This is a genomic window from Castellaniella sp., assembly GCF_004321985.1.
Taxonomy (GTDB): Bacteria; Pseudomonadota; Gammaproteobacteria; order Burkholderiales; family Burkholderiaceae_B; genus Castellaniella.
Genome location: NZ_SCQN01000039.1, coordinates 1 through 57,671 on the forward strand (window position 1 = coordinate 1; position 57,671 = coordinate 57,671).

The window sequence follows — 57,671 nt, forward strand, 5'->3', positions numbered from 1 at the left end:
CGATGCTCCTGCACCAGCCGCACGGCGCGTTCGCGCACTTCGGGGGAAAACTTCGTTTGGTTTGCCATGACTCCATTCTCTCAAAGCTTGGAGCCTCCGCGAAACCCGGGGCGATTCACAAAAGAGGTCGGAGACTCGTGACGATTGCTAGGTTTGCAGGTAAGAAGGCTGAGCAGATGAAGGCTTTACCCAGCCTGACCAAGCTTGCGGAAGGCTTCTGGTCACATCTGGAACGGCGCCGCAGGCGACAGCTGTTCGTGTTGCTGGTCCTGATGGTGCTCACCTCCTTTGCAGAAGTTCTCAGCTTGGGTGCCGTGCTGCCATTCCTGGGCGTGCTGACCCAGCCAGACCGGGTCTTTGCTTATCCCGACATTCAGCCGATCCTGTCCTGGCTGCATATCGCCAACCCGCGCGCGCTGTTGCTGCCGATTACGCTGGCCTTCATCGCTGCGGCTCTGTTGGCGGGTGGCATGCGCCTGCTACTGTTGTATGTGCAAACGCGGTTGTCATTTGCTGTTGGGGCAGACTTCAGCGACCAGATCTACCGGCGCACCTTGTACCAGCCCTACGCCGTGCATGTGTCGCGTAACAGCAGCGAAGTCATCAGCGGCGTAACAACGAAAGCCGTGATGGTCATCAATTATTTTCTAATGCCCATCCTGACGTTGCTCAGCAGTGCCGTCATTTTGCTGGCGATCCTGCTGGCACTGCTTTCTGTTGACCCCCTGATGTCCTTGGCGGCGTTTGCCGGCTTTGGTGCCATCTATGGCGTGGTGATGCTGGTGACCCGAACGCGATTGGCTGCCTACAGCCGCCAGATTGCCGATGAGTCGGATCAGGTCGTGAAGGTTCTGCAGGAAGGCCTAGGCGGGATTCGCGACGTGCTGCTGGATGGCACCCAGGAAGCCTATTGTGAGCAATACCGGCAGGCTGACATCCCCTTGCGCCGCGCGCAGGCCAATAGCGTGATCGTTGGCGGTGCTCCGCGATTTATAGCCGAAGCGGCAGGCATGGCGTTCATCGCCATCCTGGCCTACGCGATGGCTCAGCAGGACGGCGGAGTCACGAACACGATTGTGGTACTGGGTGCCCTAGCGCTGGGCGCTCAGCGCTTGCTGCCGGTGCTGCAGCAGGGGTATCTGTCTGTTGTCCAGTTGCGCAGCAGCCGGGATTCGCTGCGCGACGCTCTGGACTTGTTGAATCAGCCTATTGACGCTGCCGTCTATGTCGGTGCCAGAGAGCTGGCATTCGAGCGCAGCATTGAGCTGCGGAATCTGGGCTTTCGCTATGCGCCCACTGGGCCGCAGATTCTGCATGACGTCAACCTGCAGATCCTGCGGGGTAGCCGGGTTGGCTTCGTCGGTACCACCGGAAACGGCAAGAGCACCCTGGTGGATATCCTGATGGGGTTGCTGACCCCCACAGAGGGGGAGATCCGGATTGACGATACGCTGCTGACGGCTGCCACCCAGCGGGCCTGGCAACGGCGTATCGCCCATGTGCCGCAGGCCATCTATTTGACGGATGCCAGCATCGCGGAAAACATTGCCTTCGGCGTGCCGGCGGCGCGGATCGATCATGACCGTGTGCGGCACGCTGCTGCTCAGGCGCAAATCGATCATCACATCGAATCCCTGCCAGATCGCTATGACACCCTAGTTGGCGAGCGCGGGGTGCGTCTGTCGGGCGGCCAGCGCCAGCGCATCGGCATCGCACGGGCCTTGTACAAGCGGGCGGAAATCCTGGTGCTGGATGAGGCGACCAGCGCCCTGGATGTAGCAACGGAGCACTCTGTGATGGATGCAATTGATAATTTGTCGGCTGATCTGACTGTGTTACTTATTGCTCACCGACTGTCAACCTTGCGCGGTTGCGATCAGATCGTTGAGCTGCAGGATGGCCGAATCGCAGATATACAGCCTGGTAACCGGGTGGCGTACTCTTAGGGGAACCCGTGAAGCGGCTCTGGCGATTTGTTGCGTTTTCAGCCAGACGGCAACAATCTGGCTGCAGTACCATCACGTTCATCGCTTGAACACTGCGCTTGCTGACCATGTCACAGCACTATGGTAGCGTGTCGAAATCGCCCCCAGACCTACGCGAAGAAAGCCGCCTAGAGGCTCGAGGTGAGGCCAGATGCGGCTGGTGGATAATCGCGCTATGTTGAAGACAGTTGCCCTCATTGCCCATCATGCTGTGTCGTTGCTGAATTTTCGCGGGGAATGGATTCGCGATTTGTGCGCGTCGGGCGTGCAGGTATGGTGTCTGGCTCCGGACTACCAGGATGAGGATAGTGCGGCGGTCCGCGCTTTGGGCGCAGAACCGGTAGATTATGGTCTCAGGCGCACCGGCATGAATCCCCTGCGCGATGCCTGTGACGCGCTGGCGCTGGTGCGCTTGCTGCGCCGGTTGCGGCCGGACGTGACGTTTGCGTTTTCCACCAAACCGGTCATCTATGGCACGCTGGCTGCCTGGGCGGCGCGGGTGCCGCGCCGGGTCGCGATGATCGAAGGCGTGGGGTTTGTATTCACGGATCCCGGTCAGCCGCTGGGCTGGCGCCGCCGGGTACTGCGCGGGGTGGTCACAGCTTTGTATCGCAGGGCGCTGTCGCACGCGCATCAGGTGATCTTTTTGAATCGGGATGATAGAACCGAATTCGTGATGCGCGGCCTGGTGGCGGAGAACCGCGCCGGCGTCCTGGGAGGAATTGGCGTGGATTTGCGTGCCTGGGTGCCGGCGTTGCCGGTAGAGAATCCGGTCACCTTTCTGCTGGTCGCCCGGCTGCTCCGGGAAAAGGGCATTCTAGAATACGTGGCCGCAGCCCGGCGGGTGAAGGCACAGCATCCGGACGTGTGCTTTCTGCTCGTGGGCGGCCTGGACTCGAATCCGGGCGGGTTGAGCCGGACCGAGGTCCAGTCCTGGGTGAAGGACGGTATCCTGGAGTGGCCCGGATATGTTGAAGTGCGGCCGTGGCTGGCGCGAGCCAGCGTGTTCGTGCTGCCGTCCTATCGCGAGGGCGTGCCGCGCAGCACGCAAGAGGCCATGGCTATGGGGCGTGCGGTGATCACGACCGACGTGCCGGGGTGCCGCGAAACGGTCGAAGATGGCGTCAATGGGTATTTGGTGCGTGTGCGTGACGTGGATGCGCTGACGGAGGCCATGCTGCACTTCGTCCGGGATTCGGAACTGATCGTCACTATGGGTGCCGCTAGCCGCCGGATGGCCGAGGCGCGCTTCGATGTGCACGAGGTCAATCAGCGCCTAACGGGGCTGCTGATGGGAGCGGCGGTTGGGCCGCAGGGGACTTGATTTGAGGATGCCGGGGGATGCTAGTGTGAGCGGTTACGAGCGCCGACATTCGCGTTGGTATGAGGTGCTGCTGCTCAACGGCCCGTTGCAGGTTGTAGTGGGACTGTGCGTGGTCGTTTTGCTGCCGGCCGTCTGGTTCTGGGGACCGTTGTTCTGGGATAGTCTGGATGCGGTGCGCATCAATACGCTGTGGGCCGTGGGGCTTTCGTTTCTGGCGGTTTTTCTGGTGCTGCGCCGCCTGTCGCAGTTTTCCAGTGGCAGTCTGATGGCCCATATTGCGCCAGTGGTCACAGTGATTTTCCTGCTGGTATTCGCGGTGCTGTTCTTCATGCGCAGCGATTATTCCCGCCCGGTCCTCCTGACCGCCTACGTCCTGTGCCTGATCTGGTGCTATCTGGGGTATTTCATCGGACGGCGCTACCGGATGATGAAATTTGCTGTGCTGCCCATGGATCCGCCATGCACGCTGCGGTCCGACTGGAACCTGGAAATCCGCCATCTGCAGTCCCCCGATCTGGAGGGAGTGCGCTATGACGCGGTTGTGGCCGATCTCCAGGGAGCCGGGATGACGGCGGAATGGGAGCGTTTTCTTGCACGCTGCATCCTGGCACATATCCCCGTGGTCCATGTGCGCCAGGTTGCGGAGGGGCTGACAGGTCGTGTGCGCATCGACCACCTGTCGGAAAACGAGATCGGCACGCTATTGCCCTCGCCCATCTACACGGTCTGCAAGCGGCTGATCGACATCGTGGTGGTGGTGGCGGTGCTGCCGGTGGTGTTGCCGCTGATGGCCGCCACGGCTGTCGCAATCCGCTTGGATAGTCCCGGGCCGGCGCTGTTCGTGCAAAATCGGGTGGGTCTAGGCAACCGGGATTTTCGCATCTACAAATTTCGCAGCATGCGCGTCGATGCCGAGGCCGACGGCGCGCGGCTGGCGACCGAAGATGACGACCGCATCACGCGCGTGGGCCGTTTCATTCGCGAGACTCGCTTGGATGAGCTGCCCCAGCTCTGGAATGTTCTCAAGGGCGATATGAGCCTGATCGGTCCCCGCCCCGAGCAGCGCGTTTTCGTGGACCAGTTCGATGAGCAGATCCCGTTCTACATCTACCGCCACGTGGTGCGGCCCGGCATTACCGGCTGGGCCCAGGTGATGCAGGGCTACACCAGCGACGCGGACGAAACCCGCGTCAAGATCCAGCATGATTTCTATTACATCAAGCACTTTTCGCTGTGGCTGGACATCCTGATCGTATTCAAGACGGTGCGGATCGTGCTGACGGGGTGGGGAGCGCGGTAGCTCACGACCCCAGTTACTCCACGCCTAGGGATACAATCTTCGTAAAATGGGTCGACAGTGTTCGGATCTGCCGTGGAGGGATAGTCGAACCAGACGCGGATCATCGTCTACTTGCATTAAAATCGGCCATTCGTCAATTTGTGATGCCCGTGTCCGCAAGCAAAAACAGTTTTGGTCGTTTCCTGGATCGCTTGGAAGCTCTGCGCGGGGTTGCTGCACTCTGGGTGATCGTGTCGCATTCCATGATCTGGCTTGCGATGGGCGAAGAGACGGCGCTGTGGTCCAAGCCGGTGTTTGATGTGCATGGAGGCCAAGCCGTACTGGCGCGTGCCGTGGTGGGGCTTTTCAATGGCGCCGCCGCCGTGGACATTTTCTTTGTGTTGAGCGGCTTCGTGCTGGCGCGCTCGCTTCGCAACAACCCGCTCACCTTGGGTAATTACTCCCGATTCGTGGTGCGCCGTGTGTTTCGGATCTTCCCGGCGTTCTGGCTGTCGCTCGCGGTCGTGGTCCTGTATCTAGTGTTCGTGTTCCCCGGCTATGCCAAGCTGCCTGGTGCGTCGGTGTGGTTCAACTGGGCGTATGCGGAACCGTTCAGCGCGGAGCAACTGTGGCAGAACGTACGTTTCCACACTGCGTCGCTGAACTCCAACGCATGGACGCTCAAGATTGAAATGGCCGCGTCTCTGGTCCTTCCGTTCATGGTCTGGTGCATTGGACGGCGTGGCATGGCGCGTGCGTGGGTGACTTTGGGTGTGGCCATTGCCGCAAGTGTATGGGTGACGGGTGACTGGGCGTGGCTCACGACCTACTTATACATGTTCGCTGCCGGCGCAATTATCAGCCGGCAGACGGAGCGAGCCGATTTTCATTTGGCTTCCAGCCGGTGGTTCCTGGCATCATGTGCCGCACTCATCGTGGTCCCTGGCTTTTACTGGCCGACGATCCACATTTGGCAGGCCGACTTCCCCATCGTGCTCGGTGCCAGTGGGCTCATATCGGCCATTGCTGCGAGCCCGAAAAGCAGCGCCTTGCGCTTCCTGGACAGCGCGTGGGCGCGCTTTCTTGGCAAGATCTCCTATAGTTTCTACATCCTGGGCTTCATTACGCTGTACATGGTGGCCAACTGGTGCCTGCATAGCCTTCCGGCAGGTCTTCTCCAGCGCTGGCCGTTGCCCGTCATGGCTGTTGTGTGCGTGGTCGCCGTAGCGTTCACCACGGTATTCGCTGCGGCTTCGTTCCACTGGATTGAAAAGCCGCTGACCGTGCTGGGCCGCAGGCTGACTCAATCGCGAACGCTAACCATCCCGGCGCAGCTACATCCGCGCGTGGATTCGTAAGCCCCCCGTCAAGTAGGCGCTAGCTGATAGAGATTCTGGGCCGTGTAACATAACCGGCCCCTCGAAGGGGCCGGCCTATCCCGTTTACTGCTTGAACGACGTCTTCCAATAAGTCTCGATCTGCTGCACCAGCGTGTCGGGCAGCGGCACATAGTCCAGCGCCAGGGCGGCTGGCTTGCCCTCGGTGTAGGCGTGGTGGAAGAAGTCCAGTGTCACCTTGGAGTGCTCGGCGTTCTTGGGCTGCTTGTACATGATCACCCACGAGGTAGCGGTGATCGGCCAGGCCTTGTCACCGGGTGCGTTGGTCATCAACAGATTGAAGTTCTTGGCGTGCGCCCAGTCGGCGCTCGCGGCAGCGGCCTGGAAGCTGTCGGTATTCGGCTCCACCACCTGGCCTGCGGCATTTTTCATCCGGGTGTATCCGAGCTTGTTCTGCTTGACGTAGGCGTACTCGACGTAGCCGATCGAGTTCGGCATCTGCTTCACGTAGGCTGCTACGCCCTCGTTACCCTTGCCACCGATGCCGGTGGGCCAGCTGATCGATACCCCTTCGCCCACCTTGGACTTCCACTCGGGACTAGCCTTGGAGAGGTAGTCGGTGAAATTGAAGGTGGTTCCGGAACCGTCCGAGCGGTGTACCACGACGATCTTCGCATCGGGCAAGTGGACGCCCGGGTTCAGTGCGGCGATGGCGGGGTCGGACCAGGTGGTGATGCGGCCCAGGAAGATGTCGGCCAGCACGGGGCCGTTCAGCACCAGCTTGCCGGGGTCGATCCCTTCCAGGTGCACCGTGGGTACGATGCCGCCAATCACGTCCGGGAACTGGCCCAGGCCGAACTTGTTGAGCGTGGCTTCGTCCAGCGGCATATCGCTGGCGCCGAAATCGACCGTCCCGGCCTTGATCTGAGTGATGCCGCCGCCCGAGCCGATGGACTGGTAGTTGACGCGGTTACCGGTCTTGGTGGCGTAGGCCGCCGACCATTTGGCTACTACCGGGTAGACGAAACTGGAACCTGCACCGGTGATGTCGACTGCATGGGCAGTGCCGATTGAAGCGGTGAGCGCGGCGGCCAGCGCGAGGAGGCGGAACTTGCCGCGATTCATGGAGAACATAGGTGCCCTTCTGGGTGTCGTTGATGGCAGCACGTATTAAAGCGCTGCAACATGACAGTTTTGTGAAGGAAATTTGACGGTTTTGTGACGGTGACGCCTGGTCTGGCCGTTGTTGCCGCTCGATACCCCGTTGGGTGAGCAGGCAAGCGCCTGCAGCGGGTATGTGCAGAAGAGGTTTGGTGCCGGCTAGAGGAGTCGAACCCCCGACCTTCGCATTACAAGTGCGCTGCTCTACCAACTGAGCTAAGCCGGCGAAAGACCGCCATTCTACAGGAACGATGGTCTTTTATTTGACGATTTTCAGGTGTGTGGGCTTGGGCGGTGGCGTGGAATCGTCGTCGCCCAAACCGTGCGTGGGCGAAGCCGCAGGCGCCTTTTCGGTCAGGGATCCGGCGGCCGACGGTGCTGCTGTTTCGCCACCCGGGTAGGGTTGTGAGGCCATGACCTCGAATCCCATGCCGGCGCCCGTTTCGCGGGCGTAGATGGCCGATACGGCGCCTACTGGTACGAAGAGGTGCTCGACCGCGCCGTTGAAGCGGGAATCGAATTCGATGTAGTCGTTGCCCAGCGTCAGCCGGTTGGTGGCCAGGTGGCTGATGTTCAGCGTGATCTGGCCGTCATGTACATGGGCCGCAGGCACCACGGTATTGGCGTCGACCGTCACCACCAGGTACGGCGTGTAGCCGTTGTCCGTGCACCATTCGTGCAACGCGCGGATGAGATAGGGCTTGGTGGATGATTCCTGCATGTCAGCGCCGCATGACCTTTTCGGAGGGAGTCAGTGCCTCGATATAGGCCGGTCGGGAAAACAGCCGCTCGGCGTATTTCTGGATCGGCGCGGCGCTCTTGGGGAGTTCGATGCCGTAGTGGTCCAGGCGCCAGAGCAACGGCGCCACCGCCACGTCCAGCATGGAGAATTCCTCGCCCAGCATGAATCGGTTCTTGACCAGCAGCGGCGCCAGTTGGGCCAGGCGGTCGCGGATGGCGGCACGCGCGGCGTTGCGGGTTTTTTCGTCGGCGATGTTGCGGTTCTCGAGCGTGGAGACGTGGACGAACAGTTCCTTTTCGAAGTTGTACAGGAACAGCCGCGTGCGGGCACGCATGATGGGGTCCGCCGGCATGAGCTGCGGGTGCGGGAAGCGCTCGTCGATGTATTCGTTGATGATGTTCGATTCGTACAGGATCAGATCGCGCTCGACCAGGATAGGGACCTGGCCGTAGGGGTTCATGACGGCGATGTCTTCCGGCTTGTTGTAGAGATCAATATCGCGGATTTCGAAATCCATGCCCTTTTCGAACAGCACAAAGCGGCAGCGTTGTGAAAATGGGCAGGTTGTCCCTGAATAGAGCACCATCATGTCGTGGTTTCCAATACAAAATTGAGGCCGATGCACGGCGGGGCCCGAAAACACAAGCCAGGCGGCTGAAGGCGCCTGGCTGCACAGCCCGGCCGTGGTGACCGGGCAGTCATGCACCCCGGGTGGAGTGCATGGTGGTTACCGGACGTGCTTCCAGTATGCCGCATTCATGCGTACGGCGACAAACAGGAACAGGAACAGGAACAGCATGACCCAGACACCGATCTGCTTGCGCAGGAGCTGGGACGGCTCGGCCATCCAGCCCAGGAAGTTGCTGAGATCGGCGACGTTGCTTTCGAAATGGGCAAAGGTCTTGGGGTCGGCCGAGTCGAAGTGCCCGATCTGCGAGGATTCGCCTTCGTAGCCCTTCAGGTCTTCGTTCTTCACGGTCTGGAAGCCGTCCGCGTCGTAGTTGGTGGTGGTGCGCACCCAGTGTTCGGTGCCCTTTGCGTCAGCGACTTCGTGGGTTTCGATGCTGGTGTAGGTGCGCGGGCCTTCCATTTGCCACAGCACGTTGGGCATGGCGACATTCGGGAACACGACGTTGTTCCAGCCGGATTTCTTGGACGTGTCGCGGTAGAAGCTGCGCAGGTAGGTGTAGACGTAGTCCACGCCCGACGGGCCGAAGTTGGTGCTTTTGGCGCGCGCGATCACGGACAGGTCAGGCGGCGTGCTGCCGAACCATTTCTTGCCGTCTTCCGGTGTCATGGCGATGGTCATCAGGTCGCCGACCTTGTCACCCGTGAAGAGCAGGTTCTTTTTGATTTCGGCGTCGGTCAGCCCCAGGTCCGTCAGGCGGTTGTAGCGCATGGAGTGCGCGCTGTGGCAGTTCAGGCAGTCGTTGACGAACAGCTTGGCCCCGTTTTGCAGCGATGCCAAATCCGTGATGCGATCCGGTGCGTGGTCCAGATGGACACCGCCTTCGGCGAAGGCCAAGGTGCTCACCAGGGAAAGGGCCAGGACACCGAGCAGTTTTTTGATCATGATCATTCCGTAACAGTCAGTGGGGCAGCCTTAGTGGTGCGGGTGAAAGACGACACGGTCCGGCACGGGTCTGAACGTACCCAGCCGCGACCAGACTGGCATCAGCAGGAAGAAGGACAAGTAGATGGCCGAACAGATCTGCCCGATGATGGTGTTCGTCGGGTTGACTTCCTGGGTGCCCAGCCAGGCCAGGACGAGGAAGTCCACGATGAAGATGCCGTACAGGACCTTGTGCCAGTTCGGGCGGTAGCGGATGGACTTGACCGGGGAATGATCCAGCCAAGGCAGGAAGAACAGAATCACCACGGCGCCGCCCATGGTCATCACGCCCCAGAACTTGGCGTCCAGCGTCTTCATCAGGACGGCGACCACGATCAGGATGGCCGGGGTCAGGAACTTCCAGATGCCGGACAGGCGGCCCTTGGCGAACAGCACGATGGCCGCGATCAGGGCGCCCGCCGACAGCACCCAGGTGAAGTCGCTTGTGGTGGCGCGCAGCATGGTGTAGAACGGCGTGAAATACCAGACTGGGGCGATGTGCGGCGGGGTCTGCAGCTGGTTGGCTGGCAGGAAGTTGTTGTATTCCAGGAAGAAGCCGCCCATTTCCGGTGTGAAGAAGATGATGGCGGCAAAGATGATCAGGAACCCGGCCACGCCCACGATGTCATGCACCGTGTAGTAGGGGTGGAACGGGATGCCGTCCAGCGGGCGGCCGTATTTGTCCTTGGGGCCTTGCTTGATTTCGACACCGTCGGGGTTGTTCGAGCCTACTTCGTGCAGCGCCAGGATGTGTGCCACGATCAGGCCGATCAGCACCAGCGGGATGGCGATGACGTGGAACGCGAAGAACCGGTTCAGTGTGGCATCGGACACGACGTAGTCGCCGCGGATCCAGATCGCCAGGTCGGGGCCCACGAACGGGATGGTCGAGAACAGGTTCACGATGACTTGGGCGCCCCAGTAGGACATCTGGCCCCAGGGCAGCAGGTAGCCCATGAAGGCCTCGCCCATCAGCGCCAGGAAGATGGCCACGCCGAAGACCCAGACCAGCTCGCGCGGTTTACGGTACGAGCCGTAGAACAGGCCGCGCAGCATGTGCAGGTAGATCACCACGAAGAACATCGAGGCGCCCGTGGAGTGCATGTAGCGGATGAACCAGCCGCCCGGGACCTCGCGCATGATGTATTCGACGGAGTCGAACGCCATCGCGGCATCGGGCTTGTAGTTCATCACCAGGAAGATCCCGGAGACGATCTGGATTACCAGCACCAGCAGCGCCAGCGACCCGAAAAAATACCAGAAATTGAAGTTTTTCGGAGCATAGTATTCAGTCATATGCTCGCGGATCATCTTGGTCAGCGGGAAGCGGTGGTCCACCCAACCCAGCATTCCCGTCGTCTCGATGTTGTTATCGGCCATGGATAGCTCCTTGTGTCACGAAAGGATGAACGGCGGCGTTCATCAGGCCTTGCTGGCGGGATATTCTTCGAGGCCGATGATGACGCGTTTGCCATCCGGCGAGAAGGCGTAGGGGGGAATGGGCAGGTTGGCCGGTGCCGGCTTGTTCTTGTAGACGCGCGCGGCCAAGTCGTAGGTGGAGCCGTGACAGGGGCAGAGCCATCCGCCGGGCCAGTCGTTGGGCAGGTTTTCCTGGGCCCCGACCTTGAATCGCGGCGTGGGCACGCATCCCAGGTGGGTGCAGATGCCGATGCAGATGAAGATTTCTTTCTTGCGCGAGCGCCAGACGTTCTGGGCCCATGTGTAGGGAGTGTATTCAGCGTTCTTGGACAGCGGATCGGCGAGTTCGCCGTCGTGCTTGGCCAGGTCTTCGATCTCGGCCGGAGTGCGGTGCACGATGAAGATGGGTTGTCCGCGCCATTCGGCGGTCATCTGCTTGGACGGTTCCAGTCCGGAGATATCGACTTCGACCGGTGCGCCGGCGGCCTCGGCGCGGGCCGAAGGCGACAGCGACAGCGCGTAGGGCACGGCCGTCGCGACACCTGCCACGCCGCCCAGGGCACAGGTGGTCGCCACCCATCGGCGACGTGAAGGATCGGCGGGCAGGTTCAAGGGGCTGGCGCCCTCTTCGATCTGCGTCTCGTCGGACTGTGTCGAGTGATGACTCATGCTGTGGTCCCTATGTTCCTGGTCGCCGCTCATCGGTGCTGGGCGCACGTTTGAAAGGCGTTTTGCTTGCTGTAGGTGGTTCTTCAACCGCGTATTATAGCGTTACGCCCCAAGGGGTAAATTGACTGGAGATCGCCAAAGTGAGCACAGCCAAAGGGTTTATCAAGGAATTCCAGGAGTTTGCCGTCAAAGGCAACATGATGGATCTCGCCATTGGGGTCATCATCGGTGGCGCATTCGGCAAGATCATCGATTCCATCGTCGCTGATCTGGTCATGCCGGTGATCAACTTCATCCTGGGCGGCAGTGTCAATTTCGACAATCTGTTCTTGGTGCTGCGGGCGCCGGCCGGGTATACGGGGCCGATGACGTCCGCCGCGGTCGCCAAGGCGGGAGGAGTGGTGTTGGCCTGGGGGCATTTCCTGACCATTGCCGTCAATTTCGTTTTGCTGGCGCTGGTGGTCTTTGTCCTGGTGAAGATGGTCAACACGGCCCGTCAGCGTCTCGAAAATCCGGCAGCGGCGCCTGAGGCTCCCGCCACGCCGGAAAACGTATTGCTGCTACGGGAAATCCGCGACTCGCTGAAAAAGTAGCATCAGGCGGGGTTGTCGATATCCACGAAGGTGCAGGGCACGCCGAACTGGGCTTCGATGGCGGCGCCCAGTGCCTGCACCCCGTAGCGCTCCGTGGCGTGGTGGCCAGCGCTGATGTAGGTGCTGCCGGTTTCGCGGGCCAGGTGCACGGTGGGTTCCGAGATTTCGCCGCTGACGTAGCAATCGGCGCCAGCGGCGAGGGCGGCATCCATCATGCTCTGCGCAGCGCCCGTGCACCAGGCCAGACGCTGCACGGGGCGGTCGGGTTCGCCGATCACCAGCGGCTTGCGCTTCAGACGATGGGCGATGTCGGCGGCCAGTTCGGCGACGGTGCAGTCCCGCGCGGGCGCGCCCAGCCAGATCAGGTCGTCGGGGCCGCAGCGCCGGGGTGTGCCGTCCGGACGGATGTCGGGGGTCCAGTCCATGATCCGTGCGAGCTGCGCGTTGTTGCCCCATTCCACGTGGGCGTCCAGCGGCAGGTGGTAGGCGAACAGGTTGATGTCGGCGGCGATCAGAGCGGCGATGCGCTTGTGCTTGGGGCCGCGGATACAGGGGTTTTCGTTCTTCCAGAACCAGCCGTGGTGCACCAGGATCGCATCGCTGCCGCGTGCGACGGCGGCTTCGATCAGCGCCTGGGAGGCGGTCACGCCGGTCACGATGTGGCGGATGGTGGTCCGGCCTTCGACTTGCAGGCCATTCGGGCAATAATCGCGAAAGCGCCCGGGCTGCAGCGTGTCGTCCAGCCAGGTCTCGAGTTCGTGGCGGGTGATTTCCGAAGTCATGGGTTTTCTTTTCCTGAGCAAAGCGTATGCGTCGATTGTGGCTGATTTTTGCCCAGACCGTCACGGTCTGCCTGGGGGTCCTGTTTCTGGTGACCACCATCCGCCCGCAGTGGCTGCCGGGCCATGACACTTCCGTCACGAATGTCACGGGGAGCGGGGGGCCCGACGCGCCGGCTGTTCCGGGGGCCGTCACCTATGCACCGGCCGTGGCTCGCGCCGCACCTTCGGTCGTGAATATCTACACCACCAAGCATGTGGATGTGCCGCTGGTGCCGATGCCGGCCGATCCGGGGCTGGAACGGCTTCTGCGCCAGTTGCCGGGATTCACGCGGCGGGAACCCTCCACCAGCCTGGGATCGGGCGTGATCGTGCGCGCCAACGGGTACATTCTGACCAACTATCATGTGATCGAGGCGGCCGACGCGATTCGGGTCAGTCTGGCCGATGGCCGCCAGGAAACAGCCAAGCTCGTGGGGGCGGACCCGGACAGCGATCTGGCGGTGCTGAAAATCGACCTGGACAAGCTGCCGGCCATCACCTTCGACCCGGCGCTCAAGGTCCGGGTGGGCGACGTGGTGCTGGCGATCGGCAACCCCTTCGGCGTGGGGCAGACCACCACACAGGGGATCGTGTCGGCGCTGGGCCGTAATCGGCTGGGCCTGAACCTGTACGAGAACTTCATCCAGACCGACGCCGCCATCAACCCCGGCAATTCGGGGGGTGCGCTGGTCGACACGCGTGGTGATCTGGTGGGCATCAACACGGCCATCTATTCAGACACTGGCGGGTCGCTGGGCATCGGTTTTGCGATTCCCGCCGCAGTGGCGCACGACATTCTGGATCAGATCATCGACCATGGCAGCGTGCGGCGCGGCTGGCTGGGGCTGGAGCCACAGGACGTGACGCCGGATCTGGCGCAGGCCTTTCATCTGAAACAGGCCGGCGGTGCGATCGTGGCGCGCATCCTGCGCGGCGGACCCGCCGATCAGGCGGGCATCCGGGTGGGGGACATCATCCGAACCCTCAATGGCAAGCCGGTCACCGATGCCGTCGACCTGCTCACCCGGCTTGCGCCGATCGAACCAGGGACGGAGGTCAGTCTGCAGATCCTGCGGGACGGCCGCGTGCTGGATCGCAAGGCCAAGGTCGGGCTGCGGCCGACGTCGGAGCAGCACTGAACAGGTCCGTTGCCGGGGGCGAGGCAGGCGCCGTGATCGGATCCGGACTTACCCCTGTTCGCGCAGCAGCTTGGCTGCCGCGATGGCAAAGTACGTCAGGATCCCGTCGCCGCCGGCGCGCTTGAAGGCCGTCAGGGATTCCATCATGACTTTGTCGTGGTCCAGCCAGCCATTGGCGACTGCAGCCTGGATCATGGCGTATTCGCCGCTGACCTGGTAGGCATAGGTGGGCATGCCGAAGGCGTCCTTGACCTCGCGCAGCACGTCCAGGTAGGGCATGCCGGGCTTGACCATCACCATGTCCGCGCCCTCGTGGATGTCGGCGGCGACTTCGCGCAGCGCTTCCAGTCGGTTGGCGGGGTCCATCTGGTAGGTGGCCTTGCTGGACTTGCCCAGGTTGGCCGCCGAGCCGACGGCGTTTCGGAAGGGGCCGTAGAAGGCGCTGGCGTATTTGGCGGAGTAGGCCATGATGCGGGTGTGGATGCGGCCGCGCCCGTCCAGCGCGCGGCGCACCGAGCCGATGCGCCCGTCCATCATGTCGCTGGGGGCGACGATGTCCACGCCAGCCTCGGCGTGGGTCAGCGCCTGGCGCACCAGCATGGCGACGGTGGGCTCGTTCAGCAGTTGGCCGTCGTCGTCGATCAGGCCGTCCTGGCCGTGGCTGGTATAGGGGTCCAGCGCCACATCGGTCAGGATGCCCAGATCCGGGAAGTTCGCCTTCAACAGCGCGACGGTGCGCGGAATCAGGCCGTCCGGGTTGGCAGCTTCGCTGCCGTCCGGGGTCTTGAGTGCCGGATCGATATGGGGAAACAGCGCCATCACCGGGATGCCGAGCCGTGCGCATTCTTCGGCGGTGGCGAGCAAGGTGTCCGGTGAATGGCGCGCGACACCCGGCATGGAGTCCACCGGTTCGAGTACGTTCTGGCCTTCGCGCACGAACACCGGATAGATCAGGTCGTCCACGGACAGGCGGTTTTCACGGACCAGACGGCGCGAGAAGTCGTCGCGCCGGTTGCGGCGCAGACGCAGGGTGGGAAAGTCGGTTTGTGGCAGAAAGCGGGTCATGAAATGCTCCGGAAATTTAAGGCACGACCTGCGGCGAGATCCAGTTCTCGATGTGGAGGGCGGCCTCGTCCAGGCCGATGCGCTGGGTGGCGGAAAATGGCAGCGCCGTCAGCGTGCCGATCTCGGCCAGGTCGTGGCGGGTCTGCTGCACGGCCTTGATGCGCTGGCCGTACGGGAGTTTGTCGGCCTTGGTCAGCAGCGCCAATGTCGGTAGCCCGCGCAGGCCGATCCAGTGCGCCAGGCGCCGGTCCAGCTCGGTGACCCCGCGCCGGATGTCTACCACCATGACCACGCCCGCCAGACTGGTGCGCTGGTGCAGGTAGTCACCCAGCACGTCGGCCCAGGCTTCGCGGGCCTTCTGGTCGATGGCGGCGTAGCCATAGCCGGGCAGGTCCACCAGGAAGCCCAGCCAGGCTTCGGGTTCGACCGGATCCGGAATGCCGAACAGATTGATGAGCCGGGTGCGGCCTGGTGTCTTGCTGGAAAACGCCAGCCGTTTCTGGTTGGCCAGCACGTTGATCGCCGAGGATTTGCCGGAGTTGGAGCGCCCGACGAAACAGACTTCCGCGGTGGTGGGGGGCGGGAGCTGGTCCAGGCGTGCAGCGGAAACCGTGAACCGGGCGCGATGAAGGAGGGACACGGGATGCGATCTCGATGGAGGGGGTGGGGGCTATTGTATAATTTCGCATTGAATTTGTTGCGCCTGATGCCGCGTTGGCCTGCGGGTCCGCACGGGCGCGGCCCTGGTGGCGCCGCCTGGCGTCAGGATCGAACCTTCTTCGAGGACCTCATGAAGCGCGCGCTTTCCTGTTTGTTCATGGCCGGCAGCCTGGTGCTTGCCGGTGCCATCCCGGGCCTGGTCCAGGCCCAGGACGCGGCCCAGAAGCCGGATGCCAAGGCTGGCGAGCAGTTGTTCGTCAAGGGCGATACTTCGCGCGGCATCCTGGCCTGTGTAGCCTGTCACGGCGCGGGCGGCAACAGCACCATTCCGGCCAATCCCAACCTGGCCGGCATGCCGCACGAATACATCGTGAAGCAGCTGCAGGACTTCCAGGCCCATGACAAGACACCGCCGGTCCGCACGGGGGCCAATGGCGCGCCCACCATCATGAGCAGCATTGCCGCCAATATGAAGCCAGAGGACATGCAGAATCTGGCGCTGTATCTGTCACACCAGCCGCTGGACTGGGACAAGGCCGGGACGGCTACCAAACCAGCGACCAAGGACCTCGGCCAGCACATCTGGCGTGCCGGCATCGTCGATCGCAAGGTCCCCGCCTGTGCGGCCTGCCACTCGGCCAATGGTGCAGGATTGCCCGGTGAGTTCCCGCGCCTGGCGGGCCAGCATCCGGAATACATCCTCGAGCAGCTCAAGCTGTTCCGTTCGGGCGACCGCAAGAGCGAAATCATGCATGCCATCGCGGATCGCATGAACGATCAGGATCTCGCGGCCGTGGCTGATTACGCGGCGGGACTGCGCTGATCATCGTTCGCGTCCGGCCTTGATTCCCCGGTTGTGTCTGGGGTTTTGGTGGACGGCGGCGTAAAGTCGCTGTATGGTTGACGATTAAAAAAATCATTAGGGGGCGCGCGCAAGCGCATGCCCCCTTTTTTTACGGAATCGGGTTCGCCTTGACATCTTTCTCCCGTTTTCGCGCCCGCGGCGCGGATGTCATCGAGCTTTTGGGCTCGATGCGCTTTGCCATCAGCCTGCTGGTGTTCATTTGTATGGCCAGCCTGATCGGCACCATCATTCAGCAGAATCAGGCGGCCAGCACCTATATCGACCGGTTCGGTCCCTTCTGGTTTGCGGTCTTCAGCGAGTTTTCCCTCTGGCAGATCTACAACAGCTCGTGGTTTTTGCTGGTCATGTCGTTTCTGGTGGTGTCCACGACGCTGTGCATTTTCCGCAACGGGCCCAAGATGCTGAACGACGCCCGGTCGTTCCGGGAATATGTGCGCGGCAGCAGCCTGCGCGCGTTCCATCATCGGGTGGAGCTGGCCAGCGCCCAGGCGCCGGCACAGGCGCGAGAGGCCGTCGGCAAGCTGCTGCGGGCGCAAGGCTACCGTTATCGGGTGCGCGAAGACGGCGACAGCCTGATGATCGCGGCCAAGAAGGGCAGCGCGAACCGGCTGGGTTATATATTCGCGCACACCGCGATCGTGGTGATTCTTCTGGGCGGCTTGCTCGACAGCGAACTGGCGGTGCGCCTGCAGACGTGGCTGTTCGACAAGCAGCCCATCCAGGGCAACATGCTGATCTCCGACGTGCCGCCGTCCGGCCGCTTGTCGGCGCTGAACCCCAGCTTCCGGGCGAACATGCTGCTGCCCGACGGCAAGCAGAGCAGCATGGGCATCGTGTCTTCCGGCCAGGGCGTGCTGCTGCAGCCGCTGCCGTTTTCGCTTCACCTGAACAAGTTCTACATCGACTACTACAGCAATGGCCAACCGAGCGATTTCCGCAGCGACGTCACGGTCACCGACCTGGCCAGCGGCAAGTCCTTCAACCGCACCATCCTGGTGAATGAGCCGCTGCGCTATGACGGCGTGACGGTGTACCAGTCCAGCTTTGACGATGGCGGCAGCAAGCTGCACCTCAAGGCCTGGCCGTTGCAGGGCACCAGTGCGCAGCCGGCCACGCTGGCCGGTACCGTGGGCAGCAATGGCAAGCTGCCAGGCACCAAGCTGGCCGTGGATTTCACGGGGCTGCGCGTGATCAACGTCGAGGATCTGAGCAGCGGGAAGGCTCCGCAGCCCAAGAGCGTGGTGTCCGAAGTGGCGGCAGTCACCGGCAGTGCCGCGCGTGCGCCCAACAAGAATCTGCACAACGTGGGGCCCAGCGTGCAGTATCGCGTGATCGGGGACGACGGCCAGGCCCATGATTTCAATCAGTACATGCTGCCCGTCAAGCTCGATGGGTTCCCGGTGTTTCTGATGGGGACTCGCGACGATGCATCGCAGCCGTACCGCTACCTGCGCATTCCGGCCGACGATCAGGGCGGGTTGACCGAATTCATGCAGTTGCGGGCTGCGCTGGATGATCCCGAGCTGCGTGACGAGGCTGCGCATCGTTTCGCGCAGCACAATGCGGCGCCGGGCGAGCAGCAGAACCTGATGTTCCAGGCCGCGCGCGGCGCATTGCGCACGTTCGCCAGCCAGGGCTTCAACGGCATCATTGCGTCCGCGCCGGCCGATCAGCGCGAGAAGATCCTGAATTTCGCAGTGCCCATGATCCAGCTCAGTCTGGTCGAGCTCCGCGATCTGATGCACGAGCGTGCCCACGAGCCGCCGGTTGCGAGCGCGGGCAAGCAGGGCGAGCACGAACTGCAGTGGATGCGGCTGGCGGTGCTGGCGCTGGCTTCGCTTCCGGATTATCCTGCCCCTGTCGCCCTGCAGCTCTCCAGCTTCGACCAGGTCCAGGCCAGCGTCTTCCAGATTGCGCGCAGCCCGGGCACCAAAATTGTCTACATCGGCTGCCTGCTGCTCGTGCTGGGCGTGTTTTCAATGTTCTACATTCGCGAACGCCGGATATGGGTGTGGATCCGGCCGTCCGATCACGGCAGCGACTGGCTTGCCGCCATGACCACGCAGCGCCGCACACTGGATTTCAATCACGAATTTGAGCGGCTGCGCGAAGCCTTGCGCCGCCTGGCTACCGGAGGATCCGACCATGACGTCTGACACCATTACCCACGATCCGCTGACCCTGTGGTCACTGGGAGTCAACACCAGCGGGGATCACCGCGGCAGGCGGGGGCGACCGGACTGGACCGACATCGGATTCTTCCTGTTGCTGGCCGTCGGCGGGGCCTATGTGCTCATGCAGTACGGCAGCTACATGAACTACTACGAGAAGGTGATCCTGGTGGGTGCGGTGGCGGTCTGCAGCTGGCTGGGCTGGCTGTGGCGCCCGATGCGTACGCTCATGATCGCCAGCGGCCTGACGGCGCTGCTCGCCGTCTGGCTCTACAGCCCCACCGGCGTGCTGCTGCAGGGTGACTTGACGCGGGCCGACACCAATTTCCTGTTGAAGTATCTGATCTCGTCGCAGTCGGCCATCCTGTGGATGTGCGCGTTGTTCTTCCTGGCGACCATCTGTTACTGGATCGGGTTCGTCAGCGACACATCGGCCTGGCTGGGCACCGTACTGACCTGGAGCGCCGTCTACGCCGGCCTGACCGGCCTGCTGGTGCGCTGGCGCGAGGGCCATCTGCTGGGGCCGGACATTGGACACATCCCGGTCAGCAACCTGTACGAGGTCTTCGTGCTGTTCGCGCTGATCATGGCGCTTTTCTACCTGTATTACGAACGGCGCTACGCCACGCGGGCGCTGGGCGGCTTTGTGCTGCTGGTGATCAGCTCGCTCGTGGTGTTTCTGCTGTGGTATTCGTTCACCCGCGACGCCTACCAGATCGCGCCGCTGGTGCCGGCCCTGAAGAGCTGGTGGATGAAGCTGCACGTGCCGGCCAATTTCATCGGCTATAGCACCTTCAGCCTGGCGGCCATGGTGGGGTTTGCCTACTTGGTGAAGGCGCATGGCGAGACGCGCAGCTGGAAGCCCATCATTCCGCTGTTCGTGCTGGGTGCCGTGCTGTGCGCGGAGCCGCTGGTTTTCAGCGCCCGCGAGCTGTCGCCGATCTGGATGGTGTATTTCGGCGTAGGCGCGCTCATCGTGGGCGGGATTCTGACCATGCGGGCGCCGATCGCCCGGCGCCTGCCGTCGCTGGAGATCCTGGACGACATCATGTATCGCTCGATTGCCGTGGGGTTCGCGTTCTTCACGGTGGCGACCATCCTGGGCGCGCTCTGGGCCGCGGATGCCTGGGGTACCTACTGGCAGTGGGATCCCAAGGAAACCTGGGCGCTGATCGTCTGGCTGAATTATGCAGCCTGGCTGCACATGCGGCTCATGAAGGGCCTGCGCGGTTCCATGGCGGCGTATTGGGCGCTGTGCGGCCTGGTGGTCACCAGCTTCGCGTTCCTGGGCGTGAACATGTTCCTGTCGGGGCTGCACTCCTACGGAGAGCTCTGACCAGGCAACTGGCCAGCAGCGGGGGCGCGATCAGATGCGCCGCCCGCTGATTTCCTCGATGTAGGCCTTCGTCTCCGGGTCCCTCACCATGGGCAGGAGGCTGTCGTAAGCCAGGATTTCGGCCGGCGCGCGCGAGCGCGACACGATGTAGCCCTGGATGTGATCCACCCCCATCTCGGTCAGCTTGCGCAGCGTGGCCAGGTCTTCCACCCATTCGGCAATGCACTCCATGCCCAGATTATGGGCCAGGTCCACGATGCTGTTGACGATGGCGATGTTGGCGTTGCTGGCCATCATGTCGCGGATCAGCGTGCCGTCGATCTTGATCATGTCGGCCGGCAGTTCCTTCAGGTACGAGAACGAGGTATAGCCGGCCCCGAAGTCGTCCAGCGCCACGCGTGTGCCCATGCGCTGCAGACGACGCATGAATTGCCGCGTGCGCTCCAGGTCCTGCAGGGCCACGCCCTCTGTGATTTCCACGCACAGGCCGCGCGACAGTTGAGGATGTTGAGTCAGCATCCCGAACAGCGTGTCCATGAAACGGTCATCGTTGAGCGATACCCCGCTCAGGTTGATGTTGACCAGCTGCGTATGGCCGAGGCTGTGCCGGTGCTGGGCCAGCCAGGCCAGCGTGGTGGTGAACACCCATTTGTCGATGGCGGTGATCATGCCGTTGTCTTCGGCGGCCTGGATGATCCGGTCGGTCTGCACGGGACGTTCGCCCGAGCTGTGGACGCGCAGCAGGACCTCGAAATTGAGTGTGGTCAGCGGATGGCGCAGCGACATGATGGGCTGCATTTCCAGATGGAAATCCTTGGGGGGTTCATCCTTGTCGAGTTGGTCGAAGAGATACTGTTCGCCGATATGTTCGAAGAGTTCTTCGGCGTTTTCCTCGTACAGGGTGATGTCGCGGTGTTGCTTGCGTGCATCCCGGCAGGCCCGGCTGGCGGCCGCGATGGCGTCCTTCGGGGTCATGTTGTGGGCGATGTCGATCAGCCCGATCGCCGTCTTGAGCTGAAAGGCGCGTTCGCCGACGTGGACGGGGGCGCTGTTCAGGCTCTCCACGATGTCCTGGCTGATGCGCCGCGCATCCCGTGCGTGCATGTTGGGGAACAGGATGATGAATTCGTCGTTGCCGACGCGCCCCATGCGCTGTTGGCCGTCCAGCGAATACTTGACCCGTTCGCACACCATCTGCAGCAGGGTGTCGCCGGCCGAGTGTCCGAACAGGTCATTCACCCGCTTCAGGTGCTCCAGATCCAGGAACGCCATGGCCGCCGGGGTGTTCGACTGGGCCAGCGCGTCGATCGAGGCCTGCATGGCCGTTTCGATGCCGCGCCGATTGAGTGTGTCGGTGAGCGGGTCGTTGTCGGCCATGAGGCGCAGATTGCGGATCGTCTCGTAGCGGGCGCTCACGTCCTGCAGGGAGCCCTCGATGCGGCTGCCAGCCATGGTGGCGCGCAGCAGGAAGCTGCGGGGCGGGGACGTGTCGGAAGGCTTGGTCTGGATCTCCGTATCCTGCCCCTGTTCCGTTGCCAGCGAGACTTGCAGCCAGTCCATCTCGGGGAAGAAGTCCGTCCAGGCGAGGCTGAGCGAATCGGTCGACTCGTTCACGCTCAGGATGCCGCGCGCGTTGGGGTTCAGGCGCTCGAAGTGGCGCGTGGCGCCCAGGGTGAACAGGCCCAGCGGCGTGAGGCTGTCGTGTGCAATCAGGTCGTTGCGCTCGCGTAGGCGGAGTTGGCGGTCTTCGCGCATCTGATCGGCGACAGCCAGGGCGATGAGCACATTGCAGAGCAGCAGTGCCACGCTCCCAGTCTGGGGATCGATGAGATCGCCCCGATCCAGCCCGACCAGGATGAGCCCGGAAAGCATGATGGAGAGTGCGACACAGACGCCGACGGTATGCCATAGGCGGGCGCGGGTGTGCGAGCGGAACAGTGCGTGGATGAGCAGGATGGCCACCAACCCCGTGGCGATCCATGCGGCCAGGAATACGACGGTTTGGAACCAGGCATAGGGCAGCGCCAGGGTGGCGGCCAGCAGTGCCAGGCTGCTCAGGTTGCCGATCTTGGAGACGCGGGCCTGGGCGGCGACGTCCAGGCTTTCCCGGAACAGGCCGGTGAACAGATGGTAAGTGATCAGGTAATACAGCACCAGGGTGAGCTTGCGCATCCAGGGCAGGTAGTCGGGTACGATCAGGAATCCCAGCCACTGGTAGTCCCAGCCCAATGCCCACGCGCCCAGGCGCATGTTGCCCACCAGCCAGCAGGCAATCAGCATGTAGGGCCATTCGCGCATGGTCAGGGCAATCACCCCCAGGAATAGCGCCAGCGTGAGCAGGCCGCCTTGTAGCAGGCCGATGGCGTGTGCGTTGCGCGCGGAGGCGTCGGCAAGATCCGTGTGGCTCCATCGTTCGACGGACAGACGGTCCGGCAGGGTCAGCTTGACGTGGCAGAGTGCCTGGCGGGCGATTGTGCCGGCTTGCAATTGCATCTGGGTGCCGGCGCCGCTGGCGTGCAGCGACATTGGCACCAATGTCCAGGCCGTCTGGCCAGGTGTGGGATAGTCTGCGCGCTCCACCGTCCAGCAGGCGAGTGCCGTCAGGTGGTGGGAGGGCAGCAGCAATTCATGGGTCGAGGGTGAGGGTGCGACGCCGGCCGGCAGGTCGGCCAGCAGCCAGGCGGGACCGGCTGGCAAGGATTCAGTCAACCGGGTGGGGCGCTGCGCGAGCTGCAGGATGGCAGTATCCCCATCGGCGATGGTGGACTGGGCCAGAAAGCGCGTGGCCAGCGGCTGGCCCTGGGGGGCGCTGTACAGCGGCGGCAACACGGTCATGCCGGCGACCACACAGAGCACGATCAGCAGCGGTGCCAGAACGTGTGTGACAAAAGGAGCCAGTCGGCCCGAAAATCGGGTCGTCAGAAGGCTGGCACGGGCTAGCGAGTGGTGATGCGGCGCCATATGGCTGACTACGCGACCTTGTGAATCCGTGCAGGCGACAAGACTGCACCAACGGAGTTGACGGTCCGTTCTGGACGAACTTTAGGGGTCACGGTTTCGGGCCTGTATCGTGTTCAGTCAAACCAGGCAGGGCGCTAGCGTTTCGGGATGCGCTCGGATGCAAACAGCGCCCGTGTGGATTCGCGCGGCCGCACCAGATAGGAGTCCTGTCCGTCGACCAGTACTTCGGCCGCGCGCGGCCGCGTGTTGTATTGGCTGGACATGGAAAAACCATAGGCGCCGGCCGACAGGATGGCCAGCAGGTCACCCTGTTCCAGCGGCAGCGCGCGATTGCGCGCCAGCCAGTCGCCACTCTCGCAGATCGGACCCACGACATCCCAGGTCTCGGTGGGCGTGCTGGCGCGCGCCTCGACGGGCACGACGCCGTGCCAGGCCTCGTAGAGGGCGGGGCGCATGAGGTCGTTCATGGCCGCATCGACGATCGCGAAATTGCGCGCTTCGGTGCGTTTCAGATATTCCACGCGAGTCAGCAGCACACCCGCGTTGCCCACCAGCGAACGGCCTGGCTCCAGCACGACCTGCAGGTGGCCCAGTCCGTGCGCGGCCAGGCGTAGGAACACGGGATCCAGCAGGTCTGCGGGCTCCGGTGGTGTCTCGTCGGCGTAGCGGATGCCCAGCCCGCCGCCCAGGTCCAGGTGTTCCAGACGGATGCCGTCGTCGATGAGGCGGTCTATCAGTGTCAGCAGCTTTTCCAGCGCGTCCAGGTACGGCGCGATGTCCGTGATCTGAGAGCCGATGTGGCAGTCCACGCCCACGATCTTCAGGCTGGCATGCTGCAGGGCCTGGCGGTAGAGTGATGGTGCCTGGTGGATGTCCACGCCGAACTTGTTTTCTTTCAGCCCGGTGGAAATGTAGGGGTGTGTCCGTGCGTCCACGTCCGGGTTCACGCGCAGCGAAATGGGTGCGACGACCCCCATTTCGTGCGCGATGTCGGCCAGGCGGTCGAGTTCGGCTGCCGATTCGACGTTGAAGCACTTGATGCCGGCCGTGATGGCTTCACGGATCTCCCAGCTCTGCTTGCCTACGCCCGAAAACACGACACGGTCGGCGCGTGCGCCCGCCGCAAGCACGCGCGCCAGTTCTCCGCCCGAGACAATGTCGAAGCCCGCTCCCATCCGTTGGAATTCATGCAGCACGGCCAGGTTCGAATTGGCCTTCACACCGAAGCAGATCAGTGCGCTGCGGCCGGCGACGGCGCGCTCGTAGCGCTGCCAGGCCGTTTGCAGCGCCGCGCGCGAGTAGACGTAGAGCGGTGTCCCGTAGCGGTCGGCCAGTTCGGGAAGGGGGATGTCTTCTGCGTGCAGGACGCCGTTCCGCAGCGGGAACGAGTGTTCTGGGCTCATGGTGATCAGTACCGCTGGATCGGAGATGTCGTGGGGTTGTTAGGTACGGGCGCCGGCGTGACGGTTGGCGGCGTCATTTCTGAACTGGCCGGCAACGGAGGCGGTGGGTCCGGGTGCCGCAGCGGCCCTTTCATACCGCAACCGGCGAGCAGCAGGACCAGGCTGGCGGCGGTCAGGCGCGCGGCCTGTGGAAGAGGCAGTCTTGGTTTCATCAGAAGGGGACGCGCACCGGGTGCGCGACGGCGCCGCCCGGCGGGTTGCCGTTGGGTTTTTGCGGGGTGGCGTTGCCCTGCAACTGGTTGAGGAGATTGCCGATGCCATCCGGCGTATTGCCGGGTTGCGCGCCAGGCCCCGGATCGCCCGGGGCGGGCAGACCTACGCGGGCGATCGCCGTGCCGGGCGGGTATTCGTCGAAGTAGTAGTCACCATCGACTTTTTTCAGCCCGCTGGGCATGGGCCCGGGCGGTGTTTCCGGCTGGCCCTTCAGGGCGGTGCGCATGAAGCCCACCCAGATCGGCAAGGCCGCGCCGCCGCCGGTTTCACCCTGGCCCAGGGACTTGGGCTGGTCGAACCCCATCCAGGCCACCGCCACGAGCTTGGGTGTAAAGCCCGCGAACCAGGCATCCTGGGAATCGTTGGTCGTGCCGGTCTTGCCGCCGACGTCATTGCGGCCCAGTTCGCGGTGCGCGCGCGCGCCGGTGCCGTAGGTGGCCACGCCGCGCAGCATGTCATCCATCACATAGACGGTCCGGGGGTCGATGACCCGTGCCAGTGTGTCGCCAGCCACTGTCGGTCGTGCTCGCATGATGACCTTGCCGCTGCTGTCGGTCACATGGTCGATCAGGTAGGGGGGCACACGATAGCCGCCGTTGGCGAAGACGGCATAGCCGCCCGCCAGCTGCAGCGGCGTTACGCTGCCGGCGCCCAGAGCCATCGGCAGCACGGCCGGCTGCCGCGCACGGTCGAATCCGAATCGCGTGACGTAGTCCTGTGCGTACTTGGGGCCCACGGCCTGCAGGATGCGGATGGACACCATGTTCTTGGATTTGTACAAGCCCTGGCGCATCGTGAGGACGGGTTCGTAGGCGTTGCCGTAGTTCTTCGGGTTCCAGGCCTTGGATCCGGTCTGCTCCGCGGTGAGCGAGAACGGTTCGTCAGAGACCTGTGTGGCGGGTGTCAGCCCGCGCTCCAGAGCCGATGCGTAGATGAAGGGCTTGAATGACGACCCGGGCTGGCGCCAGGCCTGGGTCACGCGGTTGAACTTGCCCTCTTCGAAGTCGAAACCGCCCACCATGGTCTCGATCGCGCCGTCCTGGGTCCGCAGCGAAACCAGGGCAGCCTGCACCGTCGGCTTGTTGATGATTTCCCAGTAGCCATCCATCTGGTGGATGTACACCACCGAGCCGCGCTCCAGACGTGTCGGCTCCTTGGCTTTGGACGTCAGTGCGCGGGCGATGACCTTCAGTGCGCGCTTGTCATTGATGTCGACAATCTGCGTGGCGCTGCGCGCGACCTTCACGTCCGTCGGGCTGGCTGAGAGCACCACGGCGGTGAGCAGGTCGCCGCTATCGGGGTATTTGTCTTGCAAGTCGTCGAGCAGGGTGTTGAAGTCTTCGGTCTTGCTTTCGATGCCGGCCGGCAGATCGACGCTGCCTTCGGGGCCGGGGAAGGGTGCGCGCCGGGTGTAGTCCAGCACACCAGCGCGGACCGCGTCGTACCCGGCTTCCTGGTCCTTGGAGTTGATCGTCGTGTAGATGTTGAAGCCGCGCGAGTAGATGTCGTCCTGGTACACGCCGTAGAGCAGTTGCCGCGCCAGTTCAGCAGGGTATTCGCCATGCACGGCGTAGCGCCCGGTCGGCGTGCCGGCGGCGGACTTGACCACGATGGGCTGCTTGACCGCTGCCTGGTATTCGGCCTCTGTCAGGTAGCCGAGGGCGCGCATGCGGCCGAGTACATAGCCTTGACGGGCCTTGGCGCGGTCGAAGTTGGATATCGGGTTGAAGCGGGAGGGGGCCTTGGGAATGCCCGCCAGCATGGCCGCTTCGGCGGGCGTGATTTCCGACAGGGGCTTGCCGAAATAGGTGCGGCTCGCCGCCGCGAAGCCGTAGGCCCGGTGTCCCAGGAAGATCTGGTTCATGTACAGGTCCAGAATCTGGTCCTTGGACAAGGTCGCCTCGATCTTGAAGGTCAGCAACAGCTCGTAGAACTTGCGGGTATAGGTTTTTTCGGATGACAGATAGAAGTTGCGCGCCACCTGCATGGTGATCGTGCTCGCGCCCTGGGTCTTGGACATGTGCACCAGATTGGCGATGGCCGCGCGGATGACGCCTGTCCAGTCGATGCCGCCATGCTGGTAGAAGCGGTCGTCCTCGGCCGCCAGGATCGCGGATTTCATCACGTCCGGGATTTCGTCGAAGCGCAGCACGTTGCGGCGCTCTTCGCCGAATTCGCCGATCAGCACGTTGTCGGCCGTGTAGACGCGCAGCGGGATGCGGGGCCGGTAATCGGTCATCGCGTGCAGGTCGGGCAGATTCGGCCAGGCCAGCGCGAGCGCCAGCGTCATGAGCAGCGCGCCGCACGCGCCCAGGCCCACGCACACGACGATCACCTTGATGGCGAACCGGGAAAGCCACGAACGGGCAGGCGCCTGCTGACGGGAAGGAGAATGGGAGGAGGAGCTCATCAGGGCCGATTGTATAGCCGGGGCCTGGGCGGCCCAGCGGGTCTGCTCGAGGTCTGTGTAACGGAATGCTGCGGGCTGTGATCGAACCGCCCCGGGTGAACGAACCGCAAATGCGATAATACACGCAAACGAACTACCCCATATTGATGTGCGATGACGAACGCATGTGCTGTGACTGACTCTGCAGGGCCTGCGTCCGGGCGCGGCGATGGCGTCTCGCCGGTGTTCCTGGTCGGCATGATGGGAGCCGGCAAGACCACCATCGGGCGGCAGCTTGCGGCGGCGCTGGGGCGCGAATTCGTCGATCTGGATCAGGCCATCGAGGCGCGCTGCGGTGTGCGCGTGGCCACCATTTTCGACATCGAGGGCGAAGCGGGTTTCCGACGCCGTGAGACGGCCGCGCTGGACGAATTCACGCGCAAGCCTGGCCTGGTGCTGGCGACGGGCGGCGGAGCAGTCATGGCACCTGAAAACCAGGCCATGCTGAAGACCCGCGGCTGCGTGGTCTACCTGCGCGCGGGGGTGGATGAACTCTATCGCCGCGTGGCGCGCGACCGCAATCGGCCGTTGCTGCACACCCCCGATCCGCGCCAGCGCCTGGCGGATCTGGTGGCTCAACGCGAACGCCTGTATGCCGAGCTGGCTGACATCACGCTGGACACCGCCGACCAGCCGGTTTCTCATATCCTGCAGCAATTGTTGCCATTGCTGCGGGCTACCCAGTCTCAGGAGCCTTCATGCTGACGGTCCAGGTCGATACGCCCGGCGGACACTACCCCATCCATATTGGCGCGGGACGGCTGGCGCTGCTGGCGCACAGCGTACCGGCCGACGCCACGTCCGTTGTAGTGGTCACCAACACCACGGTGGGCGGGCTGTACGGGGACGCCGTGTGCACCACGCTGGGGGCGACGGGCAAGCCGGTGCTGCGCGTCGAGCTGCCGGACGGCGAACAGTACAAGACCTGGGATTCCCTGAACCTCATCTTTGACGCGATGCTGGCGCATGCGCTGGACCGCCACGCTGTGCTGGTGGCGCTGGGCGGCGGCGTGGTGGGGGATGTCTGCGGGTTCGCGGCAGCCTGCTACATGCGTGGCATCCGCTTCATCCAGGTCCCCACGACCTTGCTGGCACAGGTGGATTCCTCGGTGGGCGGCAAGACGGCCATCAACCATCCGCGCGGCAAGAACATGATAGGCGCGTTCTACCAGCCGCAAGCGGTCGAAATCGACCCCCAGGTCCTGTCCACCTTGCCGGCGCGTGAAATCTCCGCTGGCCTGGCCGAGGTCATCAAGCACGGCATGATCGCCGACGCCGACTTCTTCGTCTGGTGCGAACAGCACGTCGCGGCGCTGCGGGCGCTGGACGAGGACGCCGTCCTGCACGCGGTGCGACGCTCGTGCGAGATCAAGTCCTGGGTGGTATCGCAGGACGAGCGCGAGTCGGGGTTGCGCACCACCCTGAATTTCGGCCATACCTTTGGACACGCCATCGAGTCCGGGCTGGGTTACGGACAGTGGCTGCATGGCGAGGCCGTGGGCTGCGGCATGGTGATGGCGGCCGAGCTTTCCGTCCGGGTGCTGGGTCTGGATCGGTCCGTGGCCGATCGCATCCGCGATCTGGTGATGGCCATCGGCTGCCCGGTCCAGGCGCCGGACCTGGGCGTGCAACGCTGGCTGGATCTGATGCGGGTGGACAAAAAGAACCAGGGGCGGCACATCCGCTATGTGCTGCTGCCGCAGTTGGGCCGAGCACAGGTCCAGGCGGTGGATGACGATACGGTGCGCCCGCTGCTCGCGCCGGCGCGGGTCTAGGGGACCGGGCATGGCGACGCTGGCTCCTTATGCTTGCCGTCCCGAGGCCACCCGCGGGCGCCGCCATCCGGAACCCGCGCCCCAGGGCCGCAGCGACTTCCAGCGGGACCGCGACCGCATCATCCATTGCTCGGCCTTCCGGCGGCTGGAATACAAGACCCAGGTCTTCCTGAATCACGAGGGCGACCTGTTCCGTACGCGTCTGACGCACAGCATCGAGGTTGCGCAGATCGCGCGCACTCTGGCGCGCAGCCTGGGGCTGCAAGAGGATCTCACCGAGGCCATCGCGCTGGCGCACGACTTGGGCCATACGCCTTTCGGGCATGCCGGCCAGGACGAGCTCAACGCCTGTCTGCGCGAGCTGGTCCCGCAGGCCGGTGGGTTCGAACACAATCTGCAGAGTCTGCGCGTGGTGGACGAGCTCGAAGAGCGCTACGCTGCCTTCAACGGCCTGAATCTGTGCTTCGAGACGCGCGAAGGCATCCTGAAGCATTGTTCACGCAGCCGCGCCCGGACGCTGGGCGACGTGGGCGAGCGGTTCCTGCTGGGCACCCAGCCGTCGCTGGAAGCACAGATCACCAATCTGGCCGATGAGATTGCCTACAACAACCATGACGTGGACGACGGTGTGCGCTCGGGGCTGATCACGGTGGCGCAGCTGATGGGTGTGGAGATCTTCGCCGAGCACCACGATCAGGTGCTGCGCCGTTTTCCGGACGTGGAGGCCAAGCGGCTGGTATCCGAGGTGATTCGGTCCATGATCAACACCCTGGTTCTGGACCTGACGCATACCACACAGGCGCGCATTCGCGAGCTGGCGCCGCAATCGGTGGATGACGTGCGTGCCGGGCCGCCGCTGGCCGCGTTCTCGCCTGCGATCCAGGCGCAGGCCGATGCGCTCAAGCAGTTTCTGCTGCACAACCTGTACCGCCATTCCCAGGTGATGCGCATGATGGGCAAGGCGCGCCGCGTCGTGCGGGAACTGTTCCAGGCGTTCCTGGATGATCCGCGCCTGCTGGCGGACGAATACCGGCGTGACGACCCGATCGACCAGGCGCGTGCCATTGCCGATTACATTGCCGGCATGACCGATCGCTATGCCATCCGCGAGCATCGCGAGCTGTTTCGCATGGATTGATGGCGGTGCTCCAGCCCGGGGAGATCCCGACACGGATCGACCCTCAGGCAAGCACGCCGCGCAGGCATTCCCCGGTGTGGCTGCCGCGGGTGGTGGCGACGGTTTCCGGTGTCCCCTGGGCGATGATGCGCCCGCCGCCAGCGCCACCTTCGGGGCCCAGGTCCACGATCCAGTCCGCCGTCTTGATCACGTCCAGATTGTGTTCGATCACCAACACCGTGCTACCGGCGTCCACCAGACGCTGCAGGACGTCCAGCAGCACCGCGATGTCGTGGAAGTGCAGGCCGGTGGTGGGTTCGTCCAGCACATAGAGCGTGCGCTCCGAGCCGCGCCGCGACAGCTCCTGCGACAGCTTGATGCGCTGCGCCTCGCCGCCCGATAGTGTGGTGGCGCTCTGACCCAGCCGGATGTACGACAGGCCCACATCCATGAGCGTCTGCAGCTTGCGGGCGATGACGGGGACGGCTTCGAAGTAGTCCAGCGCTTGCGCGACCGTCAGATCCAGGACTTCGCTGATGTTGCGGCCGTGGTAGCGGATGTCCAGCGTTTCGCGGTTGTAGCGCTGGCCCTGGCAGACCTCGCAGGGGACGTACATGTCGGGCAGAAAGTGCATTTCCACCCGCACGACGCCATCGCCCTGGCAGGCTTCGCAGCGCCCGCCCTTGACGTTGAAGGAGAATCGCCCCGGGTCGTAGCCGCGCAGGCGCGCTTCGGGTACGCCCGCGAAGAGTTCGCGGATGGGGGTGAACAGACCGGTATAGGTCGCCGGGTTGCTGCGCGGAGTGCGGCCGATGGGGTTCTGGTCCACGCTGATGATTTTGTCGAACGCGTCCAGGCCCTCCAGTTTCCGATAGGGCGCGGGTGCGGTCTGGGCGCGGTTCAGCGCCTGGGCCAGCGCCGTCACCAGCGTGTCGTTCACCAGCGTGGACTTTCCCGAGCCCGATACGCCCGTCACGCAGGTGAAGCGTCCCACCGGGATGGCCAGGTCCACCTGTTGGAGGTTGTGGCCGCTGCAGCCCAACAGGCGCAGCCACGCCTGGTCTTCGGTCACGGGCCGCCGGACCGGGATGGCGATGCGCTGGGTCCCGGCCAGATACTGGCCGGTCAGCGACTCGGGGTTGGCGGCGATTTCGGCCGGGGTGCCTTGCGCCACGATCGCGCCCCCCTGTTCACCCGCGCCTGGCCCCATGTCCAGGACGTGGTCGGCGGCGCGGATCATGTCCTCGTCGTGTTCCACCACGATCACGCTGTTGCCCAGGTCGCGGAGCTGCTGCAGGGTTTCGATCAGGCGGTGGTTGTCGCGCTGGTGCAGGCCGATGGAGGGTTCGTCGAGCACGTACATCACGCCCGTCAGCCCCGAGCCGATCTGGCTGGCCAGCCGGATGCGCTGCGCTTCGCCGCCCGAGAGCGTGTCGGCGCCGCGGTCCAGCGCCAGATACCCCAGGCCCACGTTGTCCAGGAAGTCCAGCCGTGCGCGGATTTCGTGCGCAATGCGCTCGGCGACCTCCCGTCGGGTGCCGGACAGTGTCCAGTCCGCAAACCATTGGCGGCAGTCGGCCAGCGACATGGCCTCGATTTCGAAGATGGCGCGGCCCCGGCGCTCGCCGGGCCCCGGATCGTTGCCGATCAGGACATGGCGCGCTTCTTCGCACAGGCGCGCGCCGTGGCAGGCGGGGCAGGCGAGGGTGTGGCGCAGGCTCCCCAGTTCCTCGCGCACGGCGGTGGAGTGCGTTTCGCGCCATCGGCGCTCGAGGTTGGGGATCACGCCTTCAAAGGGGTGGTGGCGCAGCGTGGGCACGCCGCCCTCGCCCAGGTACTGGAAGGCGATCTCCTCGTCCCCCGAGCCGTGCAGGATGACCGCGCGTACCCCGGCATCCAGCGCCTGATAGGGCGTGTCCAGGTTGAACCCATAATGGTGCGACAGGCTGGCCATCATCGCGTAGCTGAAGGCGTTGCGTCGGTCCCACCCGTAGATGGCGCCAGCGGCCAGGCTCAGCTCCGGAAAGGCCACGACGCGGGCCGGGTCGAAGGATTCGACCTGACCTAGCCCATTGCAGGTGGGGCAGGCCCCCACCGGGTTGTTGAAACTGAAGAGCCGGGGCTCCAACGCGCCCATGCTGCGGCCGCACACCGAGCAGGCGTAGGCGGACGAGGTCGTCCATTCCTTCCCGGAGTCCAGATTCAGCACCAGCGCGCGTCCGTGGGCGAGCTCCAGTGCCGTCTCGAAGCTTTCGGCCAGCCGCTGGCGGCTGTCGGCGCGCGCCCGCAGCCGGTCCACCACCACGTCCAGATCCCATGGAGCCTGGACCTCCGGCAGGGGCGAGCTGCCGTCGATCACCGTGATGTCGCCGTTGATGCGGGCGCGCACGAAGCCCAGCGCCTGCAGCCGCCGGCATTCGGTCGCCAGGTTCTCGTGACTGGCGCGGGCCAGGGGCGCCAGGATGGCCAGGCGGGTGCTTTCCGGCAGGGCCAGCACCTGGTCCACCATCTGGCTCACGCTCTGGGCCTGCAGCGGCAGGTCGTGTTCCGGACAATAGGGCGTCCCCACACGGGCGTAGAGCAGCCGCAGGTAGTCGTGGATCTCCGTCACCGTTCCCACGGTGGAGCGGGGGTTGTGGCCTGCGGTCTTCTGCTCGATCGCGATGGCCGGCGACAGGCCCGTGATCACGTCCACGTCGGGTTTGTCCATCATCTGCAGGAACTGGCGCGCATAAGCCGACAGGCTTTCCACATAGCGGCGCTGGCCCTCCGCGTATAGTGTGTCGAAGGCCAGGGACGATTTGCCGGAGCCCGACAGCCCCGTGATGACGATGAGCTTGCGCCGAGGCAGATCCAGCGAAATGTTCTTCAGGTTGTGGGTGCGTGCACCGCGAATACAGATGGCGTCCATGCCCATGCGGGAGTTCAGGTTCTGAAAAGGCCAACTTGGTACTATAACGCGCAGCCTCTGTCCTGCATGGAACACCCTGCGATCATGTCCTCCCGGCAACGTTCTACCTCCCCCGCCTTGAAGCTGACTCCGCTTGAGCGGCAAAGCAGCGTGGCACTGGCCACCCTGTTTGCGGCCCGCATGCTGGGTCTGTTCCTGCTGACACCGATCTTTGCCGTCGCGGCGCGTACGCTGGTGGGCGGCGATGATCCCGTGCGTGTGGGCCTGGCGCTGGGCGCCTACGGTTTGACACAGGCCGTGATGCAGATTCCGCTGGGCATGGCCTCGGACCGCTATGGGCGCCGGCCGATCATTGTGTTTGGCATGCTGCTGTTCGTGCTGGGCGGGGTGATCTGCGCGCTGACGAATGATGTGAACTGGGTGACGGTGGGCCGCGTGGTTCAGGGGCTGGGCGCGGTGTCGGCCGCCATCACCGCCTGGATCGCAGATGCCACGCGGCCAGAGGTCCGTACCCGGGCCATGGCCATGGTGGGCGGATCCATCGGCATCTCGTTTGCGCTGTCGCTGGTGCTCTCACCTATGCTGGTGGGGGAATTCGGCTTGTCGGGACTGTTCTGGGCCATCAGCCTGCTGGGTTTCGTCTGCCTGTTGATTGCCATGTTTTTTGTTCCCAGCGTGCCGCGTTCGGAAGCCGACATCGTTCAGGCCACGGCGCGCGACGTGCTGCATCACGGGGGGCTGCTGCGGCTGAATTTCGGCGTGTTCTGCCTGCATTTCATCCTGATGTCGCTGTTCATGGTGGCGCCGGGGCTGCTGGGGCGGTTGGGTGGCTTTGATTCCGCCACCCTGTGGAAGGTGTATCTGCCGGTGATCCTCGCGTCCTTCGTGCTGATGGTGCCGGCGGTGTTCTATACCGAAACGCGCAAGGCCCACAAAGCGGCGCTGGAATGGTCTGTGCTGGGGCTGGTGGTGGTGCTGGGTCTGCTGCCCTGGCTGCAGGCATCCTTTGCGCTGGTGGTGGCGGCCTTCATCGGGTTTTTCGTGTTCTTCAATATTCTGGAGGCGCTGCAGCCGTCCCTGGTGTCGCGGGTGGCGCCGCCCACCTACAAGGGGCTGGCGCTGGGTTTCTACAACACGGCGCAGTCGCTGGGCGTGTTCGCGGGCGGCGTCCTGGGCGGGTTGCTGGTCCGTTCGGGCGGCCCCTCGCTGGTCTTCTGGGTGGCTGCGATGCTTGCGGCGGTGTGGCTATTCACCGCGCGCGGGTTTCGGGAGACGGCGTAGCCCCCCGGGCGTGGCGGCTGGCCGTTGCGCAAACGCCGGGGAGTGATCGTTGTTGAGAGGCAAACCCTCATGGGCGATAATGTCCATTTAGCGTCTTTCGATGTGGTCGCCTGAGGTCGCTTGCCGCGATAATCGGGGCACATCGTTCAACACAGGATTCTCGCCATGGCCTCCGTCAACAAAGTCATTCTCGTCGGCAACCTGGGGCGCGACCCCGAAGTCCGTTACAGCCCGGACGGCGCCGCCATCTGCAACGTGTCGATTGCCACCACCAGCTCCTGGAAGGACAAGGCAACGGGTGAAAAACGCGATGAAACCGAATGGCATCGCGTGGTGTTCTACAACCGCCTGGCCGAAATCGCCGGCGAATACCTGCGCAAGGGCCGCTCGGTCTATGTCGAGGGCCGCCTGAAGACCCGCAAGTGGCAGGACAAGGAAACCGGCGCCGACCGCTACAGCACCGAGATCGTGGCTGACCAGATGCAGATGCTGGGTGGGCGCGATAGCGGCGACGCTGCTGCGGGCGATTCCAGCGGGTTCTCGCAGGCTCCGGCCCCGGCCCGCCGCCCAGCGGCGCAACAGCCCCGTCCGGCTGCTCCCGCGGCGGGGGCTGCCAGCAACATGGCGGATATGGATGACGATATTCCGTTCTAAGGTCTACCCTCCTTGTGAGTGTCAACAAAACCCAGTAGCTCGTTGAAGCTACTGGGCTTTTTCTTTTTGGTAGGTAAACTGCCTACATGCTCAATCGTTCTCTGGCGCGTAGTCCCTGCGTCGCCGCGATATGACCCGACCGGCTGCGCATCGCGATACTTGCCCGATTTAGTGCATTTGACGAACGAGCAGGCAACGCCTCTTCGGCCTTCAACCCACCGAGCCAACACCACTACTCTGCCGGACGCACCCCGACTCGCATAACATGATGGCGAGAAGACCTCAAGGGAACCACCATGCTGCTCTACGACGCCAAGAGCCCCGCTCCTCGCTGCCTGCGGATGTTCCTGCTGGAAAAGCAGCTCAGGATCCCCGCAGTCAAGGTAGATGTGATGACCGGCGAGAACCGGGCATCAAAGTACCTTGCGATCAACCCCGCCGGGCAGACGCCAGCGCTGCGGCTGGATGACGGCACCGTGCTCTCCGAAGCGGTCGCGATCGCGGAGTACCTCGAAGAACGGTATCCCGCCCCATCGCTCATCGGCCGCACCGCCGAAGAACGCGCACACACGCGTCAATGGTGGCGCAGGGTCGAGCTCAACGTCACGGAATTCATCCACAATGCCTATCACTACGCGGAGGGCCTGACGCGCTTCACGCCACGTATCCCGGTGGTGCCAGAAGGCGCCGACGGTCTGAAACGCGTCGCTCAGGATCGTCTGCGCTGGCTGGACGGCATGTTTGGCGATGGGCCCTATCTCTGCGGCGAACGCTACACCGCCGCAGATATCTGGCTCTACGTGTGGCTGGACTTCGGCAACGGCGTGAACCAGCCCTTCGACCGCAGCCTTCCCAAAATCGCCCCCTGGTTCGAGCGCATGGCGGGGCGGCCCAGCGCGCAGGCGAGCAAGACTTTGTTCGCCTGAGGCGCAGGGTTCTTCCACAGGCCCCACCAATCGCCGGATCCCCATTGCCGGGTTACCGGATCACGGCAGACCCGCTGCAGCTGGCAGCGAACCATGGGCTTCGGCCCCGGGTGCACCACCACCCCCACGGTCCAGAACCTCTATCAGCGAGTACCTACTTGACGGGGGAGCTTACGGGCCTCTCAATCGACTCAAAAATGAGACAATGAATGTTAAGTTTGGCTATTTATTAGTGCATTTCTAATCAATAAAGTGATGGACATGGACAACGTTTGAACTCGGCAGCCGTCCAGCTACCACTTTTTTGATGACAGGTGAACATTATGACCAAGCAATATATGGCGCGCGGCAGCTCGTGGGGTGACGCCGCCGATCTAGTGGGGCGCGTCTTGCTGACGGCGTTCTTCATCATCTTCGGCTTCCTGAAGATCACCGGTTACGCCGGCTTCGCGAAGTACATGGAATCGAAGGGTGTGCCCAGCGTTCTGCTGCCGCTCGTCATTGCGACCGAGCTCGGCTGTGGCTTCGCCTTGTTGCTGGGCTGGCGTACGCGCGTTGCAGCCTTTCTGCTGGCCGGCTTCGCGCTGCTATCCAACCTGATCTTCCATCCTGCGCTCAGCGACATGACCGGCCAGATCATCGTGCTGGCTGAGCTTGCCACGGCCGGCGGCCTGCTGGTTCTGACCGCGCACGGCGCTGGTGGATGGAGTCTCGATGCGCGTCGTACTGCGCAGCAATCCGTGCTGACGGTGTCCGGGGCCAATGCGTACGCAACGACAAGTCACTCATGATCTTCGGCAATTGCTGACCTTGGACCCGCACCTGGTTCCTGTCAGCCGTATTGCCGGAAAGGTCGCCCCCAGAACCCGGCCGGCGGGGTTCCAGGGGCTGGCGCGCATCATCTGTGGTCAGCAGCTTTCGGTGCAGAGCGCCGACGCCATCTGGGCCCGGCTAGAGGATCGCGGTGGTGCGCAGTCGGCACAGGCGTTCCTGGATCTGGGCCTGGCGGGTGTGCAGGGCGTGGGGTTGTCGCGCACTAAATACGCGTATTTGCGGGCGGTCGCTCAGGCCGTCGCGTCGGGCGATCTGGATCTGGCCCATATCGTGACACTACCCGCCGACCAGGCAGTCGCCGCGATGACCCGGCACAAAGGCATAGGCCCGTGGACGGCCGAAATCTATCTGATGTTCTGCGCCGGGCATCCCGATGTGTTTCCGGTCGGGGACTTGGCACTCCGAAAGGCAGTCGCCGATGCGCTGGCTCTGGGGACCGAGGTGGACGTCAGGACCCTGGCTGATCTGGCTGCGCGCTGGGCGCCGTACCGGTCCACGGCCGCGCTACTGTTCTGGCGTTTCTATGCGGCTGTTCGACAACGGCAGGGCGTGCCGGTGTGAGGCGGGACCATTCTGGTCTGCCCCGATGACGCCAGAGCAAGTGAGCCCGCTTCCTGTTTGCGCCGCAGATAGTTATCTTTGCTGGCGATGTCGGCGTTCTTTTTCGTCCTGATCGCGCAGATACCAGGCGAAAACAGCAAGGCCCGCCGAACCGATGACAAGGATCGCGGAACTGATGATCAAGCTGGTGATGAGGCTCATCGTTCGGCTCCTTCCGATAGATCCGGTCGTGAGTCTGGTCCATGATCAAACCTGTACCAGATGCAACATGTGCAGCCTGCAACCGGTTGTATATGCCGACAGGGACAGCTTATGTCATCTGCTGTCCTGAGTGATTCTACAGCGAATGCAACGGCTTGCAGGAAGAGCCATGTCGCGGCCCCGACAATGAGGGACACGCTGCCGCTGCCTCGAAAGATCATCGTCGCGGTGATGACAGCGGCACCCCATGAAGCCCGTCTGATTTCTTTTGCCAACGCCACAATGGCGTCTGGGTTGAAGTGAGTGGCAGATGGCAAGTCCGGGCTCCTGTGAACGCTTGGACGGCCAGGTCGGCGTCAGCTCCGGTACAGTGTAGGAAGGTTTCTTCGGCTTGGGGTTTGTATTGGTGCGGTTTTGTCCTACCCATGATCTGCGGCTACCCGACAACGGCAGGGCGTGCCGGTGTGAGATTCCACGGAGGAATTCCATGAAAAATGGTACATTTCCACCTCTGTCGAGATGGTACCGAAACAGCGGTTTTCTGCCGCATCGCCATCCGGAAGGTTTTTCCTCATGAGTCTGACTGCAGGCGTGCGCATCCGGGGCACCGGCGCCGACATGGAATCCGTGCAGCGGTGGCTGGATGCTGCGGGTCTGTCGCGTGCCGTCGACCGCAACCCGGGCACCGACGATGGCGGTCCGTATTGTGACTATCACCTGAGTGCCGAAGCCGCCCGTGCCTGGGTCCCCGATGGCGATACGTCGGGCATCGTCCAGGCGCTGGGGCTGGACGCCGCGCGCGACACCGACGATCTGGATACGGAAATCCTCACCGCGCTGCTGGCCTCCCCCGTTCGCTTCGATTACGCCAGTGCGGCTGAATTCCATGCCGCCGCGCGGGTTCGCCGCCGAGTGGTACAGGCTGCGCGCCGGACGGTCGTCGATTTTGATACCGAAGGCGCGGAGCGCCCCGATTGCTGGACCTGGTCCGAGGCGACCGGCTTCATCCTGCGGCCTGGCTTTGACCTGATTCCTTCGCTGGAACTGACGCTGTGGCCGGACGTCTCGGGGCGGCGGCATTCGTTTTCCTGCTATCGCGCGACGGAATATGTGCTGTTGCTGGCCGTGGCGCAGGAACTGCAGGTCTGCAATCCGGAGGCGCTGCAGCTGCTGCAGCACCAGTGGCAGACGAAGGCGCTGCTGGGAGAGGACTTCCAGGCGGCGTTCCTGCGGGAATACGGCTCACTTCAGGCGCCGCTGCCGTTTGGCTATTACATTCCAGGCGATCGTCTGTGGTTCCGCAATCCGGACCCGGTGTCAGCGGACATCGAGGGTTTCGAAGGGTCTTGGATTTTCTATATCGGCAACGGCCGCTTCGTGAACTTCTGGAAGCCGAATGCCTCGTACACGCTGCGCAACAAATGCGTGGAGCTCTATCATTGGCGCCACGGTGTGTGCCATGACGGCAGCCGGATCTGGATGGACGAGTCCATCATCGAAGCACGGGCGGAAGAGTCGCTGCGGCATCCGGACGAGGTCCGGCGGATCCTGGGCCTGATGATGCGGCTGCGCGATCCGGCGGGCGTCTACGCACAGGGCGGCTGTATTGACGCTTCGCGCGAGGCGGTGCGCAATCTGTGTCCGGGGACGGTCGATCTGACGTTGCCTCCGGCGCAGCCTCGGGCACTGGCCGCGTAGCCCTACAGGAAGTGATCCAGGATCCGGCGGCTGGCCTTGTCCAGCGTCGTGACATCGCGGATGACGAAGTGCACACCGCTGGAATCGGCGATCAATAGCGCCGTGGCCGACAGGCGGCGGATGTCGTCTTCGGAATTCAGAATCAGGTGTGTCGCGCCTCGGTCACTATCCACTTCCCATCGACTGGGGGTGGTCCAGCTCGACGCATAGCGGATGCGCTGGATCAGCGGGTGGAATTCCCGCTGGGCGAGTTCTTCGTTAATCAGCCGCTGGTGTCCTTCAGGCAAATCCGCCAGATGGCTGATCCAGGCGACTTCCTGGCCCTGGGGGCCGATCAGTGCAAGCCCTTCTTCGCGGTGGGTGATGGGGAAGCTGTGTACGGGCCGCACGGGAAGGGGATCGGCGCCGGGAGCCTGCAACATCAGGCGACCGAAGGTGTCGCGCGACAGGGTGTAGCCCGGATTCTCGGTCTTAGCGGTCATTGACGGCTCCGGCGGGTCTGTGCGGTTGCCATTCGTGCGCGCTGGCGGCGGGGGACTGGCCCTGCAGCTGGGCATGGTACAGCCGTGAATAAGCGCCGTCACGCGCCAGCAGTTCGTCGTGCCGGCCGATTTCCACGATGCGTCCCTGGTCCATGACGACCAGGCGGTCGGCCTCGCGCAGCGTGCTCAGCCGGTGTGCGATGGAAATGGTCGTACGCCCCTGTACCAGATTGTCCAGCGCCTTCTGGATTTCGTTTTCGGTCGCGGTGTCCACCGACGAGGTGGCCTCGTCCAGGATCAGGATTGGCGGGTCGATGAGCAGGGCGCGGGCAATCGAGATGCGCTGGCGCTCGCCGCCCGAAAGCGCCTGGCCGCGCTCGCCAACCAGCGAATCGTAGCCGTGCGGCAGGCGCAGGATGAACTCGTGCGCGTTGGCTGCGCGCGCGGCGGCGATGATGTCCGATGGCGTGGCATCGGGGCGACCGTAGGCGATATTCTCGGCGATGGTGCCATAGAACAGGAATGGCTCCTGCAGCACCAGCCCGATGTGACGCCGGTAGTCGGCCGTGGGGTAGCGCCGGATGTCCACGCCGTCCAGCCGGATCGAACCTTGCGAGACGTCGTAGAAGCGGCAGATCAGGTTGACCAGCGTGCTTTTGCCTGACCCGCTGTGCCCCACCAGACCGATCATTTCGCCGGGCGCGATGTCCAGGCTCAGGTCCTGGATGACGCTGTGGTTGCCGTAGCGGAAGCCGATGTGGCTCAGTTCGATGTGCCCGCGCACGTCCTTGAGCGGCTGCGGCTGGGCGGGCTCGGGCACGTTGGAGCTGTGATCCAGGATATCGAAAATGCGCTTGGCCCCGGCGGCAGCCTGCTGGGTGGCCGACACGATGCGGCTCATGGAATCCAGCCGCGTGTAGAAGCGGCTGATGTAGGCCAGGAATGCCGTCAGCACGCCTACGGTGATGGCGTCTTTCGAGACCAGCCAGATGCCGAAGGCCCAGACCACCAACAGGCCCAGTTCGGTGAGCAGCGTCACCGTGGGACCGAACAGCGACCATAGGGCGTTGACGCGGTCGTTGACGGCCAGGTTGCGGTCGTTGGCGTCCCGGAACCGTGCGACCTCGCGCCGTTCCTGGGCAAAGGCCTTCACCACGCGGATGCCGGGGATGGTGTCGGCCAGGACGTTGGTGATCTCTGACCAGATCCGGTCGGCTTTCTCGAATCCGTGGCGCAGGTGGTCGCGCACCCAGTGGATCATCCAGCCGATGAAGGGCAGCGGTGCCAGCGTCGCCAGCGTCAGGATTGGATTGATGGACAGCAGGATGGCCGTGGTCATCACGATCATCAGCACGTCCGTGACGAAGTCCAGCAGGTGCAGCGACAGGAACAGGCAGATGCGGTCGGATTCGGAACCGATGCGGGCGATCAGGTCGCCGGTGCGCTTGCCGCCGAAATATTGCAGCGACAGTTGTTGCAGGTGCTGGAACGTGGCCGTGCGCATGTCGGCACCGATGCGTTCGCTCACCCACGCCAGGATGGCACTGCGTAGCCAGCCCAGCACCCAGGCCAGCAGGGATGCCGCCAGCAGGCCCCCCAGGTATTCCGTCACCAGCCTGTAATGGATGGGCTCGCCGTTCTGGAACGGGATCAGGACGTCGTCCATGAGCGGCATGGTGAGGTAGGGCGGCACCATGGACGCCGCCGTCGCGGCCATGGTCAGCCCCATGCCGGTGGCGAGCTTGAGCTTGTACGGACGCGCAAAACGCCACAGGCGGAACAGCGCGCGCGCGGGCGGCTCGCCGATCTCGTGTTCGATGGGCGTGATCTCGGCGCGAGCGGCCTTGGTTTCGGGATGGCGCAGGGCCTGGTAGGCAGCAGCCAGTGCCAGCGCCTCGGGGTGATGGCTCAGGGTGTAGCGCCAGCGCGTCAGGCGCGAATGCGCGTCCATCAGCTCGATGCTGCCCACCCCGGACTGGTCCTGCAGACGCAATTCCATGTCGGCGCGCAGCGGCCAGGAACGGTTCTCGGTGGCGTCCGGGTTGCTCGCGAGCCAGCGCCGGTTGGTCAGCGCCACCAGGCCTTCCACGAAGCGCAATTGCGGATCCAGGTCCGTCTGCATCCAGGCGATCAGGTGCTCGCCTTCGGCCAGATGGTGGCGCAGGGCGCTGCGCCACGGTTCGGGCAGGTTTGCAGGATCAGCGAATTCAGTGGGGGAATCGTTCAGGAGGCCCGGCATGAGCGGCGTTCGAGGGGCGGTATCGCGAGAAGATGGCGCGGAAACAGGCACTGTTGCTTGGGCGCGTCGTGAAGCGACACAAATTTTCAACTCTTTTTGGGTGATACGCAACAAAAACCGGAATGATCGAATTAATATGTGTGCCGTTATATTGCACGGCGCTCCCGCGCCTCTCTGCGAGCCCCTACAGCGTGTTCGATCATGGATGACAAGAATATTGAGTTTCTCAATATGGTGTATCTGCGGGGGCCAAACATCTGGGCCTACCGCCCCGTCATCGAGGCGCTCGTGGATATTCATGGCCTGGAGGATTACCCCTCCAACGTCATTCCCGGCTTTTACGAGCGGCTGAGCGCCTGGCTGCCCACACTCATCGAGCACCGCTGCAGCGTTGGCGAGCGCGGCGGCTTCCTGTCGCGGGTGCGCGAAGGCACCTGGCCGGCCCACATCCTGGAGCACGTCACGCTGGAGCTGCAGAGCCTGGCGGGCATGCCGGGCGGATTGGGCCGCGCGCGCGGCACGCCGTTGCGTGGCGTCTACAAGGTCATCGTGCGGGCCTGGCACGAGTCGCTCACTCGTGCGGCGTTGTACGCGGCACACGATCTGGTCATGGCTGCCATCGAGGACCGTCCCTTTGACGTCGATGGCACGCTGGACAAATTGAAGGACCTGGCCGAATCGCTCAGCCTGGGGCCCAGTACAGCCTGTATCGTGGATGCCGCCGATGATCGGGACATCCCATTCATCCGCCTGAGCGACCTCAATCTGTTGCAATTAGGCTACGGTGCGCGCCAACAACGGATCTGGACGGCCGAGACCAGCCGCACCAGTGCCATTGCCGAGGACATCTCCCGCGACAAGGACCTGACCCGGCAACTGCTGCAGTCGTGCGGCGTTCCGGTGCCTGAGGGCCGAATCGTCAACGGGGTCGAGGAAGCCTGGGAGGTTGCTCAGGAACTGGGGCTGCCGGTCGTGGTGAAGCCTTCGGATGGCAATCATGGTCGTGGCGTGTTCACCTGTCTGACGACACGCCAGCAGATCGAGGAAGCCTACGCCGTGGCCGTGAATGAGGGCAGCGACGTCATGGTCGAGCGCCACATCCAGGGCGATGAGCATCGCCTGCTGGTGGTGGGCGGTCGGGTGGTGGCTGCGGCGCGCGGTGAGGTGGCTATGGTGGTGGGCGATGGCACCTCCACCGTGGCGCAACTCGTGGAATCTCAGCTGAACTCGGATCCGCGGCGCGGTCGCGACGAGGATCATCCGCTGAACGTCGTGCGTCTGGATTCCGCAGCACGCATGGAACTGGATCGTCAGGGCCTGACGAGTGAGGCCGTCCCTGAGCGGGGGCGCGCGGTACTCATCCAGCGCAATGGCAACGTTTCCATCGACGTGACGGACGCGGTGCACCCTGACGTGGCCTCACAGGTGGCGCTGGCGGCCCGGATCGTGGGGCTGGACATCGCCGGCGTCGATCTGGTGACGCGGGACATCTCGCGCCCTCTCGAAGAGGTGGCGGGCGCTGTCGTAGAGGTCAATGCGGGCCCCGGCCTGCTCATGCACATCAAGCCGGCCGCGGGTCAGCCGCGCCCGGTGGGCCAGGCGATCATCGACAATCTTTTCCCCGTGCCGCGCGATGGTCGCATTCCGGTCGTTGGCGTCAGCGGCAGCCGGGGCACTGGTCCGGTGGCCGAGCTGGTAGCCCATCTGCTGCGCCTGACGGGCCGGTTGGTGGGTGTGGCTTCGGGCCAGGGACTGACGTTGGGGAACAATCACGTCACCACCGCTGATTCAGCTCACTGGGATGCGGCGCGGCGCGTGCTGCTGAACCGTTCCGTGGACTATGCTGTCCTGGAAAACGGCGGGCGCGTGATCCTGGGTGAAGGTCTGGCGTACGACCGCTGCCAAGTCGGCGTGGTGACCGGGATCGACCCGGCGCTCACCTGGCCGGAATTTCACATGGAATCCCCTGAGGACCTGGTGCGTGTCTTCCGCACCCAGGTCGACGTGGTGCTGTCCGGCGGAGCGTCCGTCCTGAATGCCGACGATGCGCTGACGATGGGGCTGGCGCCGTTGTCCGATGGTGCGGTGATCGCCTACGGCCAGCAGGCGCAGGGCGCTGCGCTCCAGGCGCATCTGGCGCAGGGTGGGCGGGCGGTCTTCCTGCAGGACGACGCCATCGTGCTGTCCGAAGCCGGGGTCGAGATTTCGTTGTTGCGGCTGGGCGAGATCGCCCAGGCCGTTCAGGCTAATGGCGCCGGCTGCATCCTGGCGGCGCTGGCAGCTGTCTGGGCGCTGGATCTGGATGTGGAGCGCATGCGCGTCGGGCTGCGCACCTGGAACGCTCGCTCGGTGCCTTCCGAGGCCGCTGCCGCAGTCTGATCCCCTGTTCCCTTGAATCTTCACTGAAGTCCTGCTCTTTCTAGGATATTGCTGAAAATGGAAGTCTCCCGAGTCCGGGCCTTGCGCGGTCCCAATCTATGGTGTCGGCAAACGGCCATCGAGGCCGTCGTCGCCTGTTCTGAGAGCGAGCGTGCAATCGGCGACATGGACGCTTTCGAGACCCGACTGCGGGCCCGCTTCCCCGATATCGATATCCCCCGGCCGGCTGGTCAGGCGGAAAGCAACTCCCTGGCCTACATCCTGGCGTGTGCAGCGCTGAGGCTGCAGACGCAGGCTGGCTGCCCGGTGTCCTTCTGCCGCGTGGCGGCCACGCCCGAGAAGGGCGTCTACCGCGTGGTGGTGGAATATGTCGAGGAAGCCGTGGCGCGCCTGGCCTTTGACCTGGCGCTGTCCCTGTGCCAGGCCACGCTGGCCGATGCCGGCTTCGACCTGGCCGATGCGCTGTTTCGCCTGAAGGATCTGTACGAGGACGTGCGCCTGGGCCCCAGCACCGGCTCCATCGTCCAGGCCGCCCAGCGGCGCGGCATTCCATATCGCCGGCTGAATGAAAACAGCCTGGTCCAGTTCGGCTGGGGGCGCCATCAGCGGCGCATCCAGGCTGCCGAGACCGACGCCAGCGGCGCCATCGCAGAGGCGATTGCCCAGGACAAGTCCCTGACCAAGGCGCTGCTCGCGTCGGCGGGGGTGTCCGTGCCGCGCGGGCGGACGGTAAGGGATGCCGAGGATGCTTGGGCGGCTGCCCAGGAAATCGGCGGCCCGGTGGTCGTCAAGCCCGTGGATGGCAATCAGGGCAAGGGTGTGGCGGTCAACGTTCAGGGCCGTGAACAGGTGCTGGCGGCCTATGCCGTTGCGCGCGAGTTCAGCGGCGGCGTCATCGTGGAGCATTATTTTCCGGGGCATGATTATCGCCTGCTGGTCGTGGGTGACCATCTGGTCGCCGCGGCGCGCCGCGATCCTCCGCAGGTGGTGGGGGATGGCCGCAGCACGATCCAGCAGCTCGTGGAACAGATCAATCAGGACCCGCTGCGCGGCGAAGGTCACGGGACGGCGCTCACCCGCATCCGGCTGGACGAGATCGCCCTCAACCGGATGGCGACTCAGGGCTATGTTCCTACCTCGGTACCGGCCCCGGGCGTGTGCGTCGTGCTGCGCAACAACGCGAATCTGAGCACCGGCGGCTCGGCTACCGATGTCACCGATCATGTGCACCCCGACTTGGCGGCCAGCGCGGTGATGGCCGCGCGCATGGTGGGTCTGGATGTCTGCGGGATCGATGTGGTGAGCAAGGACGTGTTCCAGCCGCTGACACCCGAGACGGGCTGCATCGTCGAGGTCAATGCGGCGCCCGGTCTGCGCATGCACCTGAGCCCGTCGTTCGGCAAGGGCCGCGATGTGGGCGGCGCGATCATCAACATGCTGTTCGGGCCGGAGGAAAGCGGCCGCATCCCGGTGGCTGCCGTCACCGGGACCAATGGCAAGACCACCACGGTGCGCCTGATTGCGCACCTGTGCGCCCGCCCGGGCGTGTGCGTGGGGATGACCAATTCAGACGGCGTCTATGTGGGCTCCCGGCGCATCGACACGGGCGACTGCAGCGGGCCGCAGAGCGCGCGCAGCGTGCTGCTGCACCCGGATGTGGATGTGGCCGTGTTCGAGACGGCGCGCGGCGGCATTCTTCGCGCCGGGCTGGGGTTCGACCGGTGCGACGTGGCCGTGGTCACCAATATCGGCATCGGCGACCATCTGGGCATGAACTACATCACCACGGTCGAGGAACTGACCGCCGTCAAGCGCGTCATCGTTGAGAGCGTGAGACCGGGCGGCATGGCCGTGCTCAATGCCCAGGATCCGCATGTGGCGACGATGGCGGCGAGCTGCCCGGGTGAGGTGACATTCTTTGCGCGGGACTCGCGCCATCCGGTCATCGAGACGCATCGCGCCCGTGGTGGCCGGGTGGCTTTCGTGGATCAGGGCGACATGGTGTTTGCCCAGGGCGGGATGGAGACGCGCGTGCAGTTGGCGGCCGTGCCGCTCACGCACCAGGGCACCATTCCCTTCCAGGTGGAGAATGCGCTGGCGGCCACGGCGGCTGCGTGGGCCATGGGCGTGGACTGGGTGCAGATCCAGCGTGGGCTGGCCACGTTCGTCAATGATGCGGGAACGGTGCCGGGGCGCTTCAATGTCTTCGACTACCGCGGGGCGACCGTCATTGCGGACTACGGCCACAATCCGGACGCAATCCAGGCGCTGGTGGAGGCCGTGCAGGCCATGCCGGCCAAGCGGCGCACGGTGGTCATCAGCGGCGCTGGCGATCGGCGCGACCAGGACATCCGCCGCCAGACGGAGATCCTGGGCGATGCCTTCGATTCGGTGGTCCTGTACCAGGACCAATGCCAGCGCGGTCGTGCCGACGGCGAGGTGCTGGCCTTGCTGCGCGACGGGCTGCGCACCGCCCGGCGCACGAGCCATATGGATGAGATCCATGGCGAATTGCTGGCCATCGATACGGCGCTGGATGCGCTCGAGGCCGGTGACCTGTGCTTGGTGCTGATTGATCAGGTGGAGCTGGCGCTCGCGCATATCGAGCGGCGGCTGCGCATGCCGTTGCCGGCGTAGGTGTGCACGGACCCGGCGCTTGCTTTAAGATAGAAAGCTTGCACCGGCTGCCCGCAGATCCGGGTCGACCGGTCCTCCAATCGGTCCGCCCACGAGGCAGACCCCATTCGGAACCCATCATGGACACGTCCACCACTCACCGTACCGTTTTTTCGCAGCGCGCCAATCAGATCACCAGCTCGGCCATCCGCGAAATCCTGAAGATCACTGAACGCCCCGAGGTCATTTCCTTTGCAGGCGGTTTGCCGTCCCCCGAAGGCTTTCCGGTCGCCGAGCTGCAGGCTGGCTTCGATCATGTGCTGGAGACTCAACCGGCGGTGGCGCTGCAATATGGCCGCACAGAAGGCTACACGCCGTTGCGCGAATGGGTGGCGCAGGAAATGTCGCGCGAAGGCGCGAAGGTCGAGACCGACGAGGTCCTCATCGTCTCGGGCTCCCAGCAGGCGCTGGACATGTTGGGCAAACTCTTCATCGATCCGGGTTCACGCGTGCTGGTCGAGGCGCCCAGCTACCTGGGGGCGCTGCAGTCGTTTTCTTTGTTCGATCCGCAGTTCCAATCGGTGCCCACCGACGCGCGCGGGCTGGTGGCCGAAGCGCTGGACGATGACCTGGTGCGCGATGCGCGCTTCATCTATGTGCTGCCGAACTTCCAGAACCCGACGGGTCTGACGCTGGACCTGGAGCGCCGCCAGATACTGGTGCAGCGCTGTGCCGATCTGGGGCTGCCGATCATCGAGGACGATCCCTATGGCGAGCTGCGTTATTCGGGCGAGCCCCAGCCCAGCCTGCTGCGCCTGGGGCGCGCGGCGGGCGCGACGGTAATCCGGCTGGGTACGTTTTCCAAGGTCCTGGCACCGGGCCTGCGTCTGGGCTATGTGGTGGCGCCGCGTGACATCATCTCCAAGCTCGTCCAGATCAAGCAGGCCACCGATCTGCATACGGCCATGGTCACGCAGATGGCGGTGTACGAGGCCGTGCGCACCGGGTTTCTGAAGGACCATCTGCCCAAGGTCCGCGCCTTATATCGGCGGCAGTGCGGCTACATGCTGGATGCGCTGCAGGCGCATTTCCCGGCTGATGCCCAATGGACTCGCCCTCAGGGCGGCATGTTCATCTGGGTGACCCTGCGCCCTGGCATCGATACCGGTGTGCTGCTGCAATCGGCCATCGCGCGCAACGTGGCGTTCGTGCCTGGGGCGCCGTTCTACGCGGGAGTTCAGGCGCCGGTCAATACCCTGCGCCTGAGCTTCGTGACGGTCCCCGAGGCCCGTATCCGCACCGGGGTGCAGGTCCTGGGCGAGCTGATCGGGCCAGCGAAGTAGCCAGTGGTTGCACCCGGCTCCGATTCGCCGCGTGCCAGGCCCGATCTGTCGGACATGCACGCGGATGATTGGGTGGCGCGCTGGCTGCCGGCTTCCTGGGGGCCTTATGCACGCCTGTGCCGGCTGGACCGGCCCGTAGGTACCTGGCTCACGCTGCTGCCGGCATTGGCTGCGCTGGTGCAGGCGGCCGACGGTTGGCCGACGGTGTGGCGGCTGATCATCTTTTCGCTGGGTGCGCTGCTGATGCGCGGCGTAGGGTGCACGTTCAACGACATGTTCGACCGCAATTTCGACTACTTGGTCGAACGCACCCGCTTCCGGCCGCTGACCAGCGGTCAGCTGACCCTGAGGGCGGCCATCTGGTTCGCCGTGGCCCAACTGGCCGTCAGCGCCACCCTGCTGCTGGCCATCAACGTCTACAGCCGCTGGCTGGCGCTGGCGCTGATCCCGCTGGTGGTGATCTACCCGCTGTGCAAGCGCTTCACTTACTGGCCGCAGGCCGTGCTGGGGGCAGCGTTCAACTGGGGCATGCTCATGGCCTGGTCCGATACTCGCGATGTGGTGCCGTGGACGGCGATTGCCATGTGGCTGGGGACGGTGCTGTGGCAGATCGGCTATGACGGCATCTATGCTTACATCGATCTGCGCGACGATCTGCGGCTGGGGCTGAAGTCGGTGGCCATGCGCTTTGGCGCCCAGGGCAAGCGCTGGATCGGCGGCATGTACGCTGCCACCCTGGTGCTGTGGGTGGCGGGTGGTGCCGGGATGGGCATGGACCAGCCTTACTTCCTGGTCATGGCCGTGATCGCGGGCCACTTTGCGTGGCAGATGGCGGTGTTCGACGTGAGCAAGCCCGAGCGTGGCCTGCGGCTGTTCCGGGCCAACATGCAGGTCGGCGTGCTGCTCATCGTGGCCGCGCTGGCGGGAACGGTGCTGCGCCCCTGGCTTTGACGGCGAGCCACAGCCGGCGTGGCCGCGTTGGCAGCGCCGCACGAATCAGACTAGACTGACAGCCAACGAAAAGACGGCCGGAGGGCGTTTCAGCGTGCCAGCCGCATCCCGAGGAGACAGTATGGCTGAGCAGTCGCCAGACGCATCAGTACTGGAATTTGATTATGTGATCGTGGGCGCCGGCTCGGCTGGATGTTTGCTGGCCAATCGGCTGTCACAGTCGCATCGGGTGCTGGTGCTGGAAGCGGGCGGGGTGGATGACTGGCGCTGGATCCATATACCGGTCGGCTATCTGTACTGTATCGGCAACCCGCGCACGGACTGGTGCTACCACACGCAGCCGGATCCGGGTCTGAACTACCGGTCGCTGGGGTACCCGCGCGGGCGGGTGCTGGGTGGTTCGTCGTCGATCAACGGCATGCTGTATCTGCGCGGCCAGGCGGCGGATTACGACCGCTGGGCCGAGGAAGGCTGCGCCGGCTGGTCCTGGAACGAGGTGCTGCCGCTCTTCAAGGACGTGGAAGACCACCACCTGGGTGCCAGCGAATTCCACGGGGGTTCGGGCACGCTGCGGGTGGAATCCCAGCGCTTGAGCTGGGATGTGCTGGACGCGTTCCGCGACGCGGCTGCTCAGGCCGGCATCCCGCGCACACCGGACTTCAATCGCGGCGACAACTTCGGCTGCAATTATTTCGAGGTCACCCAGCGCCGCGGGGTGCGATGGAGTGCGGCGCAGGCCTTTCTGCGTCCGGCCATGGGGCGCGGGAACCTGACGGTCATGACCGGGGCCCAGGTCGAGCGCATCGAATTCTCGGGGCGCCGCGCGTTGGGCGTGGCGCTCGTGCATCAGGGCCAGCGGGTGCGGGCCCGCGCCCGCCGGGAATTGATCCTGGCGGCAGGCTCCATCGGTTCGCCACAGATTTTGCAGGTGTCGGGCGTAGGTCCGGCGGAACGCCTGCGCCAGCTGGGCATTCCTTTGGTGCTGGATCTGCCGGGGGTCGGCGAAAACCTGCAGGATCACCTGCAGCTTCGCATGATCTTCAAGCTGCAGGGCGCGCGCACGCTGAACACGCTGGCCAATTCCCTGTGGGGCAAGGCCTGGATGGGACTGCAATATCTGGCATCCCGCAGCGGCCCTCTGTCCATGGCGCCTTCCCAGCTTGGCGCCTTCGCGCGATCGGACGACGGCCGGGTACGCCCCAATGTGGAATTCCACGTGCAGCCGCTGTCGCTGGACAAGTTCGGCGAGCCGCTGCACACCTTTCCGGCGATGACGGCGGCCCCCTGCAATCTTCAGCCCACCAGCCGCGGCTATGTGCGCGTGACCTCACCCAACGTGTCCGATCATCCGGACATTCTCTGCAATTATTTGCAGACGCCCGAGGACCGCGCCGTGGCGGCTGACGCCCTGCGCCTGACACGACGCATCATGACCCAGTCCGCCATGGCCCGGTACCAGCCTCAGGAATACCTGCCGGGCGACGCCATCCAGACGCAGCAGGATCTGGAAGCGGCCGCCAGCCAGATCGGCACCACCATTTTCCACCCTGTGGGGACCTGTAAAATGGGCGTCGATCCGTTGGCCGTCGTGGACCCTGAACTGCGTGTCCGGGGCCTGGAGGGGCTGCGCGTGGTCGATGCCTCGATCATGCCGCGCATCACTTCGGGCAATACGAATGGACCGACGATCATGATCGCCGAAAAAGGTGCCCGCATGATTCTGGAGACCGCCGGCCAGAAGGCCTGATACCTCCCGGATCGCGCAGCGCCGCCCGAATCTTCCACCTTCCTGGATCCTTCCATGGTCAGTCACACCGAGATTGTGGCGACGGTCTTGTTCGCCATCGCCATCGTCCATACGTTTTCCGTCCCTGTGTTCGCCCGCCTGGCCGATCGGGGCGGCACCCATGCCGGCCTGTGGCACGTGCTCTCCGAAGTCGAGGCGGTATTCGGCATGTGGGCATGCGTGCTGTTCGGCTGGATGTGGCTGACGGGTGGAATCGGGGACGCCATTCACTATCTGGATTCCCGGGATTTCACGGAACCCGCTTTCGTCTTCGTCATCATGGTGGTGGCGGCCAGCCGCCCCATCATCGAACTGGTGCGGCTGGTGGTCGACGCAGTGGCTCGGCTGTTGCCCGTGCCGACGGCGCTGGCGCGCTTCTTCGTCGTCATGACGCTGGTGCCGCTGTCGGGCTCGCTCATCACCGAGCCGGCGGCCATGACGCTGGCCGCACTGCTGCTGCGCCAGTCGTACTTTGGCCGCTCTGGGCAGGACGGTTTCAAGTACCTGACGGTGGGTGTGTTGTTCGTGAACGTCTCCATCGGCGGAGTGCTCACGGCGTATGCGGCGCCCCCGGTCCTGATGGTTGCCCAGACCTTCGGCTGGGACACGGCGTTCATGGCGACGCATTTCGGCTGGCGTGCGGTCACGGCCGTCGTTTTCAACAGCCTGGTGCTGACGCTCATTTGCCGCCCGTTCCTGCTGGGCGGCCAGCTGGGCGGCGAGGTTCGGGACAAGCGGCCCGAGTGCTCGCGCGCCGTGATAGGCGTGCATGTGCTGTTTTTGGTGGCGGTGGTGCTGGCTTCGCATCACATCCACATTTTCATGGCGCTGCTGTTGCTGTTCATCGGCTATACCCAGGCCTACAAGCAGCATCAGTCGCCGCTGCTGCTGCGCGAGGGACTGATGGTGGGGTTCTTCCTCGCCGGTCTGGTGGTCCTGGGCGGCATGCAGCAATGGTGGCTCCAGGATCTGCTGGCAGGGCTGTCGCCTATCGTGCTGTATTTCGGGGCGACGGCGCTGACCGCCATCACGGACAATGCCGCGTTGACGTACCTGGGGTCGCTGGTCGAGGGCACCGGGGAACTCTGGCGCTACATGCTGGTGGCAGGCGCCGTTACCGGCGGCGGGTTGACGGTGATTGCCAATGCGCCCAACCCGGCGGGGTTTTCGATCCTGAAAGGCTGCTTTTCCGACGGCACCATCGCGCCGCTGAAGCTTTTTGGGGCGGCGGCCGTTCCGACGCTGGTCGCCGTCATCATGTTTCTTCTGCCGAATTCCTTCAGCTAAAAAGGACTAAAATCCGGTTGACTGAATATTAAGGGACACAGGTTGTGCCTATTTATGTGTATCGTTGCAGCCAATGCGGGCATCAGCAGGATGTGCTGCAGAAGATGTCCGATCCCAGGCTGACGCACTGCCCGGCCTGCGGACACGAGACCTATGAAAAGCAGGTCACGGCCGCCGGTTTCCGGCTGAAGGGCTCCGGCTGGTACGAAACCGATTTCCGCGGGGGCGGTCCGCACACCAGTCACGCCTCTGGCACCACCGCTTCATCGGGCAGCCATGCACATGGCGGCAGCACGTCCGGGGGCACTTCTTCCGCCGCGACACCGGGCTGACGCCCCGGCCACGGGTTCATGCGATTCTTCAAACGCTACTTCATTACCGGGCTGCTGATCTGGCTGCCGTTGATTGCGACCGTCTGGGTGCTGGTCACGCTGGCCAGCACGCTGGGGGCGCTGGTGCCGTCGTTCCTGTCGCCGGAAGCGCTTTTCGGGGTGCGCATTCCGGGCTTCGAGCTGGCGCTGGTGCTGATCGTCATTCTGGTCACCGGCCTGTTGTTCGCCAACTTCATCGGCCGTGCGATTCTGTCGCGCTGGGAGGCGCTGCTGGGACGCATCCCGCTGGTGCGCTCCATCTACAATTCGGTCAAACAGGTCAGCGACACGCTGTTTGCGCCCAATGGACAGGCGTTTCGCGAGGCTGTGCTGGTGCAGTACCCACGCCAGGGCTCCTGGACCATCGCCTTCCTGACCGGGACGCCCTGCCTGGAAGTCGCCGGGCGCCTCAAGGGCGATTACGTCAGCGTGTATGTGCCGACCACCCCCAATCCCACATCGGGGTTCTTCCTGATGATGCCGCGCACTGATGTGCAGATCCTCGACATGTCGGTCGAGACGGCGCTGAAGTACATCGTCTCCATGGGGGTGGCGGCACCCGCTGCCGTGCAGCGGCCCCGGCATCTGGACCCGCCGGTTCCCCAGTTCATCCCGCCCGAATCCCACTGATCTTCGAACATTTCCTCAGACGGAGTCATTCTTGAACCGCACTTGCTACACCGGTGAGGTGTCCAACGCCCACCTCGACCAGACCGTGACCCTGTTCGGCTGGGTGCATCGCCGCCGCGATCATGGCGGCGTGATCTTCATCGACCTGCGCGATCGCGCGGGCCTGGCCCAGATCGTGGTCGATCCGGACAATCAGGACGGGTTCGCCATCGCCGAGCGCATCCGCAACGAATATTGCCTGCGGGTCACGGGGCTGGTGCGCATGCGCCCGGAAGGCACCCGCAATCCCGAGCTGAAGTCGGGGGATGTGGAGATCCTGTGCCGCGAGATCGAAATCCTGAACCCGTCGGTGACGCCGCCGTTCCAGCTCGATGACGACAACTTGTCGGAAACCACGCGCCTGACGCACCGGGTGCTGGATCTGCGCCGGCCGCAGATGCAGCGCAATCTGATGCTGCGCTACCGAGTGTCCATGGTGGCCCGCAATTTCCTGGATGCGCTGGGTTTCATCGACATCGAGACCCCGATGCTGACGCGCAGCACGCCGGAAGGCGCGCGTGACTATCTGGTGCCGTCGCGGGTCAATCCCGGCGAATTCTTTGCGTTGCCGCAATCGCCGCAGCTCTTCAAGCAGATGCTCATGGTGGCCGGGTTCGACCGCTACTATCAGATCACCAAGTGTTTCCGCGACGAGGACCTGCGCGCCGACCGGCAGCCGGAGTTCACCCAGATCGATTGCGAGACCTCGTTCCTGGACGAGGTCCAGATCCGCGAGATCTTCGAGGGCATGGTGCGGACCATCTACCAGCAGGTGCTGGACGTGGCCTTGCCGGATCCATTCCCGGTCATGACCTGGGGCGAGGCCATGCGCCGCTACGCTTCGGACAAGCCGGATCTGCGCGTGAACCTGGAACTGACGGACATTGGCGACCTGATGCGCGATGTGGCCTTCAAGGTCTTTGCCGGTCCCGCCAATGACCCCGCCAGCCGTGTCGTGGCGCTGCGGATTCCGTCTGGCGGCAGCCTGGCACGCAGCGAGATCGATGCGTATACGCAGTTTGTCGGCATCTATGGCGCCAAGGGACTGGCCTACATCAAGGTGAACGATGCCGCTTCGATTCCGGAGGGCCTGCAGTCGCCCATCGTGAAGAACATCCACGCCGATGCATTGCGTGCGCTCATCGAGCGCACGGGAGCGCAGAACGGCGACCTGATTTTCTTCGGAGCCGACCGTACCAAGGTCGTCAACGACGCCATGGGCGCGCTGCGGGTGAAGATCGGGCTGTCGGAATTTGGCCGCTCTCACGGGCTGTTCACGGCCGGCTGGAAGCCGCTGTGGGTCATCGACTTCCCGATGTTCGAATACGACGAGGCCGAAGGCCGCTACACGGCCGCGCATCACCCGTTCACCTGCCCCAAGAAAGGCCACGAAGACCTGCTCGAGACACATCCCGAGCAGGCGCTGGCGCGCGCCTATGATATGGTCATGAATGGCTGGGAGGTCGGCGGCGGTTCGGAGCGTATTCACCGTGCCGATGTCCAGACCAAGGTCTTCAAGGCCTTGAAGATCGACGAAGAAGAAGCCCACCTGAAATTCGGCTTCCTGCTCGATGCCCTGCAGTATGGGGCGCCACCCCACGGCGGCCTGGCCTTCGGGCTGGACCGGCTGGTCACGCTGATGGCCGGTGCCGAGTCGATCCGCGATGTGATTGCCTTCCCGAAGACGCAGCGCGCCCAGGATCTGCTCACGCATGCGCCGTCGCCCGTGGACGAGAAGCAATTGCGTGAACTGCACATCCGCCTGCGCCAGACGGAGGACAAGTAGGAGTCTTCTGTGTCCATCTTGAGGGTCGTCAGCTACAACATTCACAAGGGTCGCTCCGCGACCGGTGGGAGGGAGTCGCTGGCTGACCTTCGGTTGGGGCTCTACGGTCTGCGCCCCGATCTATTGTTTCTGCAGGAAGTCCAGGGCCGAAACCAAGTGCATGGCAGCCTGGACGCGCAGCATGAATTTTTGGCGGCGGCGTTGCATCTGCAGGCCGTCTATGGCTGCAATGCCGTGCGCGCCGAGACTGACCACGGCAACGCGCTGCTGTCGCGCTACCCGATCCTGTTCCATGAGAACCAGGATATCTCGGACCACCGGCTGGAGCAGCGGGGGCTTCTGCACAGCGTGATCCAGGTGGACGATGCCCGGGTCCACTGCATAGTGGTCCATCTGGGGCTGCTGGCCAGTGGGCGGATGCGCCAGGTGCGTGCCTTGGCCGAACGGATCCGGCGGATGGTGCCGGATAATGAGCCTTTGCTCATTGCCGGGGACTTCAATGACTGGACCAACCGGCTGGCGCCGCTGTTCGTGGAGCAGCTTGGCCTGTCGGAGGTCTTTGCCGTGGCGCCCCAGGGAGTGGACGAGGTCTATCGCCTGCGGCGTAAGGTGGCGCGCTTGCGTCAGCGTCTATCCTGGCGGCCCGGCGAGCCGCACATCGTGGTGCCGACCCTGGGCATCAATGGCCACGCCCGGCTGACACCGCCTCCCCGGACCTTCCCGGCCATCTTTCCGTGGCTGCGGCTGGACCGCATCTATCAGCGCGGCTTCGCAGTGCGGCGCGCGCGCGTCCTGCATGGGGCCCCCTGGAAGCGGCTGTCCGATCACGCGCCGCTGGTCGCCGAGCTGGAGCTGCCCTGACGGGGCTGGGTGGCCGGATGGTTTTGGGCCGCAGGTGCCTGTGGTGTGGTGGTGATCGGCGGGGAGTATCCCCAGAACTTTTCCCCTTTCGAGGCGTCCAACTACTTTGCTGCTGGTATTAGCACTCGACGTCATAGAGTGCTAACATCATCGATGGAACCCTCAGGAGGATCTCGTCTCTATGACCCATGCTTCGTCGTCCATGGCGTTGGCGCCGGCCCAGCTTGCTCTGGCCATCTCCAATCCCGGTGCGTTGGGCTCTATTGAAGCCTACATCGGGGCGGTGAATCGCTTGCCTATGCTGACGGCTGACCAGGAAATCGACCTGGGACACCGCCTGCGCGACCAGAATGATCTGGATGCCGCGCGCGAACTGATTCTTTCCCACCTGCGCCTGGTGGTCTCGGTTGCCCGTCAGTATCTGGGATACGGCCTGCCGCATGCGGACCTGATCCAGGAAGGCAATATTGGCCTCATGAAGGCGGTGCGCCGTTTCGACCCGGATCGGGGCGTGCGGCTGGTGTCGTTTGCCGTGCACTGGATCCGTGCCGAGATCCACGAGTATGTGATCCGCAACTGGCGGCTGGTGAAGATCGCGACGACCAAGGCCCAGCGCAAGCTGTTCTTCAATTTGCGCCGCATGCGCCCCGACGGCGGCAGCCTGAGCCCGTCCGGGATGGCCGACATCGCGCGTGAACTGGCTGTTCGCCCGGAAGACGTCGCCGAAATGGAAGTGCGTCTGTCCGGAGGGGATTGTGCGCTGGATGCGCCGGTCGATGACGAAGACCGTTTTGCGCCGGTTTCCTGGCTGGCCGACCCGGCGCAGGAACCCGCCCAGGTTCTGGCGCGGCGGGGGCTGGATGCCCTGCAGGGCGACCACCTCGAGCAGGCGCTGCAGACGCTGGATGCGCGTTCGCAGCGGATCGTGCGGGCGCGTTGGCTGGCTGACGAGGGCAGCACCTTGCACGAGCTGGCCGCTGAATACGGGATTTCGGCCGAACGGGTCCGCCAGATCGAGGCGGCTGCACTGAAAAAGCTGCGTACGGCGCTGGCGGGTCAGGAGCCGGATTTTCAGGCGGCCTGAACCGCGCGTGCCGGTTATCGGTTCTGCTGGGCGGAGTCCGACTTTCGGACATAAATTTTTTCATTTCCAGCAGGCGACGTGGAGAACTTTTCGTCCGTTTGGTGGACCAACCACCATGAACTGATGCTTGACCTTTGGTCACGTTGTTCTGTCGTCTGCTTCAGCTTCTCCTCTTCCCCTCCCTATCGAAGCAGATGTTCACAGGATGCCTTCTCGGCATCCTTTTTTTTGGGCGGCGAAGACAGGCCAAAACCGCTATTCTTTCAGTGATGTCTCATCCTCGCGATCCGTGAACATGAAAATTGGCCTGCTGGTCTTTGGTATGGCCGGGCTCTTGGCGCTGGTATCTTTCATGCCGCCGCTGGCGGGCCGTCTGAAGCTGCCTTACTCGGTCCTGCTGGCGATCGTGGGTTTCGTGCTGGGCGTGGTGATTCATGTGCACGGCTGGGCGCCCGGCGTGGTGGCTGACTTCCTGGATTCATTGCAGCACTTCGACATTTCGTCGGAAACCTTTCTCTACGTCTTCCTGCCGGTGCTGCTGTTCGAGGCCGCGCTGGCCATGAATTTCCGGCGGCTGATGGACGACATCAGCCCG

Annotated in this window: 46 protein-coding genes, 1 tRNA gene and 1 pseudogene (1 of these 48 running past the window's edge); 30 read left to right on the forward strand and 18 right to left on the reverse strand. The window is 64.1% G+C overall.

The window, feature by feature from the left end:
- The first annotated feature begins 176 nt into the window (after nt 1-176).
- From EPN31_RS07840 to EPN31_RS07855, 4 genes are all read left to right on the forward strand, one after another.
- Nucleotides 177-1,946: an ABC transporter ATP-binding protein gene (locus EPN31_RS07840; RefSeq protein WP_291771588.1), complete on the forward strand. Its 1,770-nt coding sequence runs from the start codon at nt 177-179 to the stop codon at nt 1,944-1,946.
- A 214-nt stretch (nt 1,947-2,160) separates the two neighbouring features.
- Nucleotides 2,161-3,309, forward strand: a complete 1,149-nt coding sequence (locus EPN31_RS07845; RefSeq protein WP_291771591.1) for a glycosyltransferase family 4 protein — start codon at nt 2,161-2,163, stop codon at nt 3,307-3,309.
- 25 nt (nt 3,310-3,334) lie between these two features.
- Nucleotides 3,335-4,609, forward strand: a complete 1,275-nt coding sequence (locus tag EPN31_RS07850; RefSeq protein ID WP_291771593.1) for a sugar transferase — start codon at nt 3,335-3,337, stop codon at nt 4,607-4,609.
- The gene (locus tag EPN31_RS07855; protein WP_291771595.1) at nt 4,543-5,946 is read left to right on the forward strand and encodes an acyltransferase; all 1,404 of its coding nucleotides are present in this window, start codon (nt 4,543-4,545) and stop codon (nt 5,944-5,946) included. Before EPN31_RS07850 ends, EPN31_RS07855 begins: the two co-directional genes overlap by 67 nt.
- An 84-nt stretch (nt 5,947-6,030) precedes the next feature.
- Here EPN31_RS07855 and pstS read toward each other — a convergent pair whose 3' ends face one another.
- The 7 genes from pstS to petA all read right to left on the reverse strand — a co-directional run bounded on the left by pstS (nt 6,031) and on the right by petA (nt 11,528).
- Nucleotides 6,031-7,050: a phosphate ABC transporter substrate-binding protein PstS gene (gene pstS, locus EPN31_RS07860; protein ID WP_291771886.1), complete on the reverse strand. Its 1,020-nt coding sequence runs from the start codon at nt 7,048-7,050 to the stop codon at nt 6,031-6,033.
- A gap of 186 nt (nt 7,051-7,236) precedes the next feature.
- Nucleotides 7,237-7,312: transfer RNA gene (locus EPN31_RS07865), tRNA-Thr, on the reverse strand.
- A 33-nt stretch (nt 7,313-7,345) separates the two neighbouring features.
- Nucleotides 7,346-7,807 carry a ClpXP protease specificity-enhancing factor gene (locus tag EPN31_RS07870; protein ID WP_291771598.1) on the reverse strand — a complete coding sequence of 154 codons (462 nt, stop codon included), beginning with the start codon at nt 7,805-7,807 and terminating at the stop codon, nt 7,346-7,348.
- A gap of 1 nt (nt 7,808) precedes the next feature.
- Nucleotides 7,809-8,417: a glutathione S-transferase N-terminal domain-containing protein gene (locus EPN31_RS07875; RefSeq protein ID WP_291771600.1), complete on the reverse strand. Its 609-nt coding sequence runs from the start codon at nt 8,415-8,417 to the stop codon at nt 7,809-7,811.
- 138 nt (nt 8,418-8,555) lie between these two features.
- On the reverse strand, nt 8,556-9,407 hold the full coding sequence (locus tag EPN31_RS07880; protein ID WP_291771602.1) for a cytochrome c1: 852 nt from the start codon (nt 9,405-9,407) through the stop codon (nt 8,556-8,558).
- A gap of 24 nt (nt 9,408-9,431) precedes the next feature.
- Nucleotides 9,432-10,820: a cytochrome bc complex cytochrome b subunit gene (locus tag EPN31_RS07885; RefSeq protein WP_291771604.1), complete on the reverse strand. Its 1,389-nt coding sequence runs from the start codon at nt 10,818-10,820 to the stop codon at nt 9,432-9,434.
- A gap of 42 nt (nt 10,821-10,862) precedes the next feature.
- Entirely contained in the window at nt 10,863-11,528 is a 666-nt protein-coding gene (gene petA, locus EPN31_RS07890; RefSeq protein ID WP_291771606.1) for a ubiquinol-cytochrome c reductase iron-sulfur subunit, read from the reverse strand.
- A 140-nt stretch (nt 11,529-11,668) separates the two neighbouring features.
- On the opposite strand from petA, the gene mscL reads away from it, so the two are divergent.
- Nucleotides 11,669-12,121 (forward strand): large conductance mechanosensitive channel protein MscL, encoded by a 453-nt coding sequence (gene mscL, locus EPN31_RS07895; RefSeq protein WP_291771609.1) that lies wholly within the window; start codon nt 11,669-11,671, stop codon nt 12,119-12,121.
- Nucleotides 12,122-12,123: 2 nt separating this feature from the next.
- On the opposite strand, the gene EPN31_RS07900 is transcribed toward mscL, so the two are convergent.
- Nucleotides 12,124-12,903, reverse strand: a complete 780-nt coding sequence (locus EPN31_RS07900; protein ID WP_291771612.1) for a Nif3-like dinuclear metal center hexameric protein — start codon at nt 12,901-12,903, stop codon at nt 12,124-12,126.
- Between the two features lie 26 nt (nt 12,904-12,929).
- Here EPN31_RS07900 and EPN31_RS07905 point away from each other — a divergent pair, with 26 nt between their 5' ends.
- On the forward strand, nt 12,930-14,081 hold the full coding sequence (locus EPN31_RS07905) for a trypsin-like peptidase domain-containing protein (protein WP_291771615.1): 1,152 nt from the start codon (nt 12,930-12,932) through the stop codon (nt 14,079-14,081).
- Between the two features lie 48 nt (nt 14,082-14,129).
- Here the strand turns inward: EPN31_RS07905 and hemB are convergent, their stop codons facing one another.
- Together hemB and yihA are read right to left on the reverse strand one after the other, a co-directional pair.
- Nucleotides 14,130-15,146 carry a porphobilinogen synthase gene (gene hemB, locus EPN31_RS07910; protein WP_291771618.1) on the reverse strand — a complete coding sequence of 339 codons (1,017 nt, stop codon included), beginning with the start codon at nt 15,144-15,146 and terminating at the stop codon, nt 14,130-14,132.
- 16 nt (nt 15,147-15,162) lie between these two features.
- On the reverse strand, nt 15,163-15,786 hold the full coding sequence (yihA, locus tag EPN31_RS07915; protein WP_291771621.1) for a ribosome biogenesis GTP-binding protein YihA/YsxC: 624 nt from the start codon (nt 15,784-15,786) through the stop codon (nt 15,163-15,165).
- A 150-nt stretch (nt 15,787-15,936) separates the two neighbouring features.
- Between yihA and EPN31_RS07920 the strand changes: the two genes are divergently transcribed.
- The 3 genes from EPN31_RS07920 (at nt 15,937) to ccsB (ending at nt 20,178) form a co-directional block, all read left to right on the forward strand.
- Complete coding sequence (locus EPN31_RS07920) at nt 15,937-16,629, forward strand: c-type cytochrome (RefSeq protein WP_291771624.1); 693 nt, start codon at nt 15,937-15,939, stop codon at nt 16,627-16,629.
- A 209-nt stretch (nt 16,630-16,838) separates the two neighbouring features.
- Nucleotides 16,839-18,827 (forward strand): cytochrome c biogenesis protein ResB, encoded by a 1,989-nt coding sequence (locus tag EPN31_RS07925; RefSeq protein ID WP_291771889.1) that lies wholly within the window; start codon nt 16,839-16,841, stop codon nt 18,825-18,827.
- Nucleotides 18,817-20,178 (forward strand): c-type cytochrome biogenesis protein CcsB, encoded by a 1,362-nt coding sequence (ccsB, locus tag EPN31_RS07930; protein ID WP_291771626.1) that lies wholly within the window; start codon nt 18,817-18,819, stop codon nt 20,176-20,178. Before EPN31_RS07925 ends, ccsB begins: the two co-directional genes overlap by 11 nt.
- 30 nt (nt 20,179-20,208) lie before the next feature.
- On the opposite strand, the gene EPN31_RS07935 is transcribed toward ccsB, so the two are convergent.
- From EPN31_RS07935 to EPN31_RS07945, 4 genes are all read right to left on the reverse strand, one after another.
- Complete coding sequence (locus EPN31_RS07935; RefSeq protein WP_291771629.1) at nt 20,209-23,139, reverse strand: bifunctional diguanylate cyclase/phosphodiesterase; 2,931 nt, start codon at nt 23,137-23,139, stop codon at nt 20,209-20,211.
- 134 nt (nt 23,140-23,273) lie between these two features.
- The gene (gene lysA, locus EPN31_RS07940; RefSeq protein WP_291771632.1) at nt 23,274-24,542 is read right to left on the reverse strand and encodes a diaminopimelate decarboxylase; all 1,269 of its coding nucleotides are present in this window, start codon (nt 24,540-24,542) and stop codon (nt 23,274-23,276) included.
- A gap of 5 nt (nt 24,543-24,547) precedes the next feature.
- Nucleotides 24,548-24,754 carry a lipoprotein gene (locus EPN31_RS16705; RefSeq protein WP_367188304.1) on the reverse strand — a complete coding sequence of 69 codons (207 nt, stop codon included), beginning with the start codon at nt 24,752-24,754 and terminating at the stop codon, nt 24,548-24,550.
- Nucleotides 24,754-27,225: a penicillin-binding protein 1A gene (locus tag EPN31_RS07945; protein WP_291771634.1), complete on the reverse strand. Its 2,472-nt coding sequence runs from the start codon at nt 27,223-27,225 to the stop codon at nt 24,754-24,756. The genes EPN31_RS16705 and EPN31_RS07945 overlap by 1 nt, the downstream gene beginning before the upstream one ends.
- Nucleotides 27,226-27,396: 171 nt before the next feature.
- Here EPN31_RS07945 and EPN31_RS07950 point away from each other — a divergent pair, with 171 nt between their 5' ends.
- Genes EPN31_RS07950 through EPN31_RS07960 form a run of 3 tightly spaced genes read left to right on the forward strand, consistent with a single transcriptional unit; the run spans nt 27,397 to nt 30,177 of the window.
- Nucleotides 27,397-27,969, forward strand: coding sequence for a shikimate kinase (locus tag EPN31_RS07950; RefSeq protein WP_367188305.1), 573 nt, complete (start codon nt 27,397-27,399; stop codon nt 27,967-27,969).
- Nucleotides 27,963-29,039, forward strand: coding sequence for a 3-dehydroquinate synthase (gene aroB, locus EPN31_RS07955; protein WP_291771636.1), 1,077 nt, complete (start codon nt 27,963-27,965; stop codon nt 29,037-29,039). Before EPN31_RS07950 ends, aroB begins: the two co-directional genes overlap by 7 nt.
- Nucleotides 29,040-29,049: 10 nt before the next feature.
- Nucleotides 29,050-30,177 (forward strand): deoxyguanosinetriphosphate triphosphohydrolase, encoded by a 1,128-nt coding sequence (locus EPN31_RS07960; protein WP_291771639.1) that lies wholly within the window; start codon nt 29,050-29,052, stop codon nt 30,175-30,177.
- Nucleotides 30,178-30,220: 43 nt separating this feature from the next.
- Here the strand turns inward: EPN31_RS07960 and uvrA are convergent, their stop codons facing one another.
- Nucleotides 30,221-33,067: an excinuclease ABC subunit UvrA gene (gene uvrA, locus EPN31_RS07965; protein ID WP_291771894.1), complete on the reverse strand. Its 2,847-nt coding sequence runs from the start codon at nt 33,065-33,067 to the stop codon at nt 30,221-30,223.
- Between the two features lie 84 nt (nt 33,068-33,151).
- Here uvrA and EPN31_RS07970 point away from each other — a divergent pair, with 84 nt between their 5' ends.
- The 5 genes from EPN31_RS07970 to EPN31_RS07990 all read left to right on the forward strand — a co-directional run bounded on the left by EPN31_RS07970 (nt 33,152) and on the right by EPN31_RS07990 (nt 37,323).
- Nucleotides 33,152-34,348: an MFS transporter gene (locus EPN31_RS07970; RefSeq protein WP_291771642.1), complete on the forward strand. Its 1,197-nt coding sequence runs from the start codon at nt 33,152-33,154 to the stop codon at nt 34,346-34,348.
- 165 nt (nt 34,349-34,513) lie between these two features.
- Entirely contained in the window at nt 34,514-35,002 is a 489-nt protein-coding gene (gene ssb / locus EPN31_RS07975) for a single-stranded DNA-binding protein (RefSeq protein ID WP_291771645.1), read from the forward strand.
- Between the two features lie 296 nt (nt 35,003-35,298).
- The gene (locus EPN31_RS07980; protein WP_291771647.1) at nt 35,299-35,928 is read left to right on the forward strand and encodes a glutathione S-transferase family protein; all 630 of its coding nucleotides are present in this window, start codon (nt 35,299-35,301) and stop codon (nt 35,926-35,928) included.
- 323 nt (nt 35,929-36,251) lie between these two features.
- Nucleotides 36,252-36,719 (forward strand): DoxX family protein, encoded by a 468-nt coding sequence (locus EPN31_RS07985; protein ID WP_291771650.1) that lies wholly within the window; start codon nt 36,252-36,254, stop codon nt 36,717-36,719.
- 10 nt (nt 36,720-36,729) lie between these two features.
- Nucleotides 36,730-37,323, forward strand: coding sequence for a DNA-3-methyladenine glycosylase (locus tag EPN31_RS07990; RefSeq protein ID WP_291771653.1), 594 nt, complete (start codon nt 36,730-36,732; stop codon nt 37,321-37,323).
- 72 nt (nt 37,324-37,395) lie between these two features.
- Here the strand turns inward: EPN31_RS07990 and EPN31_RS07995 are convergent, their stop codons facing one another.
- The gene (locus tag EPN31_RS07995; RefSeq protein WP_291771655.1) at nt 37,396-37,524 is read right to left on the reverse strand and encodes a hypothetical protein; all 129 of its coding nucleotides are present in this window, start codon (nt 37,522-37,524) and stop codon (nt 37,396-37,398) included.
- 573 nt (nt 37,525-38,097) lie between these two features.
- Here EPN31_RS07995 and EPN31_RS08000 point away from each other — a divergent pair.
- The gene (locus EPN31_RS08000; protein ID WP_291771658.1) at nt 38,098-39,222 is read left to right on the forward strand and encodes a hypothetical protein; all 1,125 of its coding nucleotides are present in this window, start codon (nt 38,098-38,100) and stop codon (nt 39,220-39,222) included.
- 2 nt (nt 39,223-39,224) lie between these two features.
- On the opposite strand, the gene EPN31_RS08005 is transcribed toward EPN31_RS08000, so the two are convergent.
- Both EPN31_RS08005 and EPN31_RS08010 read right to left on the reverse strand, forming a co-directional pair.
- On the reverse strand, nt 39,225-39,704 hold the full coding sequence (locus EPN31_RS08005) for a DUF1854 domain-containing protein (RefSeq protein WP_291771661.1): 480 nt from the start codon (nt 39,702-39,704) through the stop codon (nt 39,225-39,227).
- Complete coding sequence (locus tag EPN31_RS08010) at nt 39,694-41,826, reverse strand: ABC transporter ATP-binding protein (protein WP_291771897.1); 2,133 nt, start codon at nt 41,824-41,826, stop codon at nt 39,694-39,696. The genes EPN31_RS08005 and EPN31_RS08010 overlap by 11 nt, the downstream gene beginning before the upstream one ends.
- A 318-nt stretch (nt 41,827-42,144) precedes the next feature.
- On the opposite strand from EPN31_RS08010, the pseudogene cphA (EPN31_RS08015) reads away from it, so the two are divergent.
- The 12 genes and pseudogenes from cphA (EPN31_RS08015) to EPN31_RS08070 all read left to right on the forward strand — a co-directional run.
- Nucleotides 42,145-44,277 (forward strand): annotated as a pseudogene (cphA, locus tag EPN31_RS08015) (cyanophycin synthetase); the annotation flags it as partial.
- 102 nt (nt 44,278-44,379) lie between these two features.
- Nucleotides 44,380-46,959 carry a cyanophycin synthetase gene (gene cphA / locus EPN31_RS08020; protein WP_291771664.1) on the forward strand — a complete coding sequence of 860 codons (2,580 nt, stop codon included), beginning with the start codon at nt 44,380-44,382 and terminating at the stop codon, nt 46,957-46,959.
- Between the two features lie 119 nt (nt 46,960-47,078).
- Complete coding sequence (locus EPN31_RS08025; RefSeq protein WP_291771667.1) at nt 47,079-48,281, forward strand: PLP-dependent aminotransferase family protein; 1,203 nt, start codon at nt 47,079-47,081, stop codon at nt 48,279-48,281.
- 54 nt (nt 48,282-48,335) lie between these two features.
- Nucleotides 48,336-49,232: a 4-hydroxybenzoate octaprenyltransferase gene (gene ubiA / locus EPN31_RS08030; RefSeq protein WP_291771669.1), complete on the forward strand. Its 897-nt coding sequence runs from the start codon at nt 48,336-48,338 to the stop codon at nt 49,230-49,232.
- 121 nt (nt 49,233-49,353) lie between these two features.
- On the forward strand, nt 49,354-50,979 hold the full coding sequence (locus EPN31_RS08035; RefSeq protein WP_291771671.1) for a GMC family oxidoreductase: 1,626 nt from the start codon (nt 49,354-49,356) through the stop codon (nt 50,977-50,979).
- Between the two features lie 54 nt (nt 50,980-51,033).
- A complete protein-coding gene (locus EPN31_RS08040) occupies nt 51,034-52,305 on the forward strand; it encodes a putative Na+/H+ antiporter (protein WP_291771673.1) in 1,272 nt (423 codons plus the stop codon).
- Between the two features lie 104 nt (nt 52,306-52,409).
- Nucleotides 52,410-52,637 (forward strand): FmdB family zinc ribbon protein, encoded by a 228-nt coding sequence (locus EPN31_RS08045; RefSeq protein ID WP_367188306.1) that lies wholly within the window; start codon nt 52,410-52,412, stop codon nt 52,635-52,637.
- Nucleotides 52,638-52,655: 18 nt separating this feature from the next.
- Nucleotides 52,656-53,306, forward strand: a complete 651-nt coding sequence (locus EPN31_RS08050; protein WP_291771678.1) for a DUF502 domain-containing protein — start codon at nt 52,656-52,658, stop codon at nt 53,304-53,306.
- A 31-nt stretch (nt 53,307-53,337) separates the two neighbouring features.
- Nucleotides 53,338-55,131, forward strand: coding sequence for an aspartate--tRNA ligase (aspS, locus tag EPN31_RS08055; RefSeq protein ID WP_291771680.1), 1,794 nt, complete (start codon nt 53,338-53,340; stop codon nt 55,129-55,131).
- Nucleotides 55,132-55,140: 9 nt separating this feature from the next.
- Nucleotides 55,141-55,992 carry an endonuclease/exonuclease/phosphatase family protein gene (locus EPN31_RS08060; protein WP_291771682.1) on the forward strand — a complete coding sequence of 284 codons (852 nt, stop codon included), beginning with the start codon at nt 55,141-55,143 and terminating at the stop codon, nt 55,990-55,992.
- 181 nt (nt 55,993-56,173) lie between these two features.
- Nucleotides 56,174-57,076, forward strand: a complete 903-nt coding sequence (gene rpoH, locus EPN31_RS08065) for an RNA polymerase sigma factor RpoH (protein WP_291771684.1) — start codon at nt 56,174-56,176, stop codon at nt 57,074-57,076.
- Between the two features lie 295 nt (nt 57,077-57,371).
- On the forward strand, nt 57,372-57,671 hold the beginning of the coding sequence (locus EPN31_RS08070; protein WP_291771687.1) for a cation:proton antiporter. Its footprint extends 2,250 nt past the window's final position; only the first 300 of its 2,550 coding nucleotides appear in the window; the start codon lies at nt 57,372-57,374; its stop codon lies off the right edge, out of view.

Excerpts from the sequence above, each read along its gene's own strand:
- EPN31_RS08050 (WP_291771678.1), top strand. The coding sequence starts at position 52,656 with ATGCGATTCTTCAAACGCTACTTCATTACCGGGCTGCTGATCTGGCTG.
- aroB (WP_291771636.1), top strand. The coding sequence starts at position 27,963 with ATGCTGACGGTCCAGGTCGATACGCCCGGCGGACACTACCCCATCCAT.
- ssb (WP_291771645.1), top strand. The coding sequence starts at position 34,514 with ATGGCCTCCGTCAACAAAGTCATTCTCGTCGGCAACCTGGGGCGCGAC.
- EPN31_RS07985 (WP_291771650.1), top strand. The coding sequence starts at position 36,252 with ATGACCAAGCAATATATGGCGCGCGGCAGCTCGTGGGGTGACGCCGCC.
- EPN31_RS07870 (WP_291771598.1), bottom strand. The coding sequence starts at position 7,807 with ATGCAGGAATCATCCACCAAGCCCTATCTCATCCGCGCGTTGCACGAA.
- EPN31_RS07980 (WP_291771647.1), top strand. The coding sequence starts at position 35,299 with ATGCTGCTCTACGACGCCAAGAGCCCCGCTCCTCGCTGCCTGCGGATG.
- EPN31_RS08005 (WP_291771661.1), bottom strand. The coding sequence starts at position 39,704 with ATGACCGCTAAGACCGAGAATCCGGGCTACACCCTGTCGCGCGACACC.
- petA (WP_291771606.1), bottom strand. The coding sequence starts at position 11,528 with ATGAGTCATCACTCGACACAGTCCGACGAGACGCAGATCGAAGAGGGC.
- EPN31_RS07920 (WP_291771624.1), top strand. The coding sequence starts at position 15,937 with ATGAAGCGCGCGCTTTCCTGTTTGTTCATGGCCGGCAGCCTGGTGCTT.
- ubiA (WP_291771669.1), top strand. The coding sequence starts at position 48,336 with ATGCACGCGGATGATTGGGTGGCGCGCTGGCTGCCGGCTTCCTGGGGG.
- EPN31_RS08045 (WP_367188306.1), top strand. The coding sequence starts at position 52,410 with ATGTCCGATCCCAGGCTGACGCACTGCCCGGCCTGCGGACACGAGACC.
- EPN31_RS07960 (WP_291771639.1), top strand. The coding sequence starts at position 29,050 with ATGGCGACGCTGGCTCCTTATGCTTGCCGTCCCGAGGCCACCCGCGGG.
- EPN31_RS08040 (WP_291771673.1), top strand. The coding sequence starts at position 51,034 with ATGGTCAGTCACACCGAGATTGTGGCGACGGTCTTGTTCGCCATCGCC.
- EPN31_RS08010 (WP_291771897.1), bottom strand. The coding sequence starts at position 41,826 with ATGCAGACGGACCTGGATCCGCAATTGCGCTTCGTGGAAGGCCTGGTG.
- EPN31_RS07945 (WP_291771634.1), bottom strand. The coding sequence starts at position 27,225 with ATGAGCTCCTCCTCCCATTCTCCTTCCCGTCAGCAGGCGCCTGCCCGT.
- EPN31_RS08000 (WP_291771658.1), top strand. The coding sequence starts at position 38,098 with ATGAGTCTGACTGCAGGCGTGCGCATCCGGGGCACCGGCGCCGACATG.
- EPN31_RS07925 (WP_291771889.1), top strand. The coding sequence starts at position 16,839 with ATGCGCTTTGCCATCAGCCTGCTGGTGTTCATTTGTATGGCCAGCCTG.
- pstS (WP_291771886.1), bottom strand. The coding sequence starts at position 7,050 with ATGAATCGCGGCAAGTTCCGCCTCCTCGCGCTGGCCGCCGCGCTCACC.
- hemB (WP_291771618.1), bottom strand. The coding sequence starts at position 15,146 with ATGACCCGCTTTCTGCCACAAACCGACTTTCCCACCCTGCGTCTGCGC.
- EPN31_RS07845 (WP_291771591.1), top strand. The coding sequence starts at position 2,161 with ATGTTGAAGACAGTTGCCCTCATTGCCCATCATGCTGTGTCGTTGCTG.
- EPN31_RS07995 (WP_291771655.1), bottom strand. The coding sequence starts at position 37,524 with ATGAGCCTCATCACCAGCTTGATCATCAGTTCCGCGATCCTTGTCATC.
- EPN31_RS07970 (WP_291771642.1), top strand. The coding sequence starts at position 33,152 with ATGTCCTCCCGGCAACGTTCTACCTCCCCCGCCTTGAAGCTGACTCCG.
- EPN31_RS07905 (WP_291771615.1), top strand. The coding sequence starts at position 12,930 with ATGCGTCGATTGTGGCTGATTTTTGCCCAGACCGTCACGGTCTGCCTG.
- EPN31_RS07875 (WP_291771600.1), bottom strand. The coding sequence starts at position 8,417 with ATGATGGTGCTCTATTCAGGGACAACCTGCCCATTTTCACAACGCTGC.
- EPN31_RS07935 (WP_291771629.1), bottom strand. The coding sequence starts at position 23,139 with ATGGCGCCGCATCACCACTCGCTAGCCCGTGCCAGCCTTCTGACGACC.
- EPN31_RS08025 (WP_291771667.1), top strand. The coding sequence starts at position 47,079 with ATGGACACGTCCACCACTCACCGTACCGTTTTTTCGCAGCGCGCCAAT.
- EPN31_RS08035 (WP_291771671.1), top strand. The coding sequence starts at position 49,354 with ATGGCTGAGCAGTCGCCAGACGCATCAGTACTGGAATTTGATTATGTG.
- uvrA (WP_291771894.1), bottom strand. The coding sequence starts at position 33,067 with ATGGACGCCATCTGTATTCGCGGTGCACGCACCCACAACCTGAAGAAC.
- rpoH (WP_291771684.1), top strand. The coding sequence starts at position 56,174 with ATGACCCATGCTTCGTCGTCCATGGCGTTGGCGCCGGCCCAGCTTGCT.
- EPN31_RS07840 (WP_291771588.1), top strand. The coding sequence starts at position 177 with ATGAAGGCTTTACCCAGCCTGACCAAGCTTGCGGAAGGCTTCTGGTCA.
- EPN31_RS07900 (WP_291771612.1), bottom strand. The coding sequence starts at position 12,903 with ATGACTTCGGAAATCACCCGCCACGAACTCGAGACCTGGCTGGACGAC.
- EPN31_RS07880 (WP_291771602.1), bottom strand. The coding sequence starts at position 9,407 with ATGATCATGATCAAAAAACTGCTCGGTGTCCTGGCCCTTTCCCTGGTG.
- lysA (WP_291771632.1), bottom strand. The coding sequence starts at position 24,542 with ATGAGCCCAGAACACTCGTTCCCGCTGCGGAACGGCGTCCTGCACGCA.
- cphA (WP_291771664.1), top strand. The coding sequence starts at position 44,380 with ATGGAAGTCTCCCGAGTCCGGGCCTTGCGCGGTCCCAATCTATGGTGT.
- EPN31_RS16705 (WP_367188304.1), bottom strand. The coding sequence starts at position 24,754 with ATGAAACCAAGACTGCCTCTTCCACAGGCCGCGCGCCTGACCGCCGCC.
- ccsB (WP_291771626.1), top strand. The coding sequence starts at position 18,817 with ATGACGTCTGACACCATTACCCACGATCCGCTGACCCTGTGGTCACTG.
- EPN31_RS07885 (WP_291771604.1), bottom strand. The coding sequence starts at position 10,820 with ATGGCCGATAACAACATCGAGACGACGGGAATGCTGGGTTGGGTGGAC.